The following is a 57,255-nucleotide window of genomic DNA, read 5'->3' on the forward strand; positions in this document are numbered from 1 at the left end:
GGTTTCGTCACCTTCATCAAAACCGGTAAACCCCCTCTTTTCAAGGAGATGTGTCAGATTTGGTCTGAACTAATACATTTAAATCATGGCTGCTGAGTACTTTTTTGTTTAATCTATTGCTCTTATCAGCTGTAAACGGAATTGTTAAGAGGTGGGGTCAGTTCTTAGGTGAACTGCAAATATTCTCAAGCATGTTCAAAGTTGAACTAACTCCCTGAACAAGATAAGCCTGCATGCCTGTTTTCCTGGCGGCAGCGACATTGCCGGGATTGTCATCAAAAAATACAATTTTTTTTGGGTGGATTTTTAATGTTTCGATAGCGAATAGAAAAAACGCTATCTCCGGTTTTGCCATTCCAATTTTATGTGAAGCAAAGATATGTTCAAAATAGTCATGGGCACGAAATTCCAGTGTGATTCTTGGCCAGTGGATGGCATTCGTATTGGAAAGTGCGGATACGCCAAATTCTCTGCTGACGTTCATCAATAGCTCCGTTGCGCCGGGATAGAATCCTTTTGGCCATCGCTCGAAGTGGGAGAGGATCTCATTAACCGTGTGATCAAGTTTCAGATCCTGTTTCATCGTATTGGCAAACGCATCTGGAGAAATAAGGCCTTTCTCAAATTTTCTTGCAGTTTCTGATGAAAGCCAATCAGAAAAAGGCATTTTATGCGCAGGGAACGGCGAGCCGGAAAGCTCTATCAGGACGCCACCAAGGTCGAAAAGTATCCATTCTATTTTCTGGCGCATAGCTCACCTTTTCCTGTAGGGTATTTTTTACAGCGGTCCCTCTCTTTCCTACTTTTCTGAACAGTTCTTTACCAGCAAAAGCGTGTCAATTTGAAGCAATAGTTAAAATAGTGATGACGCTTCTTTAGTTTGCACTATTGTGCCACCTGCCCAAAAACGCCTGTCAATCGCTATATATTCAAACTGAAAGGTTTCCGGCCCTCCCGCGCGGTGGTCTATCGGTGAGCGGTGGTCTAGCCATTCTCCCACAGGAAAACCCCAACACCAAGTGTGTATCTGAGTATTTCAAGTCTGACCGCCAGTGGGTTTTGGCTGGATTTAGGGTCTTTATACTGTATTATTTTGTAGCATTTATTTATCTGATTTTTAATCATGATTGCTTCAATCAATCATCGCTACCCTGTCTGCCTCTGTTGCCATCAGTACTCTCTGGTGGTGTTGGCTCCCTCTATGTATTCGTTACAGATACACGACTGAAACTGTTTGTGCGCTTCGGTCTGCCTAGCCAAGGCCGGATTTGCCGGGCCGGCTGTCTTGCGCTGCCTTTGCCGGTTCTCTGCAGGGAGTTGCTTGCTGGGGAGGGGGAATAGTGTCCCTTATCGTTAATTGGCGAATAAAGTGGTACGGTAGGCACCCCTAATAATTGAATAACACTTTATGTAGCTAGGAGTTGTACATATGGCACAGATCAAAGCTTTGGATAAAAAGGCACATGCCAACCTGAAATTCACCCAGGACATCACGTTTGACCATGTCAGCGGCAATCATATCCTGCCGCTGGTGGTGCAAGAGATGGTACAGGCGAGCCAGAGCTACCCGATCCTGTTCGTAAAAGACCAGGACACCGATCAATTCAAAGTGGTTGCCCTGACAGGCCTGCGCCCCGGTGAAAACCTCTTCTCCGGTAGCGAAGGCTGGGATGGCAGCTATGTACCGCTGCAGGTACGCACCTATCCCTTTGTGCTGGTGAAGAACCCCGAAGATACCGATCAGGCGGTGCTCTGCATCGATGAAGATTCCAAGATGCTGAGTGAATCCGAGGGTGAGCCACTGTTTGAGGAGGATGGCGAGCAAACCGACTACCTGAAAAACTGTGCCCAGGCCGTTGTAGAGGCCGCCCAGCGCGTGAGTGTTACCGAGCAGTTTGTCGAATTTCTGGTATCCAAGGATTTGCTCACCCAGAAGAAATTGACCCTGCGTGTTACCGAGAACGACAAGCCCTACGATCTGACCGGTTTCTTTGTGGTGGATGAAGAGAAGCTGAATAAGTTGTCCGATGAGGATTTCTTGGAGTTGCGCAAACGTGGCGCGCTGCCGGCTATCTATGCTTCCGTGATGTCTTCCATGCAGGTTCAAAGCCTGATTCGCAAAAAACGGGCCGGCTGATCCCTATTGCCCGGCAGCGATGGTTGGCGGGTGTTGCGTATCTACAATGCGGGTTCTGGGTTATGCCTCCAGCACCCGCTGTACTGTGTGCGATGATTCTCCCCTCAATGATTCGCGCTCAAATCATAAGGTGAAAGAAGGGGGGGGGCGCGGTTTTCCATCCGCTACTGATTTTCCTGGCTGGTGCTTTCCTACGGAGTTGTGGTATGCCTGCCAGTCTTGGTCGCGGTGCAGTCGAGCCGTAGGTTCCTGCGTTGCTGGTAAGGGCTTTTTTGTACTTGGTTTGAGCGGGGGCTGAATTGGTCGGAAGAGATGGCTGGGGCGGTAGGATTCGAACCTACGCATGACGGGATCAAAACCCGCTGCCTTACCGCTTGGCTACGCCCCAGTTTCAGAGTTGTAAAGGTGGGCCTTTGGCTTGAAATGGTAGCAAGGGGGAGACTTGAACTCCCGACCTCAGCATTATGAGTGCTGCGCTCTAACCGGCTGAGCTACCTTGCCATTTTCCCTGTTCTTGCCCGGGCCTGACCGAGGGCGCGCATTATCATGCTCCAGATCGGGCGTGTCAACTCTTTTTTGTATTCTTTTCAGTTAGTTAGGAGGTTTTCTTTTGTGTCCGGCGCAGGGCCCGAACGACGCCTGGGGCCGGTGATAGCGGCGAGGGCGGAGCCCGCCACTACGGCGCCGGCGCCGGACCAGCTGATCCAGTTGAGCGGCTCCACGGCGATATAGTCCGGCCAGGTGGCGCTGATCAATGTACTCAACAGCAGGGTAATGACCGGCACCAGCGACAGGGTGGCGCTGACGCTGGATGCCTCCCAATGGACCAGGGCCTTGCTGAAAGCGCCGTAGGCGATCAGGGTATTGGCAGTGAGGAAAGCCAGCAGTGCCCATTCGAGCCCGCTGAGATGTGTGACCGCCAGTGGATCAGCCATGGGCAGGAAGCAGAGGGTACCGGCGATGTAAATCAATACCAGAAGATCCTGTGGTGTGGCCCGGCAGAGAATTTTTTTCTGGAAGAAGCCGTATACGGCCCAGGCCACAGCCGCCACCAGGATATATCCCAGACCCAGAAGATAGTTTTCGCCGCCGTCGGTCAAATTGCCCAGGCGCTGGTTGAAAAAGAGCAGTAAGCCGGTCACCACCATGGCCACGCCGCACCACTGGCGCGGCGAGAAGCGCTCCCCGAGCCAGAGTACGCTGGAGATCAACAACAGCAATGGCGCCAGTTGAATCACAATTTGTGCAGCGCCAGGGGTGATGTAATCGAGGCCACTGGCATAGGTGAGGTAATTAACCAACAGTCCCAAAACAGCCAGCAGGGTAAAAGGCAGCAGGGCGCGGCCAAATAGCGCCCCGAGCTTCAGCTGTCGCGACTGGCCGTAGTAGGCGCCCGCCAGCAGAGCGGCGCCGGCAAAGCGGTACCAAGTGGCCGTTTCGGGGCTGACATGCTCCAGCAGACCTTTGAGGGCGATGGGCAGGGCGGCCCACATGAAAACGGTTACCAGGGCCAGGGGAAGGCCGATTTTCCAGTTTGATTGCGCCATGAGTTCCCGGTCGGTGGAAAGCCGCCCCGGTGACAGGGCGGCGAGGAAAGAAAAAGATCAGACGTTGAAGCGGAAGTGGATGACATCTCCATCTGCAACGATGTAATCCTTGCCCTCCAGGCGCCACTTTCCGGCTTCCCTGGCGCCGGCCTCGCCGTCACAGGCAACAAAGTCACTGTAGCCAACCACTTCCGCGCGGATAAAGCCCTTCTCGAAATCTGTGTGGATTTTGCCGGCAGCATTGGGTGCTGTGGCGCCGAGGGGGATGGTCCAGGCGCGCACCTCTTTGACGCCCGCGGTGAAGTAGGTGTGCAGGCCCAGCAACTGATAGCCAGCGCGAATCACCCGGTTGAGGCCGGGTTCCTCCATGCCCAGTTCGTGTAGAAACTCCTGCTTTTCGTCGTCGTCCAGTTCGGCGACCTCCGCTTCCAGCTTGTTGCAAATGGGTACCAGTACGGCATTCTCTTCCGCGGCAATAGCGGCGACCGCATCCAGATGCGGATTCTGCTCAAGGCCCTCTTCGTGTACGTTGGCGATATACATGGTGGGCTTCACGGTGAGCAGGCTCAGTTCGCGCAGATCGGCCAGCGCTTCTTCGGACAGGCCAAAAGAGCGCAGTGGCTTGGCTTCGTTCAGGTGTGGCTGGATTCTTTCCAGCAGGGCCTTCATTTTGATCGCGTGTTTGTCCTGTCCCTTGGCGGCGCGGGTGTAGCGTTGCAGGGCCTTTTCCACAGTATCCAGGTCGGCCAGGGCCAGCTCGGTATTGATCACCTCGATATCGGACAGGGGGTGCACCTGGTTGGCTACGTGGATCACGTTGTCGTCCTCGAAGCAGCGCACAACGTGGGCGATGGCGTCGGTTTCGCGGATGTTGGCGAGGAATTTGTTACCCAGGCCCTCGCCTTTGGAGGCACCCGCGACCAAACCGGCGATGTCGGTGAATTCCATGGTGGTTGGAATCACTTTTTGCGGTTTGACGATCTGCGCCAGCTTGTCGAGGCGGCTGTCCGGTACCGGCACAACGCCGGCGTTGGGCTCGATGGTGCAGAAGGGGAAGTTCTCAGCGTCGATACACGCCTTGGTCAGTGCGTTGAACAGGGTGGATTTGCCCACATTGGGCAGGCCGACGATACCGCAAGTAAAACCCATAGTGCTATTTTTCCGTTTGCCTGAGGCGCGTCTGCACGCGCTGCTGATCTGTGGTGGAGAGTCCGGTCGTGACGGCGCTGGCGGGAGCCTGGGTGGGGTGTATGGCCACCAAAAAAACCGGGCCAGCCGGCGCAATACCGGCGATTTGGCGCAGCACACTAGCAAGTTTCCGGGACAAAAAGCAAGCCGGCCAACAGGGTCTATTGGCCTGCCGGGGTCGCCGTATGCAGTGTCTTCATAGCCCCGCCCCAGTCGCCGCTGGCGGCAGAGGGTAGTACACTGATCGCGCGCTCAATGGTTTCGGCCAGTGTTTCCTGTTCCGCTCTGGGGGCCCGCTGCAGTACGAACCGGACCACGTCACCGCCGCGGCCGGGATGACCGATGCCGAGCCGCAGGCGCATAAAATTCCGATTGTTGCCCAGCGCGGCAATGATATCTCTCAGGCCGTTGTGACCACCGTGGCCGCCGCCGGATTTCAGGCGCGCGGTACCGGGGGGCAGATCCAGTTCATCGTGCGCGACCAGAATGGCCTCCGGGGGAATTTTGAAAAAATGCACCAGCGGGGCTACTGCCCGGCCACTGCGATTCATATAAGTGGTGGGGATCAACAGGCGAATATCCCGGCTGCCGATGCGCAGGCGGCCTGTCAGGCCGTGGGCTTTGCTGTCCTGATTGAGCTGGACGCCGTGGTGGCGTGCCAGCTCGGTAACAAAATCGGCACCGGCGTTATGCCGTGTCCGGTCGTATTCCGGGCCGGGGTTTCCCAGGCCGACAATTAACTGGATCGGGGTGTCCGGTGCCGCTGCCAAAACGCTTACTCTTCGCTTTCACCGGATTCGGTTTCGGCTTCAGTCTCAGCATCAACAGCGCCGCGTGGCTTGTGGATAGAGGCGACAACCAGATTGTGGTCTTCGCCGTGGCTCAGGTCCACAGACTCAACCGCTGCCGGCAGTTGCAGGTCGGAAATGTGCAGTATGTCGCCCATTTCCAGGCCCGCCAGGTCCACTTCGATAAACTCGGGTAACTTGGCGGCGGGGGCGCGCACTTCCAGCTCGGTCAGTGTGTGGGAGACGATGCCGCCGGCCTTTACCCCTTTGCAGGCGTCTTCGTTGAGGAAGTGCAGGGGCACTTTCACATGTACCTTGGTGTTGGCGGAAACCCGTTGAAAGTCAACGTGGAGCAGCAACGGCCTGGCGGGGTGGCGCTGCAGATCGCGCAGGATCACTTTCTCGGCTTTACCGTCGATGTCCAGGGTTAGCATGGAAGAGAAGAAAGCTTCATTTTCCAGGGCCTTGAACAGGTCTTTTTGCATTAAGGATACGGATTGTGGCTCGGCTTTGCCGCCGTATATGATGCCGGGTACACGGCCTTCCAGGCGACGCAGGCGGCGGCTCGCACCTTTCCCCTCATCGCTGCGGGCAATGGCGTTCAATTTGATATCAGACATGGGTTAAACCTCGGATTGTCTGTCCAGGGCGACCTGCGACCGGACCGCGCTGGCGTTGTTGAAATTGGGTTTTTGGACCCAACAGGAATCGCCCGGTAGACCGGGCGGGCGCGTATTTTACGGGAATCGACGCCGAAGGCAAAGTGCTCCGGCGGGTAAAAGATAACCGGGTAGCCGCCGGGGCCGGGCTGTTAGCGAAACATTGCGGAGAGGGATTCCTCGTTGCTGATGCGGCGCATGGACTCGGCCAGCATCGCGGACAGGGTCAGCTGGCGAATCTTTGGCGCTCTTTCCATCTTGTCGCCTAGGGGAATGGAATCGGTGACGACAAGCTCGTCGAGTACCGAATTGTTCAGATTGTCGATGGCATTGCCCGATAGCACCGGGTGGGTACAGTAGGCGACGACTTTCTGGGCACCGTGTTCCTTGAGGGCGCTGGCGGCATTGCACAGGGTGCCGGCGGTGTCCACCATATCGTCCACCAGCAGGCAGGTGCGACCGCTGACTTCGCCGATGATATTCATCACCTCCGCCACATTGGCGGCGGGGCGGCGCTTGTCGATGATGGCCAGGTCACAGTCGAGGCTCTTGGCCACGGCGCGGGCGCGCACTACGCCGCCGATGTCCGGGGAAACGACCACCAGATTCTCGTATTTCCGGCGCTCGATATCGTCCAGCAGCACAGAGGAGCCGTAGACATTGTCCACGGGTACGTCGAAGAAGCCCTGGATCTGCTCGGCGTGCAGGTCTACGGTCAATACGCGGTCAATACCCACGCTGACCATCATGTCGGCGACCACTTTGGCGGAGATGGGTACGCGCTGGGACCTGACGCGGCGATCCTGGCGGGCGTAGCCGAAGTAGGGCACCACGGCGGTGACGCGGCCGGCGGACGCGCGGCGCAGGGCGTCTACCAGCAGAATCAGCTCCATCAGGTTGCGGTTGGTGGGCTGGCAGGTGGATTGCACCACAAAAACGTCGCGGCCGCGCACGTTATCGGTAATTTCAACGGCAATTTCGCCATCGGAGAAGCGTTTGACCAATGCCTCTCCGAGGGGGATCGCCATATGGTCAACCACTTTTTGTGCCAGCTCCGGATTTGCATTGCCGGTAAAGACCATTAAGTCAGCCACTGCGAGTTCCTTTAGTTTGTCTTGAAGTGTAGGTGTGTGCACAATTTTGCCAGCAGTTGGCGTAGGGCATTTCCCGTTCTTGCCTATTGCGGGAGAGACGGGGCGGGATAGGGGTATTCTGTTGGCCGCTCCCCGTTATCCGGATAGTTGCGCCGACTTTCACGGAGTGCCCCGGTCGTCGACAGGGGTTTGCGCGCAAGTTCGCCTTCGCCATTGTGGAATGGGGGGCGGGCTGTGTTCAGCCCTGCACGGGTAACCTGGGCCGGTTGGATCGATGTCGACTGAAACATGGGGAACCGGTTTTCAATAGCGCCACTGCCAATAAACAGAAAGTGGCTGGGGCGGTAGGATTCGAACCTACGCATGACGGGATCAAAACCCGCTGCCTTACCGCTTGGCTACGCCCCAGTATCTGTCCTCATTCGCTTGAGGTTAATTTCGCGAGCACCTGGTGAACGGGAGAAACTGGTACGCCAGATGCTATAAATCCCCGCCATTTGTCCGGAAGCCGTGCAAACACCGTATTGGCAGCGCATGCGGTATGGAAAGCTGCGAATACACAGCCGCCGGTACCGGTGAGTTGTGCCGGTGCGAATTGCTCCAGCCACACTCTGGCATCGCGGACTTCAGGGTAGAGATGCTCTACCAGTGTCTGGCAGTCGTTACCGGGAAAAACTTGCCGCTTTTCTCCGCTCAGCGCTTTCTCTGAACGCAGCTTCTCGCGAAGGGCCGCTAATGTAATTGGGGGGGAATCTCTTGTCAAACGCGGGTCGCAAAAAATGTTTGCGGTGCGTACTTCGCAACCGGGAGACACCACCAGGTAGTGGCGTTTTACCGTGGTGATCGGGGTTAATTTTTCTCCAACGCCCTCGGCCCAGGCGGTGTGCCCGCGCACAAATACCGGAATATCTGCACCCAACTGGCGGCCCAGTTCGGCCAGCGCGTCGATAGACAGGCCGCACTGCCACAGGTAGTTGAGGGCCAACAGTGTGGTGGCGGCATCGCTGCTGCCGCCACCGATACCGCCGCCGTGGGGCAGGTTTTTGATCAGTCGAATATGTGCGCCCGGCACCTGGTGATGGTTGTGCAGGGATTTTTCTCGCAGCAGCCGGGCTGCGCGGTATACGAGGTTGTCCTCCAGCGGGATTTTGAGCGCACCGGCATCCACGTGGATTTTACCTGTTTCACACACTGAGAATGTCAGCGTGTCCCCATAATCGAGCAATTGAAACAGCGTCTGCAGCTCGTGGTAGCCGTCCGCGCGGCGACCGCCTATGCGCAGGAACAGGTTGAGTTTTGCGGGCGCGGGTAACTGCAGCATGGGAGAGGGTCGGGCCGGTTGAATCTGGTCGGCCAATCATACCTTCTCAAGGGTGTTTCAGCATTCAAAACTCCCACGCCTTGATCACCAGGGTGACCTGCACAGGGCCGGTGCTGGCGTTGGTCTGAGCCTTGATGCGGGTGGGCAGACGGTAGGGGCCATTTTGGCGGTAGTCGCTGAAACGGAGCAACCAGCCGGATTGTTGCAAGCTCTGCAGTTGTCCCTGGGCATTGTGCCTCTCAGCGCCTTTGGCCCCGGGGGCCGGCAGTCCGCGCACCCAGTAAAACATCTCAGCAGCGGGCAGAGGCCAGCCCAGGGTTTGCGCGGTGAGTTGCGACGCGTTGCGTGCCACAACCGGCGGTTCGTTGCCGCGCATCAGGCTGACGCCGCCGGCGGAGCCGGTAATGACCGTGGTGCCGGCGCCGAGAGGACCACTGAGGTGAATCCGGTAATTCTGTACACCGTTTTGTGTCCAGACCAGGTTGGCGCTGCCGTTATCCTTTGGAGAGCGCACACCCAGCTTTCCTTTCATGGTCCACTGTTTCAACTGCGCCACCGTTTCTGGTGCGGCTGTATCCCGCGGCACCTCCGGTGTGTGCTGTTCCCTGGTTTTCTGACTGGCACAGGCGGAGAACAGGAGGGTGAGGGCTGCGACCAGTAGAAAATAATAGGTGCGCGCGGAGGATACTTCAGTGATCGGATACATGCTGTTGTGGTGACTCTTGGATTTGCAGGCGCTTCATTGCGGCCGGAATAATTTCGCTGTGCGGATGGGTTGCAAGCCCGTCTTTCCAGACCCTGAGTGCACCCGTACGATCCCCCTGTACCCAGAGAACCTCGCCCAGGTGGGCTGCGATTTCGTGATCGGGCAGTCTCCCCAGTGCCTTGCGCAAATATTTTTCCGCCGCGGTGTAATTACCCAGACGGTACTGTACCCAGCCCATGCTGTCGAGGATGGCGGGATCTTCCGGTTTCAGCGCCAGGGCCTTGCGGATCAGTTGGAGTGCTTCCCCGCGGCGCGACGGATCGCCGATCAACTTGTAGCCCAGTGCGTTCAGCACGGTGGCGTTTTGTGGGTCGCGCTTGAGTAAGCTGCGCAGATCGCGTTCAAAGGCGGTGGCATTGCCGAGTTGATCGTTGAGTAAGGCGCGGGTATACATCAGGCGGCTACTGGCACTGTTGGCTGCGAGCCCCTGTTCGACTCTCTCCAGTGCCAGTTGCGGCTCGCCGTTTTTACGCAGCAGTTCAACCTCCATAAGGTAGAAGTGTTCTTCCTGCACAGGGTGTTCTTGGCGAAGTTCGGCAAACCACTGCCGGTTGTTCATGTGTTGGCCAGTGGCGGCGAGCAAACGGGTGCCGCGGGTGATGGCTTCCAGGTAATCGTTGCCGGGTTGGACCTGGCGAAAATGTTCGACAGCGGTGGTGAGCTCCTGCTGCTTCTCAGCTACGCCCCCCAGATAAAAATGCGCTGAGGATTCGTGTTGCCTCAATTCCAGCAACTTTGTAAACAGTGGCTTGGCCGCGTCTATCTGGTTGGTTTCATATTCAATCAGGGCAAGGGACAGGATCAGGTTGCCATCTTCGGGGCGCTGTTTGACCAGTTCGGCAAACTGCTGGCGTGCCAGAGCCAGATCCTCGCGAATCAGCAAGCGCGCATACTGCAGGCGCAAGCGGCCCTCGCCGGGGTGGATGTTGACCAGATTTTCCAATAGTTCGATGGCGTCGCGACGCTTGCCGAGATCGACCAGCAGGTGGCTCTCCAGCAATGGTGCATCGAGCTGATCCGGGTGCTGCTCCTGGACCTGGTGTACTAGGGTGAGTGCGCGACCGTACTGCTTGCCGGCGCGCAATGCCATGGCATAGGCCAGAATCACTTCATCGTTAAGGGGGTATTCCTGTGCCAGAAGGGCAAGCTTTGCCAGGGTTTGTGCATCGAGCTTTTGCTGGGCGATGGCGGTGGAGGCGAGGGACTGCAGAGGCGGCTTGCCACCCAATGCCAGGGCTTTTTCTGCATGCGCCAGGGCGGTCGGCAAAACCCCGGCCAGGGTCAGTTCCGCAGTTACCGCCAGTTGGGCCTCGGTGTTTTCCGGCTCCAGTTCGACCCACAACTGGGCTGAGCGCAGGGCTGCCTGGCGGGCATTGAGGAAGCGGGCAATGCGCGTGGCGCGAGCGGCCACGCCGGCATCCTTGGTGACCTCCGCCTGGTGGTAGTAATTGGCCAGAGCGACATCGTAGTGTTTGCGAATACCGGCAACTTCCGCCACCAGCAGGGTGTAGAAGGTATCGATGGGAAAGGCCCGCGTAACGGCCTGCCGGGATGAGCCCGCTGTTTTTGTCTTTTGCCTCTGTATGGCCTGGCCGGGGGGCTCGCCTGTATCCTCCCTCGATGGTACCCGATTACAGGCCCCCAGCATGAGTAGAAAGCAGAGACTTAAGAGCAGGGTGAAACTGGTGGCCTGGGGCTTTGCGGATAACAGGCGGGGTGGGAGCATAGATCGTGTCCATACGTTGCTGGGCGCGGGAGCGGGGGTCGAGTGACATGTTTTAACCGATTAAGGCCATATAATTCTAGTCGTGAATCGGTCTCCGCACGGCGGGCTCCGGGTATCCCGGCCAAATCAGCGCGCAATTTAACCGCCCGCCGGCCTTGCAAGCGAGGCGGCGGCCCCTGAAAATGCGCCCCCAATGTGAACTTCGCACTTCGAGATTGAACACCGACGAAACGCTATGCCATTTGTTATCCTGGGTATCAACCACGACAGCGCACCCATAGAGGTACGCGAGCGGGTGGCTTTCGCGCCCGAGGTGATGCCCGGTGCCCTGGGGGATGCGCGAAAAATGCCCGACTGTCGGGAGCTTGCCATCCTCTCCACCTGCAACCGCACCGAGCTTTATGGGACCATCGACGCGGAGTCTCTGCTCCGGTGGCTCGCAGAATACCATTGTATACCGCTGGAGCAATTGCAAGGCTGCAGTTACCGCTATAGCGGGGAGGCGGCGGTACGACATATGATGCGCGTCGCCTGCGGCCTTGACTCCCTGGTCCTGGGCGAGCCGCAGATTCTCGGGCAGATCAAGTCGGCCTATGCGGTGGCGCGGGAATCCGGCAGCGTCGGCAGTGCGCTGCACCGGGTGTTCCAGCGGGTGTTTACTGTGGCGAAAAAAGTGCGCACTGAGACAGCCATCGGTGAAAACCCGGTGTCTGTGGCCTATGCTGCGGTGTCCCTGGCCTCGCGTATTTTTACCGATCTGAAAAGACAGACGGTGCTGTTGATCGGCGCCGGTGAGACGGTTGAACTGTTGGCGCGACACCTGCTGGATCAGGGAATCAGGCAGTTGATTGTGGCCAATCGCACCTTGAGTCGCGCACAGGTGCTGGCGGAGAATTTCGGTGCGGAGGCTATTCTGCTTGCCGATATTCCCGAGCATCTGGTCCGCGCGGATATTGTCATCAGCTCCACCGCCAGCCAGTTGCCCATTCTGGGCAAGGGCGCGGTGGAATCAGCGCTGCGCAAGCGCCGCCACAGTCCGATGTTTATGGTCGACATCGCCGTACCGCGGGATATAGAACCCCAGGTGGGGGAGCTCGATGATGTCTATCTGTATACGGTGGACGATCTGCGCGGTGTAATTGATGAGGGCATGCGCTCCCGCGAGAAAGCCGCTGAAGCTGCCGGGGCGATAGTGGACGCAGCCGCGGCAGAATTTACCAAAGAGAGCCGGGCGCTCGGGGCGGTGGATACCATTCGCAGCTACCGCCAGCGCGCCCAGGAAATCAGCGGCGCGGAACTGGAGCGGGTGCTGTTGCAACTGGACAAGGGCGGGGACCCGCGCCGTTTGATGGAACAACTGGTCCGGACACTGACGAACAAACTGATCCACGCGCCCACCGTCAGCTTAAAGAAAGCTACTGCCGATGGCGATCTGGAACGCCTGCGCATTGTGCGCGAGGTTGTGGGATTGGACGACCTCGCCGATATAGCACTAGAGAAAAAGCACAAATGAAAGAGTCGCTACTGAACAAGCTGGATCACCTGCAGGAGCGCCACGAGGAGATTTCCGCGCTGCTCGGTGATGCCGGCGTGATCGCCGATCAGGAACAGTTCCGCGACCTGTCGCGAGAGTATGCCGAGTTGGAGGAAGTGGTGAAATGCTACGGCCGCTACAGGCAACTGCAGGAGGATATGGCCGCGGCGCGGGAGATGCTCAGCGAGCAGGATTCAGAAATGCGCGAGATGGCGCAGGAGGAATTGCGCGAGGCACAGGTTCAGGTGGCGCCTTTGGAGCGTGAACTGCAGACCCTGTTGCTGCCCCGCGATCCCAATGACCGCAAAAATGTCTTCCTGGAGATCCGCGCTGGAACCGGTGGCGATGAGGCGGCGATTTTTTCCGGCGATCTGTTTCGCATGTATTCCCGCTACGCGGAAAAACAGGGCTGGCGCCTGGAGATTATCAGTGAAAATCCCGGTGAGCACGGCGGTTATAAGGAAATCATTACCCGCGTGGCGGGCGAGAATGTCTATGCAAAGCTCAAGTTCGAGTCCGGTGCCCACCGTGTACAGCGGGTTCCGGAGACCGAGTCCCAGGGGCGTATCCACACCTCCGCCTGCACCGTGGCGGTCATGCCGGAGCCGGATGAACGCGATGCCATTGAGGTCAACCGGGCCGATTTGCGCGTGGATACCTATCGCGCCTCCGGCGCCGGTGGCCAGCATGTGAACAAAACCGACTCCGCCGTGCGCCTGACCCATATCCCCACGGGCATCGTGGTGGAGTGCCAGGACGAACGCTCCCAGCACAAGAACCGCGCCAAGGCCATGGCACTGTTGCAGGCCAAACTCTCCAGTGCGCAGGAAGCGGCAGCGGCACAGGAAATTTCCGATGCGCGCAAAAGCCTGGTGGGCAGCGGTGACCGTTCCGAGCGCATTCGCACCTACAATTTTCCCCAGGGGCGGGTGACCGATCACCGTATCGGTCTGACCCTGTACAAGCTGGATGAGGTGATACAGGGCGCTCTGGAGGCAGTGATCGAGCCGCTGCGCACCGAGCACCAGGCGGACCAGTTGGCAGCCATGGGCCAGTAGTGCTGATGTTTGTACGCCGCTACAGGTAGCTGTTTGCGTATGGCCAGTGTCAAGGACAATATTGCTCGCTGGGGGGAATTGACCCACAGCGAGTCGGCGCGATTGGATACTGAGATTCTGCTCGGCCATATCCTGGCTCGCGGGCGCGCCTGGCTCTACACCTGGCCGGAATACCAGCTGACACCGGCCCAGCAAAGCGCATTCGATGGGCTGCTGGCGCGTCGCAGACGTGGGGAGCCGGTGGCACACCTGACCGGCGAGCGGGAATTCTGGTCGCTCAGATTAAAAGTCGATGCCTCCACTCTGATTCCCCGCCCGGACACCGAGCTGCTGGTGGAGACGGCCCTGGCGCTCTGCCCGCAGGAAAAGGTGCGCGCACTGGATCTGGGTACTGGCAGTGGGGCCATAGCACTGGCGCTGGCTGCAGAGAGACCGGGCTGGCAGATTATTGCCGCGGAGAGATCTGGCACGGCCCTGGCGCTGGCCGAGGAAAACCGTCGCAACCTCGGCTTTCACAATGTGGAGATACACCGGAGTGACTGGTTCGCACAGTTGCCACCCCAGCGCTTCGCGCTGATCGTCAGTAACCCTCCCTATATCGACAGTGCCGATCCACACCTGCAACAGGGTGATGTGCGCTTCGAGCCGCGCTCTGCACTGGTGGCGGGACGTCGGGGCCTCGCGGATATCGAGCATATCGCGGCGTGTGCCGGTGATTACCTGGAGGTGGGGGGCTGGTTGCTGGTGGAGCACGGCTGGCAGCAGGCGGCGCGGGTGCGGAAGATTTTTACCGCGGCCGGTTTTATCGATGTGCAAAGCCGCAGGGATTATTGCCGCAGGGAAAGAATAACACTGGGGACACGGGGGCGAATACAACCGCAGTTGCCTGCCGGCACATAAGCATCCCGGCGCTGAAAGGAGGGGGAATCTGTGCACGATCACGTCCATCACCGCAGCGGCAACGGCGCCTTGCGCCCGCTGCTGATCGCTTTCCTGCTCACGCTGGGTTTCTCCTTTGTGGAAGTGGTGGGAGGCTGGCTGTCCGGTTCCCTTGCGCTGCTGAGCGATGCGGGACATATGCTCACGGACGCTTTTGCTCTGGCGCTCGGGGCCGTCGCTGCGGTGCTGGCAAAAAAACCGGCGGATTGGGATCTGTCTTTTGGCTGGGGTCGGGCGGAAGTGTTGGCGGCGGTGATCAACGGCCTGCTTATGCTGCTGATTGTCGCAGCTATCTCCTTTGCGGCGATCGACCGGCTGCGCAACCCCCAGCCGGTGCAGGGCGGTATAGTCATGCTGATCGCTTTTGTCGGGCTACTGGTCAATATTCTGGCGGCATGGGCACTTTACCGGGGTGAGCGCACACTCAATATCCGCGGGGCTCTGTTGCATGTGATGGGGGATTTGCTGGGCTCGGTGGCGGCGCTTATCTCCGGGGCGGTGATCTATCTGAGCGGCTGGTTGCCCATCGATCCACTGCTGTCGCTGTTGATCTGCCTGCTGATCCTGATTTCCTGTGTGCGCCTGTTGCGCGATGCGGTCGATGTGTTGATGGAGCGGGTACCGCGGGAGCTGAGCCTGCCGGTGGTGGGTGAGACCCTGGCGCGGGTCAGCGGGGTGCGCTCCGTGCACGATCTGCATATCTGGCGGCTGGACTCCAGTACCGTTTCACTTTCGGCACATATTGTAGTGGACGATCTGTCGGCCTGGCCGGCGGTGCTGGCGCGCCTGCGGGCAACTCTGATCAAGCGCTTTGGTATCGAACATATCACCCTGCAGCCGGAACCGATTGAGCAGGTCGAGCCGGTGATTATCGACAGGGTCAGCGCACCCTGATACCGGGGCTCAATCTTCCTCGTTCAGCGGTTCCGGGACCGTATCGGCAGAGGGTGTGCGTGGCGGTTTGAGCGCCTGGGCCTGCTCGGCTGCGGGGGTTTCTGCGACCACTTCCTGGGGTTGGCTGATCTGTTCCCCCGGGGCCTGGATACCGATATGGTAGGCGGCGAAACCGGGCTGTACTACCTGGTTTTGCGCCATACCGAGAATACGCCCGTTGTGTTCTGAGCGAATCTCGCTGCGCACGTTGGTGATGGGGTTGGTGACCGTGCCGAGCAGGTCCCCCCGGCCTATAAACGCGCCGAGTTGTACCGCACTGAAGATGATGCCGCCGGTGGTGGCGCGCTGCCAGGTGGAATTGTAATACACCGGTTCCGGGTCACCCCACAGGCGAAATTTGCTCACCATGCCCAGTTGGTGCAGGAGGGTGCGAATCCCTTTCACACTGTGACTGACAGACAACTCGTCGAGCACCATGGGTGCGCCCGCCTCCAGTGTAACGGTAGGAATGCCCGCCTCTACCGCGGCGCGGCGCAGTGTGCCTTTGGCGCCGGTGCTGTGCAGTACCACGGTGGCACCGAAGCCCTGGGTCAGTTTCACGACTTTCGGATTGCTCAGGTCGCCGCGCAGCTGCGGCAGGTTGGTTCGATAAAAAGAGCCCGTGTGCAGGTCGACCACCGCATTGCAATGGCTGATCACTTCGTGGAAAAACGAATGGGCGATGCGCGCCGCGGAGGAGCCATGGGGATCGCCAGGGAAGTACCTGTTCAGGTCGCGACGATCAGTGAGGTAGCGGGAGCCGCGGTGAAAGCCCTGCAGGTTCACGATGGGCACCCCGACAACAGCGCCGTTCAAGTGTTCGGCATCCAGGTCATACAGTACCCGCCGTACGGTTTCTATGCTGTTGAGCTCGTCGCCATGCACTGCGGCGGTAAGGCACAGTACCGGACCCGGTTTGGCGCCGTTCACCACGAGTACAGGGGTGGGACTGTACACTCCTTCAAAGTGTTGGCTGGGAGACCAGGCCAGGCGGGTAGCGGTTGCCGGCGGTACTTCAGCGCCGAGCAGGCGCAGGGGCTTGGCGTCCTCCCTGGGCCCTGGTGAGAGGGTTACCGCAGTGGGGGTTTCCAAATTGCTGGCGGTTTCCCGCACAGGTTGCGCCTTCGCCTCTCTCTTGGCTGTATGCGCGGGCTCCAGTTCTGCGATGGGCTGGTCCAGCTGCAGGTTTTCCGCCTGTGGCAGGGATGCCTGTGTACTGCTGTTCGGGATAGCGTCAGGTGAGTGCGGTGTATCGCCGTTGGGCACTGGCGGTGCCGGCAGATTGATAGCCGGATGATCCAGGTGCAGGTTTTCCGCCCGGGACACAAGGGTTTTTTGCGCCGGATCGGCCCCACTCAGGCCCTGGGCCTGAGTGGCGGTTACCAGCAGGGCAAGACCCAGCAAGCGCTGGAATCTGCGCGGGGAGCGGCGCGGGATCATGGTTTACTCCGGTCAGTTTCTTATTCTGGGCCGCGCCGACGGTACTGTTTCTGCCCGACACAGGTGCAAACTTGGAGCGCAGATCGGATCAGGGCGTTCCCTGGAATGGTGAAGTTTCTCTGGTTGTAGTGAGCTCCCGCGCGATTGTGATGGCTCTGCGGCTGGTGCGCCAAAAACGCATTGCCAACAGGATCGAGGCGGTGCCGAGGCCGATACAGACCCCGGCCCAGTAGCCATAAACCCCCCACAAGTTCTCCCCTAGCCAATAGGCACTGGAGAGCCCCACCAGCCAGTAGGAGAACAGCTGGATAAACATGGGCACGCGGGTGTCTTTGTATCCCCGCAGGGCGCCCCAGGTCATGGCCTGGGCGACATCAACCAGCTGGAATGCCGCACACAACAACAGTAGATTGGTGGCCACGGCGACAATCTCTGTATTGCTGGTGTAGACCTGTACGAAAAATCCGCGCAGGCTGATCAACAGGACTCCGGTACCAAGCGCGTAAAGCACGCCGGTGCCAATGCCCACCTTGCCCGCAAACAGGGCCCGCTTGGGCCGCCCCTGACCCAGTAGCTGGGCAGTGCGGATGCTCAGAGCCTGAGCGAGTGCCAGGGCCACCAGATAGAAGATGGAGCCCACGTTCATACCGATCTGGTGGGCGGAGACGATTGCTGCACCGTATGGCGCCAGCAAGACGGTCAGGCTCGCAAAAAAAGTGACCTCACTGGCGGCACCGACACACACCGGCAAACCCACTGCCAGCAGATGCACGAGGGTGGGCCAATGGGGCTTGGAGGGCGTCAACTTGAGTTTAAGCGCACGGTATGCGGGGTCGCTGCAGGCGTGCCAGAACAGCGCCAGGGCGATCAGGCAGCTGAGCGCGGCAGTGGCCCAGCCGCAACCCGCACCCCCCATGGCGGGTATCGGGCCGGCGCCGAATACTAAGAGTATATCCAGCGGAATGTTGAGTACTGCCGCGGCGAGGTAGATGCGCATAACCGGGCGCACCTGCCCCATGCCTTCGCAGTAACCGCGCAGTGCCGTGCCCAGGGCGAAGGGCAGGGTGCCGACGGTCAGGGCCAGGATATAGTTTTGCAAAACCTGTCGTACAGGCGCTTCCGTATCTATCCACTGACTCCAGACCGGTACGGCCAATAGGGCCAGAACCACCAGGAGACCACCGGCGAATGCGATCCAAAGTCCCTGCTGCAGTTGTCGGGCACAGCCTTTCTCATCCCTCGCACCGCGCAGGTGGGCCACGAGTGGAGATACCGCCGCGAGCAAACCGATCAGGGTTACAGCGCATACCGCCCAGATACTGGAGCCGAGAGCCAGGCCCGCCAGATCCACTTCGCCGGCGCGACCGGCTACGATGGTATCCACAACGCCCATGCTCACAACGGCCAGGTTGCTGACCGCCAGGGGCCCACCCAGCGTGGTCAGGCGGGACAATTCGGTGGAAATGGCGTGTCGATAAAGCTTAAACAAAGAAAAAACCAGGTTTCAGCGCTGTGTACCAGCCGATGATTGTGGGAAACCAGCCAGTATCAGCCAAAGCGTGTGGTATTGGTTAACCGGCTGGCTCTGCAAAAGGGGTTTGATCGCACGAATAGCCCGTCACCCATAGAAGAGCCGGTATTTTACGGTGAAACCCGGATTTGGCCCAGCGACTATTTGTTGGGGCGACTTGCAACGGTTCGGGTATGGCCTGCGGCACCTGGATACTGCAAACTCGGCTTTCGGCCAAAGGCGCCACCCAAAGTCTGTGTGGGTGCCCACTGCCGATGTCCGCGGGCGGGCAATCGGGCTCCGTCAGAGGAGAAAAGCGTGGGGTGGTCCCTGTCCGGGGTATTCGGGCACGATGGCCAGATCTTGATATCAAGGCATCCATCTCCATGGTTGTAATGAAGGGGGCTTTTGCCTGACCCGCGTGTAGGCAGTGGAATCCCTGTGTAACAGATACTGTGCCCGCTCGACTAAAGTGAACAAATGGACCGAATGGGAGAGTGAATAAAATGAGTGGTGCGATGAATAGTCTGGGTCGCTGGTATGCTTGCTTCCTGCATTTTGTACGCAAGATTGACTGGCTGGGCCCACTGGCACTGCGTATCTATTTGGCGCCGATTTTTATTATGGCCGGCCTCAACAAGATGAGCAATATTGAAGATGTAGCGGCGTGGTTTGGCAATCCCGATTGGGGCCTGGGCCTGCCGGCCCCAATGCTGATGGCCTGGTTGGCGGCGCTGGTGGAGTTCTTTGGCGGTATTGCCATTCTGGTTGGCTTTGGCACCCGTCTGGTGGCGATTCCGCTGATGTTTGTAATGGCGATTGCTGCGGTGACGGCACACTGGGAAAACGGCTGGTCGGCCCTGCCGGACAAGACACTGACAGCGCCCTGGGAGTGGCGTGAGGATCTGATCGATGAGGCGGTCCTGCGCAAGGAGCGGGTGGTCGCGCTGCTAAAGGAGCACGGTAATTACGAGTGGCTGGCCGGGGTTGGCAATATCACCATCCTGAAAAACGGCATTGAGTTCGCTGCGACCTACTTCATTATGTTGCTGGTGCTGCTCTGCAGCGGAGCGGGCCGCTTTTTCAGTATTGATTACTGGCTGTGCCGGCGGTATTGCGGGCGGGACCCCAGCTAGAGATGGTATACTCGCCAGCTATTTGAAAATTTGAGTGAGTGTTGATCTTGATAGGCAAGTTGTTTCGCCGTTCCACCTCTGCAGAGGATAAAAATCCGCCCGGGGGCGAAAAGCGCTCCCGGCGCCCTACCGAGGGTCCGGAATCGCCTGGAAAGACCGCTACAGGCCAGGTGCCCAGGCATGAATCCGGCCAGAGCGGGGGGCAATTTCGCCAAAGCGGCAGCAAGATATCTCACAGCAGGGGGCGTCAGCGTAAACGCAAGCCCAAAGCCGAACAGGTTGTCTCCCCCTGGTCGCTGGATGCGTTTCAGGTTCCGGAACAGGTGGGCAAGGTTCGCTTCCACGACCTGAACCTGCCCCTGGAGCTGATGCGTGCTATTTCCGACCTGGGCTTCCGGTATTGTTCGCCTATTCAGGGGCGTTCTCTGCCACACACTCTGAATGGCCATGATCTGGTGGGCAAGGCACAGACCGGTACCGGCAAGACCGCAGCCTTCCTGATTACCATCATCGAAGACCTGCTGCGTCATCCCTTTGAGGGAGAGCGCTATGCCGGCGAAGCCCGCTCTCTGATCATTGCTCCAACCCGTGAACTGGTGATGCAGATTGCCGATGATGCCAAGGCGCTGTGCAAATATACCGGCTTGGAAATTCACACGCTGGTGGGCGGGATGGAATACGATAAACAGCAGCGCAACTTGAATGGTCGTCTGGTGGATATCCTGGTCGCTACGCCCGGACGTCTGCTGGATTTTGTCGGCAACCGCGATTGTTTTCTGGATCAGGTGGAAGTCCTGGTGATCGATGAAGCCGACCGTATGCTGGATATGGGCTTTATTCCCCAGGTGCGCCGTATCGTGCGCCAGACGCCGCGCAAAACCCACCGCCAGACGATGTTCTTTTCTGCCACCTTTACCCCGGAAGTCGATGCCCTGGTTGAGCAGTGGACCGATGATCCTGTCCTGGTGGAAATCGAACCGGAGCGGGTGGCCACCGATTCCGTAGAGCAGCATGTGTACTTAGCCGCAAGCAAAGAAAAATACGCCCTACTGTATAACATACTGCAGAGCGGCGATGTGGATAGCCTGATCGTATTCGCCAACCGCCGAGACCAGTGCCGTCGCCTGCACGAAAGACTGCTTGCCCACGGTTTTTCTGCGGGCCTGCTTTCCGGAGAAGTGGCGCAGAACAAGCGCGTGCGCACCCTGGAAGACTTCAAATCCGGCAAGACCAAGGTGCTGGTGGCCACTGATGTTGCCGGCCGCGGTATCCATATCGACGGCATCAGCCACGTGGTGAACTTTACACTGCCAGAGGAACCGGAGGATTATGTGCACCGCATTGGCCGTACCGGCCGTGCCGGTAAAACGGGTACCTCTATCAGCTTCGCCTGTGAAGATGATGCTATGCGCCTTGAGCCGATAGAACAGTTACTGGGACAAAAATTAAAATGCGAGGTCCCACCGGAAGCGCTGGTACAAAAGCCCCCCGCGGTCGAAGTCCGCCATAGCGGAAGTGACAGGGGCTCTAGAAGCAGCCATGGTAGACACCGCAGCGGCGGTCGGGGCCGTCCACGTTAATCCGCCCATTGTCTGCAAACAGGGTGATTAGACCCATCGACATCCCTGAATAACCAAAGACTCAGGCTTAGGTGGTGTTGAAACTGTGGCGAAAGTATCAGTTTTCACTGTATCAGTCCGTTTTTCCTCCACGCCTTTTATTTCTGTCCTAGAATCTTACTGGCAGCCTCTGCTGTTGGGGTAATCACACTATCGACATCCTTTAGGCTTAAACGGCTCTCTTCGCACCAGAGCCTGCCTTGCATTCGGATATTTTCTCTTTCATGTGAAATGACTGGATTTCGGATGCGTACGCTCTATCTGCATATTGGTTTTCACAAGACAGGCTCCAGCTCGCTGCAACTGGCTTTGAAGTGCTATGCACAGCAATTAAAGGCAATAGGGTTTGAGTTTCTGAGCCTTGGTAAAAAAGGTAATTCCTCCGGTGCCGTTGAAGTTTTTAAGCACGGTGAGCGCGTGTATTTCCAGCTGAATCAGCGCCTTGACATGCTGCTGGCGAGCAGCACTGGTGAGAGAGCAATCGTCTCTGCCGAGCACCTGTGTTTCCTGCATTTGCGCCGGGATATAGAGCAGGTCCATACAGTCTGCTCAAACTATTTTGATGATATTCGGGTCGTTATTTATCTGCGCAGGCAGGATTTACAGGCCGTTTCCTTTAAAAAGCAGTCCGCGCGCGGATGTGCTTTGAACATGAGTTCCTCGAGCAAGCTGCTCGGACACAGTGAAGGTGCTTTTCCTCGAATAGATGAAAATATAAAAATTTATTATGATTATTTTGCCAAACTGCAGCTGTGGGAGAGGGTTTTTGGCAAAGCGTCCCTTATGATCAGGGAGTTCTCCAGTGAGGCGCTTAGGGGCGGGGATATTGTCAGTGACTTCTCGACCTTTTTAAGGGGAGATCTGGCCATTCCCCCCTGCCGGGTGAACGAGGGGGTAGGCCGCAAACAGTTCCTTTTAACCCACAAGCTGCTTGAGCTGGGGGTGGCGGAATCTGAGATTAAAAAACTCAAGCCAGCAATGGCCGGTGACAAGACGGTATTGAAACCTTCGCGCAGTGCTGCGGTGGATTTTTTTATGCAATTTAAACAATCCAACCAACAGCTCAATGACCACTACCTGCAACATGGTTCCGGCCTGGCATTTAGCGGCGATTTCAGCAGTTACCCTGTGCGGGGTAATGATCGCCTGTGCTCACAGGATCTGGCTGCTTGGGTTCCCGAGCTATTTGCCGCTGGAGTGCAAGCGCCAGAAGGGCTGCGGGACACGCTGCTGATTGGCCGGATTAAGGCGTTGTTGGTGGAGAAATTAAAAGACGCTGCACTGGAAGAGGAGCTAAAGGGTTTGGCCCAGTGCCTGGCCTCGACAGCATATATTGCCCAGGTGCGAGAGCCATGGTATCGGCTGATAAAGGGAAGAAAACGTTCCGGGAGGTAGCTTCTTAACGAATTTGGCTCACGATCATTGCCAAGAAGGCGAAAGAAAAGCCTATATCGAGCATTCGCAGTGCATTATTGGTGGGCCTGGAACGGAGAGGCTGGGGAAACTGATAATAATCGTGCGCCTATTTTTTGCAGATAGATCTTTCCCGGCATTGTCTATGGCTTAATCGTTATGTGGTCACTGTCCTCGTGTAAATGTTGAGTACTTGCCGGGCAATAATCTCCCAGGTGAATTGTTCTCTTACGATCTGGAATCCGCAGTTTCCCATTTCCTTGCTAAGTTCACGGTTGTTCAAAAGTCTCAGAATCCCTTTTTTTAGGTCCGATGATGATTCGGGTTTGGTTAATATTCCGGTGATACCATGCTGAACAATATAAGGTGTACCGCCAACATCAGATGCGATAAGCGGCAATCCTGAGGCCATGGCTTCGAGTCCGGCGATACTCATGCCCTCCATAAGGGATGGGAGTGAAGAGGCGTTTGCACCCCGGTAAATGTCGGACATTTCCCGGTGGTTAACATTGCCTAAGAAGTGTGCATGCCCGGACTTTATTTTACTGTTCAAGGTGCCTTTGATTCCAGCGGATTCACTGCCTTCGCCTGCGATGACTAAGTGCAACCGGGGGTCATCGATGGCGGCAACAGCCTGGGCAAGGAAGCGCACCCCCTTCACTGGCTCGAGCCGGCAACCGATAGCGATAACGTAGGCACCTTCGGGAATGGAAAGTTTTTCCCTTAAAGAGGATTTGCCAGGATGGAAGACAGAGGTGTCAACGCCATTGCAGGTGAACAGGACAGGCTTCTGGTAGCCGGTCTCTTTGGTTTTCTCAACCAGGGTTTCACTGACGGCCAGTATCGTTGTGGTGACTTCCAGCTGTCTAAGCATTTTCCTACGGTTTTTCTTCCCTTTTTGTACCCTTTTGACAAATGAAGAGGTGTGGTTAGTAAATATTACCGGGATTGATGCCCCTTTACAGGCATTTAATGGTCGCATTCCGTGAACATGGATGATATCTATCTGAAGTGCATGGATTGTTTGCCGAATACGCCTTCGGAGTAACCAATCATACAATAAATGGCTGTCGGGTAGTTGGAGACGTTCTACGGATACTCCGTCAATCCAGTCACGATGGGGCGTTTTGCTGTCTGGTTTTCGGGTCAGTACCCGGACATTATGGCCGATCTTGACTAGCGCTTTGGAAAGTTCAAGTACGTGTGTCTGAACTCCGCCGATAGACGGGGGAAAAGTATTGCTGATCATTAAAATATTCATGGCAGTTTACAACATTTTGGCTGGCCGAGGAGGTATTGGCTACAGCGGGAAAGATAGAAGATGGCAGAATAGGGGTTCTGCCACGGGCTTGTGTGGAGCGTAATATATCACCGGCAGAATTTTTTTGATTAACCAATACCTAATTGGGTTGTATGGCAGAGTGTGTTTCTGTCCCTGGGTCTCCCTCCTTGCGCAAGCGCTCAATCCACAGCGCGGTACCCCCCGCCACTGCCGCAGGCATCACGAAAATATTTAAAATTGGCACCATCTTTGCGAGCATGACGGTTCCACCAAAGGCGAGGCTGGTGAGTTTGCGGCGGCGCAGTATCCTTTTCAGTTCATAGAAGGGGCGCTGGTGATTGTCCAGAGGGTAATCCACATATTGGATCGCCATGCACCAGGCGCCCCAAAGCGCGGTTAATACTGCGGGAAAAATGACGGTCCAGCTGGTGACGGTGGCGATCAGGAAAATAACCAGGCCCCAAACAATAAAATATCCCAGTTTGCGCAATTCTCGCCCGAGTGTGCGCCAAACCATGCTCAGCAGGGGTTCTGTCGGTGGTGCCTTGCCAGTCAGCAGCGCTTCCACTTTTTCCGCGAGCAGGCCGTTAAAAGGAGCGGCGATGATATTGGTGATGACGCCAAACAGATAGCCATATACAAGAAGAAACAAGAACAGTACCAGTAGGGCAATGGTCCAGGCGAGCCAGCGAAACACCCCGGCAGCCCAGGCGGCCCCCTTGGCCATCATTGTTTCCCACCAGGGCATATTTTCCGTGTCGACCGGTGTGTGTGAGAGCAGACTGCCGAGATAGTCGGTAAGGCCGCCGAGTTGCGAGAGCATAATGGCACTGATCACAATAAACAGCACAAGGTTGATCAGTAGTGGCACCAGAATAAAGGGGCGCAGCTCACGGCGGGTGATCAGGCGGGCACCGCGCACCAGGGCGTCGATACCGTGTACAGGGTTGGAAGTCATACTGTTACCTCTTGCCAGCGGTCAGGAGCGGGCTCCGGCGGCTTCCAGGATCTCGCTGTAGTCATCACCCAGGCGGTGTTCATTGATACGGGCCAGCAGGGTTTTGCCATCCGGGCCCGGACTGTCCAGATCCAGCCCCTGGGCCTGGAAAAGCTGCACAAAGGTGGCAAAATTCTCCACCCGCATACTGCGGTAGGCGCGCTCGAGAAGGTGGTAATCCCGGTTGATGCCTTCAGGTGCCTCGCCAGCCAGGAATCCAGCAATGCGTTTCTCATCAAAGACTTCCCCGAGGACTTTCTGCTTGTCTTTTTTAAGGTTCAAAATCTCATCCTTATTTCATGCAATACGAGTTTGCGGCGGCCTTGGCTAACCGATCAACCGGTTTTCTTTTATCGACGCTCAAAGCAGGGCATCGAGCTTTTCTTTGAGGATTTTGTTGAGCAGTTTCGGATTTGCCTGTCCACTGGAGGCTTTCATGATCCGGCCAACAAAATAGCCCATCATTCTTGGCCGCTTGGCTTCATCTGCTTTTCGGTAGTTTTCCACCTGTGAGCTGTTGGTTGCGATGACCTCATCCACCATTTTCTCGATAACGCGGCTATCGGATAGCTGTATGTAGCCATGTTTCTGGATAATGTCGTCGGCCATGTCTGCGCTCTTCGTCATAGCGTCAAAGACCCGCTTTGCAATCTTGCTGGAAAGGGTGTTGTCCTTGATCCGTACAATCAGGCTGGCCAATTGTTCCGGGGAAACCGGCGATTGGGAAATGGTGATTTCTCGCCGTTTCAGCAACGCGCTGATCTCACCGGTAACCCAGTTAACGGCCAGTTTGGGCGCGTTGCAAACCCTGCAGACGGTTTCGAAATAATCGGCAGTGGCACGCTCCTGGGTGAGCAGGTTGGCATCGTAGGCGGAGAGTGAGTACTCCGACCGGAAGCGTGCGGTCTTGGCGTCAGGCAACTCGGGGAGCTGATGGCGCAATTGTTCGATATAGTCGTTACTGAGTACCACCGGAAGCAAATCCGGGCAGGGGAAATAGCGGTAGTCATTGGCCGCTTCCTTGCTGCGCAGTGAACGGGTTTCATCTTTATCGACGTCGTAGAGGCGGGTTTCCTGCACGATGTTGCCGCCGTCCTCTAGAGCATCAATCTGGCGTCCGGCCTCCGCCTTGATGGCGCGCTCAACGAAACGGAAAGAGTTGATGTTTTTCAATTCTGTGCGCGTGCCCAGCTTAGCCTCGCCCTTGGGCCGCACTGAGACGTTGGCGTCGCAACGCATTGAGCCCTGGGACATATCCCCGTCGGAAATGTCCAGATAGGTCACAATAGAGTGAATTTTTTTCAGGAAGGCGACTGCTTCGGCTGCACTGCGCATATCGGGTTCCGACACGATTTCAAGCAGTGGCGTGCCGGCGCGATTGAGATCGATACCAGACATGCCGTGGAAGTCTTCGTGCAGGGATTTGCCGGCATCCTCTTCCAGATGTGCGTGGTGGAGGCGCACTGTCTTGTTGCTGCCGTCTGCAAGATAGATTTCCACTTCGCCGGCACCGACGATGGGCTGATCCAACTGGGTGGTTTGGTAGCCTTTGGGCAGGTCCGGATAAAAATAGTTTTTGCGCTCAAAAACGGAGCGCTTGCCGATGTGCGCATTCATGGCCAGGGCGAACAGGACCGCACAGCGGAAAGCCTCTTCGTTGGGTACCGGTAAGGTGCCCGGCATGGCCAGGTCGACGGCACAGGCCTGGGTATTGGGCTCTGCACCGAAGCGGGTGCTGGCCCCGGAGAAGAGTTTCGACTTGGTGGAGAGCTGGACGTGTACTTCCAGCCCGATCACAACTTCCCATTCCACGGTGAAGGCTCCTTTCCTTATACAGCCACAGCGCTGGCTGTGTGCCAGTTGGTGACCTGCTGATAGCGGTGAGCGATATTGAGTATGCGCGCCTCATCCAGGTAGTTACCGGTGATTTGCAGGCCCACAGGCAGATTGTCAACCAGTCCGCAGGGGATGGACATACCCGGCAGACCCGCCAGGTTGGTGGCAATGGTGTAGATATCTTCCAGATACATGGCCACCGGATCGGCGCTCTTGGTGCCCAGTTTAAAAGCCGGAGAGGGTGTAGTGGGTCCCATAATCACATCCACTTGCTCGAAAGCGCTGGCAAAGTCCTGTTTGATCAGGCGGCGCACCTGTTGAGCCTTGTTGTAATAGGCATCGTAATAGCCCGCAGACAGCGCATAGGTGCCGACCAGAATGCGTCGTTGTACCTCCTCGCCAAAGCCTTCGCCGCGGGAACGTCTGTACAAGTCGCGCAGATCTTCAGGTGCCTGGCAACGATATCCGTAGCGTATCCCGTCGAAACGGGACAGGTTGGCGGAGGCTTCTGCCGGTGCGATCACATAGTAGGCGGGAATCGCCAGTTTACTGTGGGGCAGGCTGATGTCCTGCAATTGTGCCCCGAGCTGCTCGTACTCACGCAGGGCTTCCTGTATGCGATCAGCGATACCAGGGTTTAGTCCTTCACCAAAGTACTCGGTGGGGATACCGATCTTGAGGCCGGTAAGGGCCTTATTCAGACCTTTGCCAAAGTCGGTTTGTGGTCGGTTCAGGCTGGTGGCATCCTTGGGGTCGTAACCGGCCATGGCGGACAGGAGGTAGGCGGCATCTTCGGCAGTGCGCGCGATGGGCCCGGCCTGGTCCAGGCTGGAGGCATAGGCCACGATGCCCCAGCGTGAAACCCGTCCGTAGGTGGGCTTCAGGCCGGTGGTATTGGTCAGGGCGGCCGGCTGGCGGATAGAGCCGCCGGTGTCGGTTGCGGTAGAAGCTGGTGCCAGCAGCGCCGCCACAGCCGCGGCAGAACCCCCGGAGGAGCCGCCGGGAACACAACTGGTGTTCCAGGGGTTTTTTACCGGACCGTAGTAGCTGCTTTCACTGGAGGAGCCCATGGCGAACTCATCCATATTGGTTTTCCCAAGGGTGACAGCGCCTGCCGCATTCAAATTTTCAACAATGGTGGCATTGTAGGGGGGTACAAAGTTATCCAGCATTTTCGAAGCGCAACTGGTGCGCACACCGCTGGTGCAGATAATATCCTTGTGGGCGATCGGTACGCCACACAGTGCCGGTGCTTCTCCGCTGGCCAGGCGTTGGTCGGCGGCTTTGGCCTGGGCCAGAGCCAGCTCTTCGGTCACCGTGATAAAACTGTTGAAACCACTATCCAGTTGTTGAATGCGGTCGAGTAAATGGCGGGTGAGTTCAGTGCTGGAAAACGCCTTTCTCCGCAGTCCGAGGATGATCTCGGCGATAGTGAGCTGATGCATAGTATTCCTTTAAGACTCTAGACGAACCGGGGGGCTGAGGCGTGTCGGGCAGAGTTTGTTGATGAAAACCCATTCACTCGATCACTTTGGGCACCAAATAGAGGCCCTCCTCCGCCTGCGGCGCCAGGGCAAGGAAGTCTTTGCGCCTGTCGGACTCTGTCACGGCATCGGTGCGCAGCGTTTGTTCTTCGTCCAGCGGGTGCGCCATGGGTGTGATCCCGTCGGTATTGACTGCCTGTAGCTGATCCACCAGTTGCAGGATCTCGCCGAGACGGTCGCTGACCTCTTCCAGGGTTTCCTTGGATATGGCAATGCGGGCCAGTTCCGCCAGCTTCTCTACGGTTTGTGTATCCACAGCCATGGCGATGGAATTCCTCCTGTTGCGTTGCGAATCGGAGACCGCTCTGGGCGGGCTTCGGGCAGGGCCGGTCAATTTAACACAATGGGCCGTCATTCTCATCGACTCCGGTGCCTATGGCCGGTTGTCATCAATTGGCCCGGCTTCAGCCTTGCTCTGAGTCGGTGCGGTTGTTAGAGTTTGTCGAATCCTACCGGGCGGGGGGGATTCGGGTCAGTTGTGTAAACCCCGGCCCGAAATGCGGCTCGGAACTCAGATTTATTCACGTGGACTAATTAAAATTTCCATCCATAAAATTAGCCGCGTTTGCCGTGCCCGGCCCGAGGGCTGACAAAGACTACAAGGTAATCGAATTCCATGTTTAAACGTTTGCGGGGCATGTTTTCCAGTGATCTTTCTATTGACCTGGGGACGGCCAATACGCTGATTTACGTTCGCGATCGCGGCGTTGTCCTCGACGAGCCCTCCGTTGTCGCTATCCGCCACTACAATGGCCAGAAAATCGTTGAGGCTGTGGGTGTCGAAGCCAAGCGGATGCTCGGCCGCACGCCTGGTAATATCTCCGCGATCCGCCCCTTGAAGGATGGCGTTATCGCCGATTTCCAGGTTACGGAAAAAATGTTGCAGCACTTTATCAAGACCGTGCACGAAAACAGCTGGATGCGTCCGAGTCCGCGGGTGCTGGTGTGCGTGCCTTGCCAGTCTACTGAAGTGGAGCGTCGTGCGATCCGCGAATCCGCCCTGGGTGCCGGTGCCCGGGAAGTGTCCCTGATCGAGGAGCCCATGGCGGCGGCGATCGGTGCCGGTTTGAATGTGGAAGAAGCCAGTGGTTCAATGGTAGTGGATATCGGCGGCGGCACCACAGAGATCGCGATTATCTCCCTCAATGGCGTTGTCTATTCCGATTCAGTCCGTATCGGCGGCGACCGTTTCGATGAGGCCATCGTGAATTATGTGCGCCGCAACTACGGCAGCGTAATCGGTGATGCTACTGCGGAGCGGATCAAAGAGGAGATTGGCTGTGCGTATGCGGGCAGTGAAGTGCGCGAAATCGATGTGCGCGGTCGCAACCTGGCGGAAGGGGTGCCACGCAGCTTTACCCTGAATTCCGATGAGATTCTCGAAGCGCTGCAGGAGCCTCTCACCGGTATCGTGCAGGCAGTGAAAAGTGCCCTGGAGCAGTCTCCACCGGAGCTGGCCTCCGATATCGCCGAGCGGGGTATGGTACTGACCGGGGGCGGTGCCCTATTGCGGGATCTGGATCGCCTGTTGATGGAAGAGTCCGGTCTGCCGGTGATTGTTGCCGACGACCCGCTCACCTGTGTGGCCCGCGGCGGTGGCAAGGCGTTGGATATGCTGGATCGGAGCCGCCTGTATCTGATGTCGAACTGATGGATTTGATGTTACTTTAAACGCTCTGCGAACCCGCTGTCGGCGGCCGGTTTCACAGTTCCAGCGACATCCGATCTAAGGTGGCATCAATATTCATTGACCTGTACAAAGGGAGCTGCTTTTGAAACCGCTGTTTACCCGCGGCCCCTCCCCTGAGTTTCGCCTGCTGGTACTGGGCTTGCTGGCGGTGGTGCTCATTGCGGCGGATCACTACACGAATTGGTTCCAGTCCACCCGCGAACGCCTCTCTGGCTTTGTTGCTCCACTGTACTGGCTCACCGACGCGCCGGAACGCGTGGGCGAGTGGGCTGGCGAACAGTTTCGATCCCGGGAAGAACTGCAGGAAGAAAACAGCCGTCTCAAGCGCCAGGTACTGTTACTGGAGCAGCGCAGCCAATTGCTGGCGGCAGTGAAGGCGGAGAATACCCAGCTTAAGGAATTGATGAATGCAGCGGAAATGGTCGATGACCGGGTTTTGGTGGCCCAGGTGATCGGCATTTCTCCCGACCCGCTGGAGCATGTGCTGCTGATTGACAAAGGCCGCGATGATGGCCTCGATGTGGGTACGCCAGTCATGGACGCCAGCGGCCTGCTCGGGCAGGTGATCGAGGCGGGGGATGCATTCTCCCGGGTCCTTCTGATCACCGATGCCAGTCACGCCATTCCCGTGCAGCTGCTGCGTAACAGCATGCGCTCCGTGGCGGAGGGCACGGGGCATCTCTACCATCTCAAGTTGCGTCACCTGGCCAGTACCAGCGACATCCGCGAGGGGGATCTCCTGCTCAGCTCCGGCCTTGGCGGCCGTTTTCCTGCGGGATACCCGGTGGGTGAGGTGGTTTCGGTCACGCGAGACCCCGGCCGGCCTTTTGCCGAGGCGGAAGTGCTTCCTCGCGGGCGTATGAATCGCAGCCGCTTTGTACTGGCTGTCGTGGGTGACAGAGGACAGGGCCTTGCAGGCGAATAACCGCTGGCTTGTCGCCGCCACCATTTTTTTGTCGCTATTGCTTGCAGTGATGCCCCTGCCGCAGCAGTGGCTCTGGTTCCGGCCCGCTTTTCCCGCCCTGCTGGTCATCTTCTGGATCAGCCAGCTACCCCAGGCCCTGGGGGTGGGCTTCGCCTGGTTGGTGGGTATCCTTGAAGACCTGGCTACAGGGGCCAGTCTTGGTACCCACGCCCTGGCCCTGGCAGTGCTGGCCTATTTCAGCCTGTTAACCTACCAGCGCACCCGGGCCTTTAATCCGCTGCAACAATTGCTGTGGGTCTTTGTACTGGTTGGAATCAATCAGGTTGTGGGCAATTGGGTGCATGGTCTGGAAGGGAAAACGGTGCCGGGATTGACCTTTCTCTGGCCAGCGCTTACCACAGCATTGCTCTGGCCCTGGGTAGCGCCAATGTTGCGGGGCATGTCCAGACGCCTGGATATTCGCTGACCAAGGGGTCTGCTGTAAAGCAGAGTAAAATTTTGATCAAATTTTAGACACTTCCGCTATAATCAGCCGCTGGCCCACAGGGAATATGCAGTAGAGTGACGAATACCACCACCACAAACCATCTACTTCTCGCCTCGGGATCACCGCGCCGGGCACAATTGCTCACGCAGATTGGGGTTCCATTTTCTCAATTAACGCCCTCAGTAGTGGAGCAACGGCAGCGGACAGAGAGCCCCCAGGAATATATCCAGCGCCTCGCCCACGACAAGGCCGAGGCGGGCCTGCTGGCGGCTGCAGGACCCCCAGCATTCTGGGCCCTGGGAGTCGACACGGTGGTGCTCGCAGGGGAGACGGTGTTGGAGAAGCCCAGGGATTTCAGTGACTTTGAATCCATGATGCTGGCCCTGTCGGGAGCTGAGCACTCCGCTCTGAGTGCCATTTGCCTGCGCAGCAAAGAGAGGCAGTTTAGCCGCCTGGTGGAGACACGGGTACGCTTTCGCCATTTGGCCAGGGTACAGATCGAAGCCTACTGGCGCACCGGCGAGCCCGCCGACAAGGCCGGTGGGTACGCTATCCAGGGGTTGGGTGCTGCGTTGGTGGAATCCATCAGTGGCAGTTACAGCAATGTGGTGGGACTGCCCCTGGAAGCCCTGATTCCCATGCTGGAGCACGCCGGGATTCCCTACTGGCAGGAGGCCCGGCTTTGAGCGAGGAGCTGTTGATCAATGTTGCGCCCACAGAAACCCGCGTCGCGGTGGTGGAAAACGGTGTTTTGCAAGAAGTGTATCTGGAGCGCAGTGCGCGCCGCGGTATGGTTGGCAATATCTACAAGGGCAAGGTGATCCGGGTGCTGCCGGGGATGCAAGCGGCCTTTGTAGACATGGGTCTGGAGCGCGCCGGGTTTATCCACGCCTCCGATATTGCGCCGCTGGATGACGAGGGGATGGAGGCGCGGGATTCGGAGGTGGCGGATATTCGCGCACTGGTGCGCGAGGGCCAGCCTCTGGTCATACAGGTGGTCAAGGACCCGATCAGCAGCAAGGGTGCACGACTCACCACCCATCTGTCGGTATCCGCACGCTACCTCGTGTATATGCCGCAAACCCGCCATATCGGGATTTCCAACCGGATCGAGGAGGAAGGTGAGCGCGAACGGTTGCGCCAATTGGTTGAGGCGGCCGCATCCCAGCTTGCGCAGGATGGGCTCTCAGCCGATGGCGGATTTATTGTACGCACTGTGGCCGAAGGGGTGAGTGGGGAAGAGCTGCTGCGAGATATCCCCTTTCTCTACAAACTGTGGGCTGAGTTGGAGCTTAGTATCAAGGCGCGACCGGTACCCTCGGTAATCTACGAGGACTTGCCGCTGTCTATGCGCGCGCTGCGCGACCTCGCGCGGCCCTACACAGAAAAAATCCGCATAGATTCCCGCGAGGCCCACGGCCGAGCGGCGGAGTTTGTCGGCAAGTATGCGCCGGAAATCGCGGGCCGCCTGGAACACTATCCCGGCGAGCGTCCCCTGTTCGACCTCTACGGTGTAGAGGAGGAAATAGGCCGTGCCCTGCAAAACAAAGTGACGCTGAAGTCCGGTGGTTACCTGATCATCGAGCAGACAGAGGCGATGAGTACCATCGACGTCAATACGGGCGCATTTGTTGGTCACCGCAACCTGGAAGAAACAATCTTCAAGACCAATCTGGAAGCGGCTACGGCCATCGCCCGCCAGTTGCGCCTGCGCAACCTGGGGGGAATCATTATTATCGATTTTATCGATATGAAAGATGCCGAGCACCAGCGCCAGGTATTGCGAATGCTTGAGAAGACGCTGGAGCGGGATCATGCGAAATCCAGTATCACCGGTGTTTCGGAACTGGGGCTGGTCGAAATGACCCGCAAGCGGACACGAGAGTCCCTGGGCCAGATACTGTGTGAGTCCTGCCCGGTTTGTGAGGGCCGCGGCACGCTAAAAAGTGCGGAAACGGTATGCTTCGAGATATTCCGGGAGATTATCAGCGAGGCGAGAGCATACGATAGCGAAAAGATCATGGTGCTGGCAGGCCAGGTAGTTATTGATTTGTTACTGGATGAGGAATCGGCCAATGTCGCCGATCTGGAGGAATTTATCAGCCGCCCGATACAGTTTCAGGTTGAACCTATCTACAACCAGGAGCAGTACGATATTGTGCTCGTCTAGTCTTCTCGCACACGCTCTTTCGGCGCTCTATACCAAGTATGCGGGCGCTTACCGCTGCCCGATGCTGGGGAGTCATTGTTAATGACTGCCCTGCGCTGGCTCGCGAGAAAGTTCTGGCTGTTAATTGTCAGCCTGGTGATCGTCCTGGCAATCATTGTGCAAACCGGACGCCTGTTGTCCCCTCAGGTGGAAAACTACCGGCTGCAAATCAGTCACTGGCTTTCCAATCGCCTGGGTGTGCCGGTGCATATGGAGCGAATCTCTCTGCGCTGGGAGGCCCTGGAAGTCGCTTTGCGGTTGGATGGATTGCGCCTTGGCAACAATGGAGAGCTGCGTATGGGGCGCGGCCTCTTCCAACTGGATTTGCTCGCCACTTTGTGGAACCGAGAGCTGGTGTGGAAAGACCTGCAGATACACACCTTCGCGGCTGGTCTCAGTCGCGATAAACAGGGGGATTGGCGCCTCAACGGCTTTCCGGGGATTTCCCTAAAACCCGGTGGCAATCTCACAACAGACCCGAGTGCCACAGACCCTGCGCGTATTTTTCAACTCAGCCCCAAAATCCAGATACGGGATGCGGCGATCACCGTACAACTCCCGGATAGCCAATTGGCGGAGATCAATCTGCCCCAGATCCAACTGGAGCATCAGGGTGACTTCCGCCGCCTTATCGCCCGCGCTTTTATCTCCCGCGAGGGCGAGGACAAGCGGATTGATTCGGAGACATTACGGTTGGTTCTTGAGGGGCGCGGTAATCCCCGTGAAAAAAAGCATTTCTCTCTGCGCGGTTACTTGCAGTTGAATGAGCTGCTGATTGATGACGATATCGTCACGCTCCTGCATGGACTCACACCCTTGCCGGATCGTTTCCACTGGCGCGGCCGCAAGTGGGCGGACGGGCGCCTGTGGCTGCAGAAAGACGCTGACAATGGATATCGTCTGTTGGGGCGTGTGGATCTTGCCCAGGTGGAAAATCTGGAAAAAGCGCTGGGAGCGAAACAGGGGGCTGTAGCCAATGCCGACCGGATTATGGCTCCACTGCGGACCTTTTCCGGGGATATATCCGGGCGCTGGCTGCCCGGTAAACACTGGCAGTTAACCCTGCAGGATATACAGATCGAATGGCAGAACCTGCAGATGCCGCCACTCAACCTGCAGGTGCGCAGTGACCGACACGGGTTGGCCCTGGCGGCAGATGTGATTGAACTGGGTGGCTGGCGCGAAATTGTCAAGCGGCTGGATCTTCTGGATGGCGCGGCCGATGACTGGCTGCGTGCTCTGGAGCCCAGTGGCCAGCTGCGCCGGGTGCAACTTCTGCAGGGCACAAAGGGTTCCGTTCGCCTGAGCGCCAACCTGCAGGATATCAGTACCCGGGCATTCCGGGGCGCCCCTGCGGTGTCTGATCTGAGTGGCTATCTGGAACTTGATGGTGCTGACGGCCGGGTGGAACTGGATGGCACTACACTGGGGGTCGATTTTCCCACTTTGTACGCCAGCGCTTTCTCTTTCGAGCGGGCCAGCGGCACTGTGGCTTGGGCTGTGGAAAAGGAAGCGAACGAGGTCAGCGTGCTTTCGGGGCCTCTGCAGCTGGACAGTGTTCTGGGTGAGATCAAGGGGCAGTTTTTGCTGACACTGCCCTTCCACCCGCAAAGCCGCGCAACGGATTTTGTTCTGGCCCTGTCGCTGCGCGATGCGCCCGTCACCGCACAGGAACAGTTGGTGCCCAAGACGGCCAGTGAAGATTTGCGCAGCTGGTTAAATAAGGGCTTGGGTACGAACAATCCTGGACGCGTAGAGAGCGCCGCATTTATCTACCGTGGCAGCAGCTATCCAAAAGAAGGTAAAAGAAATGCCCTGAGGGCACTGGGGACGAATAACAAGCGCCAGACTGTGCAACTGATGGCAGACTTTGCCGATGGCAACCTGAAATATGCACACGACTGGCCCTCTGCGAGGGGCGCAGAGGGTCGCCTGCTGGTCAATGACAGCGTCGTACTGGTCAATGCCAACCGGGCCAAACTTTGGGATATCGATGCCAGTGACATTCTTGTAGGGGTCACACCACTTCCTGGTGAAGGTTCCCAGTTGGACGTTAAGGCCCAGTTATCAGGCCCTGCTGCTGATGGCTTGCGCCTGTTGCGGGAATCGCCACTGCGCCAACAATTGGGCAGTGCCTTTGATGACTGGAAAATGACGGGTGATATCAAAGGGGGGATCAGCCTGTCCCAGCCCCTTGGAGACGGTGCCCTGCCTCCCAGCCAGCGGGTTGAATTGCGATTGCACAATGGGGAGCTGCAGTTGCAAGACCTGCGACTGCACACCAAAGCGTTGAACGGGGATATCGTATATGACAGCAGTAACGGGCTCGTCGGCACACGGCTGGATGGCAAACTCTGGGGACGGCCGATCGCGGCACATATCCGCCATTTTGGCGAGGGGGGGGTGCGCGATACCCAGATTGTAGTGGATGGTAGCGCTACCGCTGAGTCTATCACCGCCTGGGGCAGGCGACCGGAGCTGCATTGGCTGGATGGTGTCCTGGATTTCCAGGCATTGGTCACTATTCCCGCTAAAGAAAAGGGCGCGCCATACGCTGCGGTTTTCGAGCTGACATCCAACCTGGCCGATGTGGCGGTCAACTTGCCGGAACCGCTGGGAAAAGCGGCCCAGGACGAGACAAATTTCGTACTGCGCGCACCGATTGGTGCGCAGGGCAGCCTGTTCCACCTGGATTATGGTGAGCACCTGCAGGGGCAGTTCTGGGTGGTAGAGGGCGTTCTGGACCGCGCTGCTATCGCTCTGAACGCCGAGGCAAAACTACCCGCACAGCGGGGGCTGGTAGTCACTGGAGACATATCCAATATCGATTTGCCACGCTGGCAAAAGCGGTTGGATGTCTATTTCAAGGATGGGGTCACCTCATCTGATCTGACTGGGGCAGTGAGTGCAAACTGTATATCTGGCCAGAGTCCGAAATGTGCCGTCCATGACGGCGGCGCTGTTGTAAAAAATACGCCCACATCGCTACCGGTTAGCCTGGATCTCAGCACTGACCGCCTGCAGCTGGGCGCGGTTGATATTGAACATATCCATATCATTGGGCAAAGTGTTGGCACCAAATGGCAGCTGGATTTCGACAGTGAAATGGCGGCGGGCAATGTTTCCGGGGTGCTGGATGACGAGGTGCCGCTGCGCTTACAGTTGGCCCATGTACGGTTACCAGCCCCGAAGAAAAAAGAAGAGGAATTTACCAATAGTAGTCCGCCTGACCTGAACCCCTTCTCTGCAAAGAGAGAGGATCCCTGGGGGGATTTTGATTTCGACAGTTTGCCGGCCATCGACTTCAGTACAGAGAACCTGCAACTGGGTGATGAGGCGCTGGGGCGCTGGTCCTTTCAGGTGCGGCCCTCATCGGACCGTCTCGTATTGAGTGATATTCGCGGTGCGGTACGCGGCTTCCGCCTGGAGGGGCGCGGCACCGGGGAGGCACGCCTTGGCGCTCAGCTGATGTGGATGCGCGATGTTGAGGGCAACAGCTCCTCCCAGTTTATCGGTCGCCTGGTTGCCGATGATCTCGCCGATATCCAGCGCTCCATGGGACACCAGCCCCTGATCGAAAGTAAATCCGCCAGCTTCGATACCGCCTTGCGCTGGGATGGCTCGCCGGCCCAGGTGAAGGGCAGTCTGCTCTCAGGGGCATTAAAAATCGACATCAGAGACGGCCGCTTCCTGCGTTCCACAGGCACAGCGGGCTCCACGGTGTTGCGTCTGTTGTCTCTGTTTAACTTTGACACCTGGGCGCGCCGTTTGCGACTGGACTTCTCCGACCTCTACAAAAGTGGTATGGCCTTTGACCGGGTGCGCGGTGAAGTGGTTTTCGAGGGGGATGGCCAGTTGTTGATCGCGGTGCCGATTCAGGTGGAGGGGCCCACCAGTGAGCTGCAGATGGCGGGCAGGGTCAATTTACTGAGAGAGGATCTGGATCTCACCCTGGTGGCAACTCTGCCAGTGGGCAACAATCTCGCTCTGGTGGCCGCTTTGGCCGGTGGTCTTCCCGCCGCTGCGGGGGTCTACCTGATCAGTAAGGCATTTAAGAAGCAGGTGAATAAAATGGCCAGTGTCAGTTATCGCATCAGCGGTGACTGGGCCGGGCCGCAAATTCGTTTTGACAGGCTCTTTGGTGGCGATGGCGCCAAGCGTGAGGGCGTGACCACCGGGCAGCAACAGAATCTTCCACCAGAAGAGTAAGCTGGCAGCGGCGGCTGGTAATTGCTCCGTGACACCTTGTTCACCCGGTAACCCGTTGCATTTTCCTCAGCTGGGCGCATAGCCGCTCTTGCACGACTGGCCGGGGTTTTATTATTTCAATGGGTTGCCCCAATCTGCAGCCAACAGAGGCACTGTCCGATGCCGTATGCCTCCCCTTGGGAAACAGCCAGGGAAACCCCCGCCGATTTTGGCTGCCAGTATTTCCACTGAACTGGCACCATCTGCCACACTCTAACCCTAGGGTAATGGTTAAACATTGAAGAGAGGAGTTTCTGCGATGGAGAAGTCCCGAGTACTTGTTCCGCTGCTGGTTGCCGTTCTGGCGGTTTCAGCCTGTTCTGAGGCCGATGAGCGGCAAACCCAGGCCATGACAGTGGATGAGGCCAAGGTGCGCATCAGCGAAGGCAAAGACTTGGAGCAGATACCAAAATCTGTTTGGAAGCAACTATTGCCAAAAGACCGGTACAAAGTGCTTTGGGAGAATGATACCGAGCGGGCGTTTAGTGGCAAATTACTCTATAACAACGAAGAGGGGGTTTATGTGACTGCCGGTTGTCGCCTGCCGGTGTTCAGTTCGGCACAAAAGTATAAATCCGGTACAGGCTGGCCCAGTTTTTGGGATGTGGCCTACCCGGAAAATATTGTTCTGAAAGATGACTTCAGCTGGGGCTTGAGGCGCACAGAAGTATTGTCCAAATGTGGTGAACACCTGGGGCATCTCTTTAAGGATGGCCCCGCACCGACCAATCTGCGCTATTGCCTGAACTCCCTGGCACTGGATTTCGAGCCGGCCGCTGAAAGAAAGCTGTAGTGCCGATTGTCTGCGGGGCTGGTTGGCAAGCGTTGCCTGGCCCGGTAAAGCGCTATCTTTTATCCGCAAAGGTCTGTGTCGACTCAGGCTCGATCATCCCGATATCCATACCCGGACTAATCCTGGGCTTTTTGCGAAAAGAAATCCCGCAGATAGCGAAACAACTTGCGTTGGTTGGTGGGGGGCTTGCCGTTTTTAATTTCACGGCTGGCGTCCCGCAGCAGTTGGCGCAATTGCTGGTGGTCCACGTCTGGATACTGATTAAAAAAATCCCCCTGGGTACCGGTGCCCTCTCCAAGGAGGCGATTGCGCCAGTCCTCGGCCATTTTTTCGAAGGGCAGGTGCCGTTGGTCTCGCTCCTTGAACCTGTTCAGAACAGCGCTTATGGCTTGGTGGTCAGCACTGCGCATTAATTTTCCGATGTACTGCATCTGGCGGCGGCGGGCTTCATTGGATTTGATGCGGGTGAAGGTCATGATTGCTTCCCGCAGAGTTTCACCCATTGGCACTTTGGCCAAGCGGGCCTTGGAGAGCTCAGTCAACTGTTCTCCCAGGCGTTGCAACTCGTGCATTTCCTTCTTGATCTGGGTTTTGCTCTTCGACAGGTCGTCGTACTCGGTCATTGTGGATTCCGTGTGTGTATTTCGGAGGCTATCCCGGCTCTGCTTAGCCTGTGGCGGTGTATGTTCATTTAGCCAAAGTACCAGGTGGCGAGCCCGAGAAAGGACATAAAACCCACAACGTCTGTCACAGTTGTCAGGGCCACGCCGCCAGCCAGGGCGGGATCAATGTGTATGACGCGCAATACTACCGGAAGTATGGCTCCAGCCAGGGCCGCTGTGATCAGATTGATGACCATTGCTGCGACAAGGATCAGGGCGATGTGTATGTCGCCAAACCACAGGGCCGCAATCAGTCCAATGACCAGAGACCAGAGCAGGGCATTCAGGGCGGCCGAACCCAATTCCCGGGAGAGCAGCCAGTTCAGATTGCTTTTACCGATTTGCCCAAGTGCCATGCCCCGGATAACCACGGTGAGTGTCTGGCTGCCGGCCACGCCGCCCATGCTGGCGACAATGGGCATCAGTACAGCCAGGGCCACCACCTTCTCCAGGGTATTCTGAAACAGGCTGATCACCCAGGAGGCGAGAAGGGCGGTCAGCAGATTGATACCCAGCCACAGGGCGCGCCTGCGCGCGGTGCGTCGTACGGGGGCAAAGGTGTCCTCCTCCTCATCCAGGCCGGCGAGACTCATCAGCGAGTGATCGGCGTCCTCGCGAATCACATCCACCACGTCGTCAATGGTGATGCGCCCCAGCAGGCGGTTCTCTTCATCTACCACCGGGGCCGTGATCCAGTCGTATTTCTCAAACAGCCGGGCCACTTCGGTATCGGGCATGTCCGCGGGGATGGGTTCCACATCGGTATTGACCACCTCGCGCACCGTGACTGAAGGGTCTGTAGTAAGCAGTTTTGACAGGGGCAGCAGACCGATATATTCCCCTTTGCGGTTTACCACGAACAGGCTGTCCGTGGATTCCGGCAGTTGTTCGTGGCGGCGCAGGTAGCGCAGGACGACATCCAGACTCAGGTTGGGGCGCACGGAAATGGTATTGGTGTCCATCAGGCCACCGGCGGTATTCTCATCGTAGGCGAGCACACTCTCCACCCGCAGGCGGTCTGTCTCGCTCATGGATGAGAGTACTTCTGCGACGATGCGCTCGGGAAGTTGCTGGAGGATGTCGGCGATATCGTCCGCGTCCAGCCCCTCCATGATCTCCACCATCTCCTCGGTATCCATGGTGTTAAGGATTTGGCTGCGCACCTCGTCGCTGAGCTCCTGCAGCACCTCACCTTCGATATCCCGGTCGATAAGGCCCCACAGAACCTGGCGGATGCGGGGGGGAGAACTCTCCAGCAGTTGTGCGATGCTCTGGGGTGTCAGAGTTTTGAGCATGCGCTGTACTTCCTGCCCTGTGCCGCTATCGAGCGCGGTAAACAGCGTGCTTAGCTGGTTTTGGGCACGAAACTTGATTTCGGCTTGGGGTGGGCTGGGCACAACGAATCCTTACTGCGGTGGGTTGGGAAGGCGGCAGCCGCCGCGATAAAGTTGTGGCGATTTTATGTGCTTCGAGGGACTCAAGCCAGCCACCTGCCTTTGCAGTCTACTCGGCTTCGCCAAAGCGGTCCGATATCAGAGTGCAGATGGCGCTGAGCGCTTCATCTTCATCGGGGCCGTTAATTTCCAGTTCCAACTCGGTACCCTTGCCCGCTGCCAGCAGCATCAGCGCCATCACACTTTTGGCATTGACGGATTTGCCCTGGCAGTGCATCTTGATATCGGAGGAAAAGCGCGCTGAAGCCTGTGCGAGTTTACTGGCTGCGCGAGCGTGCAAGCCAAGCTTGTTGATAATGGTGAGGTGCTGTTTTTGCATAGGGGGCTTTCGCGCACTGAGGTGGCTATCTCCGCTGCTCGCGATGGCGGATCTGCAAGCTGTCGAACTGCGGTGAAAAGGTTTTGGCCAATTGTTCCACCATATACACAGAGCGGTGGCGTCCGCCGGTACAGCCAATGGAGATACAGGTGTAGCTACGATTGCTTTTCTGGTAGGAAGGCAGCCATTGCTTCAAGAATCGGGTGATATCGGCCTCCATCTTATCGGTTTCTGGGTGGGCGCGCAGAAACTGTATCACCTCAGGGTCCCGGCCGGTTTTCTCTCTCAGGGCAGGCTCCCAATAGGGGTTGGGCAGACAGCGCAGGTCGAATACCAGATCCGCGTCCACCGGTACCCCGTATTTGAAGCCAAATGACTGGAAGAGGATGGCCATGCCCTCAGACTGTTTACCCACCACGCGGTTTTTTATCAATTCACGCAGGTCGTGCAGGCTGAGGCTGCTTGTGTCGATCACTATATCTGCCATGGCTGCGATGGGGGAGAGCAGTTCCCTCTCCTGATTGAGCGCTTCGAGCAGATGGGTGCAGTTATTACTAAGGGGATGTTTGCGACGGGTTTCACTGAAACGTTGCACCAGTATCGGCTCGCGCGCATCCAAATAGATCACATCGCACTGCACTTCATTTGCACGCAGGGATTCAATCACCTGAGGCGCCTGTTTGATATCCTGCCACAGGTTGCGGGCATCAATACCCAGGCCCAAACGGGTATTTTCCTGTGGCGGCTGGCCCCCTGCCCATTTGACCAGCTCGGGAAGCAGGCTGGCTGGCAGGTTATCGATACAGTTAAATCCCACATCCTCCAGCAACTGAAGAGCGGAGCTTTTACCGGAGCCGGAGCGGCCACTGATAATCACCAGGCGCATAGGGTATCCCTTTATGAGGTCGACACACTGAGGTTGTAAACCGGAATCATTGCTTCGCCGATGAATGGGTTACTTGCGCTGAAGTTTAGCGTTCAGTTCAGGCGGCGGCGGCGCTATCTATGGCCAGCGCATAGAGTTCATCGTTGGTTTTCGCCTGCCTTAACTTATCCCTCACCAGATTGTCGGAAAACAGAGCGGCGATTTCCGCGAGAGTCTCAAGGTGTTGTTGCTCTGCATCCTCGGGGACCAGCAGGGCAAACAGTAAATCCACGGATTGGCGATCTGTAGCGTCAAAATCTACTGCAGGCTTGACGGTGCAGAGTACCCCAATGGAATGTCTGCAACCAGGCAGGCGACAGTGTGGTATGGCGACACCATCCCCGATACCGGTGGAGCCCAGGCGCTCGCGGGCAATCAGCTGATTGAAGATGGTATCGGCGTCATGTTGTGGATATTGTTCGGCGATCGCCTGGGCAATATTGAGCAGTAACTTCTTTTTGCTGCTCCCGGCCAGATGGCAAAGGCTGAGGCGGGGTGAAAGTAATGCTTCGAGTGTCATAATTCAGCGGTGGTTTTGCAACTTCTCTTTGTGCTTTTTGAGTTGGCGGTCCAGTTTGTCCGTGAGTGCATCAATGGCCGCGTACATGTCGCTATCCTCTGAGCTGGCGCAGAGATCATGACCATTGATATGTACCCGGGCTTCAGCTTTCTGAATCAGTTTTTCAACGGATAGGATAACTTGGGCGTTAGTTACCTTGCCGTAGTGCCGGGACAGCTTTTCCAGTTTGTTTTCACAGTAGCTGCGCATGGGCGGGGTGATATCTACGTGGTGACCACTAATGTTGATCTGCATGGATTTCTCCTTACCGGGCGCATCGCCTACCGGCATGCGGCTATCTTTCGGGCCGCAACCCTACTAGGAAGTGGGCCAGAATGGAAGGATACACTCAAAGTTTGGATTTCGGTTGGGGATTGAACAGACAGGACGCCAATCAGTTTATGACTGCATAGGAAGCTTAAGTCAAATAAACAGTCGGGGCGGGTTTGGCATTGTGGTTGGTCCGGCAATGGGCAGCATTGCCGTTAAGAGTGGGTGGTGGCAGGTCAGGTCAGGCGTTTGCGCTCACTGGAAGAGGGGATTCCCATGGACTCCCGGTATTTTGCTACCGTTCGGCGTGCTACTTTGATTCCCTGCTTATCGAGTTCCTGGGCGATTTTATTGTCGGAAAGGGGCTTGCGTGGGGTTTCCGTGTCGATCAGTTTGCGAATCAATGCACGAATGGCTGTTGACGAGGCGTCCTCGCCGGAATCGGTGCTGACATGGCTGGAGAAAAAGTATTTGAGCTCGAATACACCTCGGGGAGTCAGCATGTACTTCTGCGTGGTGACTCTGGAGATGGTGGATTCATGCATGCCGATGGCTTTGGCAATATCTGCCAGTACCATCGGCCTCATGGCCTCGGGGCCTTCTTTGAGAAATGCCTGCTGTTTCTCAACAATACAGGTCGCCACCTTAAGCAGGGTCTCATGTCGGCTCTGCAGGCTCTTCAAAAACCAGCGCGCCTCCTGGAGATGGTCGCGCAGGAAGCTGTTTTCTGTGGAATTGTCTGCACGTCTGACCAGGGCGGCATAGTGATTGTTAATACGGATTTTCGGGGTGATCTCCCCATTCAAGTCGACCTGCCAGCGCGGCCCTTTGCGGGTAACAAGGATGTCGGGAATGACATAGGCGGTCTCCTCTCTGCCATAGCGCTCCCCGGGGGTGGGGTTTAGGGTTTGGATCAGGCGAATCACCGCGCCCAACTGGGCTTCACTGAGGTTTGTGCGCCGGCTCAGTTGGCGGAAGTCCCGTTTGCCGAGCAGCTCGAGATGGCGTTCGATAATGTCCTTGGCCTTTTGAAGCCAGGGCGTAGCGGCTGGAAAATGCTGCAACTGCAGCAGCAGGCATTCCTGCAGGTTGCGCGCGCCGCAGCCAGTGGGCTCAAACTGTTGGATCGCTTTGAGCACGGCGAGGACCTCGTCCTCATCAGCATGGAGTGAGGCTGTGATCTGTGCAATGGAAGTGCCCAGCAGTCCGCAGGGCTTGATCGCATCAATCAGGTTTTCGCCAATTAGCTTGTCGTGCCGGGATAGTGTGGTGAGGTTGAGCTGCCAGTGCAGATGATCCTGTAAACTGCTTCCTGCGGCATTGTGCTCAATATCTACTTTGTCACCGTCGACGCCACTGCTGTAGTTGCCGTAGATGTCATCCCAGCGGGAGTCCAGTGGTAACTCGTCGGGAATATTCTGGCTCCAGTTGTCTTCACCGATTTCGTGCTCACCACTGGAGGGGGCGATTGCGCTCTCTGAGTCAGCTGTTCGCTCCTGTTGGGTGTTACTTTCTGCGACGTTGGCTGTTGAAAGGACTTCGTCAGTCTCGACCTCCAGCATCGGATTGCCGTCCAGAGCGGCCTGGATTTCCTGTTGCAGGTCCAGGGTCGACAGTTGCAATAGGCGTATTGCCTGCTGCAACTGCGGGGTCATGGTTAACTGGGTGCCGAGTTTAAGCTGAAGAGACTGCTTCATATTTGGGGGCGCTACAAACCGAGGTGGCCGGTATTCAGCAAAAGTTACCCGAAATGGCGCAGACTACCCCGCTTCCCAGGATAACACAAGCAATAAGCGTGCCTATAAATCCTGCCATACGCGGGATTTGATCGTAAAAGTGGCAGCTTTTCTCTAGATGGTGAATTCGTGTCCCAAATAGACCTCACGTACCTGCTGGTTGACGAGTACCTCGTCCGGGGTGCCGGCGGCGATAATATGGCCTTCACTGACGATATAGGCGGTTTCACAGATATCGAGGGTTTCGCGCACATTGTGGTCGGTGATCAGTACACCGATGCCCCTATCGCGCAGGTGGCGAACAATGTCTTTGATATCGTTGACCGAGATCGGGTCCACCCCGGCGAAGGGTTCGTCCAGCAAGACGAACCTGGGGTTTGTGGCGAGTGCCCGGGCGATCTCCACCCGGCGGCGTTCCCCCCCGGATAGGGCCATACCCAGGCTGTGCTCGATATGGGCAATATTGAACTCTTTGAGCAGTGCCTGGGCCTGCCGCTGGCGTTCAGAGCGGGGCAGGTCCTTGCGGGTCTCAAAGATGGCGAGAATATTGTCGCGCACTGACAGGCGGCGGAATACCGAGGCCTCCTGGGGCAGATAGCCGATCCCTTTGCGTGCACGACCGTGCATGGGGAGGCCGGTGATGTCTTCATCATCGATTAATACCCGCCCGGTATCAGCCCGGACCAGGCCGGCGATCATGTAAAAGCAGGTGGTTTTCCCGGCACCATTGGGGCCCAGAAGGCCGACTATCTGGCCATTGGTGACGCTGATGGAGACATCCTGAACGACTTTTCTTTTCTTGTACTGCTTGGCGAGGTGTAACGCTTTGAGCGTTGGCATAGTGTGTTCCGAAATCTTTCCTTGCCGTAGGCACAAAGTGCCCTCCGATAAAGGTTTGGCAGTTATTTGGTGCTGTATCCAGGCCCGGGTCGGGATCTATTGGCCTCTCCTCCCGTTGTCGGGGCTCTCTTTCTTTTCCGGCTTCCAGATCATCTCCACGCGGCCCTTGCCGGTCTGCCCCCGGGCGCTCATTTGCTCGGTGGTGAGGTCATAGTTGATCTTTTCGGCTGCCAGAGTATTGCCATCCCGGTCTACAAGGGCCTCGCCGGTAAGATAAAGCTCTTCCGAGCTGACAGAATATTCAATGCGCCGGGCACGCGCCTTGACGGGGTTTTCCCCTTCGAGGATCTTTTGTTCGAAGTGAGCGGGCTTTCCCTCAGCGATGACGCGTCGGACCTCTTTGTCGGGGGTGAAGTAGACCTCGACACGATCTGCACGTATTTGTAGGGAGCCTTGGGTAATGATGACGTTATCGCTGTAAACGACCAGGTTGCTACTCAAAGCGGCATTCATCGCGTCGGATTTAATATTGACGCGCTGCTCACGGTCCTCGGGTAATGCATAGACCACTGCGGTGAGGAATATCAGGGTCGCAGCGGTGGAAATCTTGTACAGGTGACGAAATAGATTAGTTGGTGTCATAGCTGCTCTTAACATCGGATAGGATTTCCACCCGGTCTTCATTCAGATAAGCGCGCATGCCCTTGCCGGTAGTGCGGTTGGGGCCGGAGGTGATACTAACAACTTTGTCGGTTTCGGCGAACTCCCTGTCTGGCAGGATGGTCATACTGGGTGTTTCCAGTTTGATACCACCTGGGGCGGGTAGTTCATCAATGACCACTTCTCCGTCTAGGACTACCCGTTCACCGCGATTGTAAGCTGTACCCCGCCGAGATTCGGTGCGCCACTTTGGCTGGTCATCCTGGTAAAAGAGCAGGCGCGGCTCGGTCAGGTCGGCCCGGTCACGGCGTTTGAACTGGTAGTAGGTAATCTGCTGAGCATTCACCCGGTAGGCCAGGTTTCCCTCTTGATCAAAGTGCCGGGTCTTGGCATCGCGAATAATGAGCTCGGCGGCACGGTCCTGCTGCTGGGGCGTGGGACGAATGCCCAGCAACTGCTCTGGCGGGCTTTCAGAGAACCAGAGCCCCGCACTGATCAGCAGTATCACCAGAAGCAATGGCAGCCAGGTGCGGCGCATCACTTTTCTCCAAGGTAGGGGGCAAGCGCCGCAGCAAATGTACCCTGAGCCTGCATGATGCGATCACAGGCTTCGCGCACCGCTCCCTCACCGCCGCGGGCATCCGTGATCCAGAGGGCGTGCTCGCGCACCAGTTGAGCAGCATTGGGGGGGGCAATAGGGCAGCCAACGCGCGTCATGACCAGAAGATCGGGATAGTCGTCGCCGATATAGGCGATATCCTCAAGCCGGCAGGGCGCATCGGCCAAAAGCTCCTGTAGGGCATCAAATTTGTCCTCGCGACCCTGGATCAATTTGCTGACGCCAAGGTCGTGGGCGCGGCGCTCCACCACACTGCTGCGTCGGCCGGTAACAATGGCCACATGCACACCGGATTTTTGCAGCATTTTTATACCGTGTCCATCCAGGGAGTTGAAGGTTTTGAGTTCATTACCGCTGTTGTCGAAGTAGAGTTTGCCGTCGGTAAGGACGCCGTCCACATCCATTACCAGCCAGCGAATGCTTTTCAGTGCGTTATTTAATCGTTCTTCTGGGGTCACCGGAATATTCCTTGTAGGTTATTTTTCCGCTCCGTGCACATGTGTGTATCTCAGATGACGCCGGCGCGCAGTATATCGTGCATATGTAATACGCCGGTCGGAAAATGTGCTGCATCTTCCACAACGAGAGCGGTGATTTTGTAATCCTCCATAATGCGCAGCGCTTCCGCGGCCAGGGTTTCGGCGGAAACTGTCTTCGGTCGTCGGCTCATCACTTGCGCCATGGTCGCCTTGTCAAGTGCCACTTTCTGATCGATTACGCGGCGCAGGTCGCCATCGGTAAATACACCCAGTAATTCCCCACAGTGGTCGACAACCGTAGTCATGCCAAAACCCTTACTGGTCATTTCCAGGAGAGCCCTGGACAACAAGGTTTCCGGATGCACTCGGGGCAGTTCTTCCCCGGCGTGCATCACATCCTCAACCTTGAGTAGCAGGCGTCGCCCCAAGGCTCCGCCAGGGTGGGAAAAAGCAAAGTCCTCGGCGGTAAACCCCCTGGCCTCAAGCAGGGCCACTGCCAATGCATCACCCATCACGAGGGTGACGGTTGTAGAGGACGTTGGGGCCAGGTTGAGTGGGCAGGCCTCTGTTTGTACTGAGATATCCAGATTGACCTCGGCAGCATGTGCCAGGGGCGAGTCGGTCTTGCCAGTCATGCTGATCATCGGGATGCCAAGCCGCTTCAGCAGCGGCAGCAGGGTGAGCACTTCTGTCGAGGAGCCCGAGTTGGAAATTGCGACTACCAGGTCGTCGCGGGTAATCATTCCCAGGTCCCCGTGGCTGGCCTCGCCCGGGTGTACGAAAAAACTCGGCGTACCCGTGCTGGCCAGGGTTGCGGCCATCTTGCGGCCAATATGCCCGGATTTCCCCATGCCAGTCACGATGGTGCGGCCCGGGCACTGCAAGATCATCTCGCAGGCGCGTTGGAAGTCGCCATTGATTCTTTTTTCCAGTCCGGCTACAGCCTCTGTTTCCATGCGAACGGTGCGGCGTCCTGCCTGCAATATTAGATCCTGGGTCATCGAATGCCTCTGGTTACTTAACGTCTACCTACTTACGCAAGGCCTGTACAAATAGTAATCCCTCAGCCAGGCAGGCTGCGGAAACGATGCAGTACAGGAAAGTGTCGCCACTGCTCCGGGGCCTGTGAAAACTCCGGAAATACTTGCATCACCCCTAGCTGCGACAGCTTTCAAAAAGTGGCGATCCAATCGATCGTGGAAGACCTGTTGGACTGTCAGATTGTATAGTGACCATCTTGTGATCGCCCTATCAGTCTTTGCTACCGGCATCGTGCGGTTTTTGGATACCGCTTCCCAGCTGGCCGGCTTTCTCTCTCCTGCTCTTCTGTTGTCGTGCTAATCTATATTATTAGCGGGTTTCTGGCACGGAAACCGGCCAGACAACCGGGAGGGGTGGTCAAATGACATTCCAGTACACCCCCCACACCTTCAGGCGCGGCCATGGTATAGTCTGCCGCCGCTGCTGTCAGCATTGTCATTCAATGGACGAACGTCAAAGCGCTTCTTCTGAGGCACCGGACGGCAATATCGATATGGCACTTATTTACGCTGTTTACGTCCAAGGAAAAATTGGATAACGGGAGACTCTTTGTGAACACATCATTTTGGATTGAGCGACGTGGTTTGTCACAGTGGCTGAAGTATGTGCTCTGCGCACTCTTGGTAGCTGCGCTGAGCCCCGCAGCGAATGCCGCTCAAAACCCCTACGTGGTGATCGAAGGGGTATCCCAAAAATTGTTGAATGTGATTCGCTCGAATGCGCCATATGCCAATAGTGACCCACAGCGGTATTACAACGCGGTAGAGAATGTACTGATACCAATTGTGGATTTTGATTTTATTGCGATCGGTGTTATGGGGCGCTATGCCAAACAGGCTACGGCGAGCCAACGCTCACGTTTTACCAGTACGTTCCGTCGGGATCTGGTGGCAACATTTGCCCGTGGAGTGGCGAATTTTGGCGATCTGGATGTGAAAGTGGTGAATCCGGGAACAGTTCCCACCAGAAACCGGGTCAATGTCCTGCAGGAGGTGCGCAGTAAAGAGGGGATTACCAAGGTGTCTTATACCCTGGTGCGCAATCGCGCCGGGCAGTGGAAGCTGATCAATGTCATTCTCAACGGGGTCAATCTGGGCAAAACCTTCCGCAGTCAGTTTGCCCAGTCAATGCGGACCCATGGCGATATCGACAAGGTGATTTCCAGTTGGTCCGCAGCGCAGGAGGTTGCCGATCAAGTGAGCTAATTGGCGGACATCGGCGCGCTCTGCTGCGTGTCCTGCGTGAATCAAGTACACTTGCGTACCGTTTTTACTTCAACTCAAATCCGCCTATGCAACCTGATGAAATCAAAGCCCTGATTGAGGGGCATATCCCTGAGAGTGCTGTGAATGTCGCCTTTGAAGGTAGTCACCTTGTGGTGACCGTGGTGAGCAGTGCCTTCGAAGGCCTCACCCGTTTAAAAAAGCAGCAGCTGGTATATGCAGCGCTCAGCGAAAAGATTGCCGATGGCACCCTGCACGCTGTCCAGATGCAGACCCTGACTCCGGAAGAAGCCAGTCGTTAATCTGCCGCTTTAAAAAAGGCGGCGCCCTAAATATGAGACCGAATGGACAAGTTATTAATAGAGGGCGGCAGTCCCCTGTCCGGAACATTGCGAATCTCCGGTGCGAAAAATTCTGCACTGCCTATTTTGGCTGCGGCCCTGTTGGCGGACGGGCCGGTACATATTCGCAATCTGCCGCACCTGAATGATATCACCACCATGATCACTCTGCTGCGCTGTATGGGTTGCGATGTCACAGTCGATGAACAGCTGGGGGTCGAGATTGACCCCCGTCCGGTCAATGATCTGACAGCGCCCTACGAGTTGGTGAAAACCATGCGCGCGTCGATTCTTGTGCTGGGTCCCCTGCTGGCACGTCACGGTGTGGCCAATGTTTCCTTCCCGGGGGGCTGTGCCATCGGCAGCCGTCCTGTGGATATCCACCTCAAGGGCCTGGAGGCCATGGGTGCGGAAATCACCATTGACGGCGGCTTTATACGTGCGCGTTCCCATGGCCGTTTGAAAGGCGCCAATATCGTGATGGAGAAAGTCACTGTCGGCGGTACAGAAAACCTGTTGATGGCCGCCGTGCTGGCTGAGGGCACAACCGTGTTGCACAACGCTGCACGGGAACCCGAAATTGTCGATCTGGCGGAATTCCTGATTGCCATGGGTGCGCAGATTGAGGGGGTGGGCACCGATACCTTGCGTATCCACGGTGTTCTCAAGTTGCATCCCTGCACCTTTACGGTGATGCCGGATCGCATTGAAACCGGAACCTTTCTTGCTGCCGCTGCCGCAGCGCGGGGAAAAGTGCGCCTGCTGCATACCCGTGCGGATATTCTCGATGCCGTACTGCTCAAGTTCGAGGAGGCCGGTGCGCACCTGAGCTGTGGGGAGGATTGGATCGAGCTGGATATGAAAGGCAATCGTCCGAAAGCGGTCAGCTTTCGCACAGCCCCCTATCCGGCATTTCCCACAGATATGCAATCGCAGTTTACCGCCATGAATGCCGTAGCTGAGGGTAAGGGTGCGGTGGTAGAGACGATCTTTGAAAATCGCCTGATCCAGGTACACGAGCTGAACCGCATGGGGGCGGATATTACCCTGGAGGGCAATACTGCGATTGTCACCGGGGTAGAAAAGCTCAAAGGCGCTCCGGTGATGGCCTCTGACCTGCGCGCCTCGGCGAGTCTGGTCATAGCGGGTATGGTTGCCGAGGGGACGACCATTGTCGATCGCATCTACCATATCGATCGGGGATATGAGTGCATCGAGGAAAAATTACAGCAATTGGGGGCGAATATCCGCCGCCTGGCCGGTTAGGCACTTATAAAGCAGAGCCAGCCTGTGTACTGCGGAGGCGGCGATCAATCGAGAAATCGGTGCAGAAATACCAATGACCATGCCAATCACCATCGCCTTAACCAAGGGCAGAATCCTGCGGGAGACCCTGCCGCTACTCACCTCGGCTGGGCTGGCGCCCTTGGAGGATCTCACACAGAGCCGCAAGCTGACTTTCCCCACCCAGTGTGAGGGCGTGCGCCTGCTTCTCCTGCGGGGTGTGGATGTACCCACCTATGTCCAGCATGGTGCAGCGGATATGGGGGTGGCGGGCAAGGATACTTTACTGGAGCACAGCTCCGATGGCTTCTATGAGCCTCTGGATCTCGGGGTCGCCCGCTGCCGCTTGATGACGGCCGGCCTCAAGGGGACGGAGTTACCCAATGGCCGAATCCGGGTGGCAACCAAGTTTGTAGAGAGTGCCAAACGCCATTACGCCGCCAATGGGCGCCAGGTCGATATCATCAAATTGTACGGTGCCATGGAGCTGGCCCCGCTGATGGGTCTGGCCGATGAAATCGTCGATATCGTGGACAGTGGCAACACTCTTAAGGCCAACGGCCTCGAAGCGCGAGAGACCATTGCGCATATCAGCAGCCGCCTTATCGTTAACAAGGCCGCCATGAAAATGAAATACCACCCGATCAGCGACCTGATTGAAAAGCTGGCAATGGCAATCACCCGCACCCAGAGATAGAAATTTTTCAGATACCATGACAAGTAAATGCATTCGCAGGTTGAGCACAGCGGAAAAAAACTTTGATGCGCAACTGGACCAATTGCTTGTCTGGGAAGCGGTTGCCAGCGATGCGGTGGCGTCCTCGGTTGCGGAGATACTGCAACAGGTACACAGCCGCGGCGATGCCGCCGTCATCGAATACACCAACCGCTTTGATCGCCGTGAGCTGGTTCGGGCAGGTGACTTTGTTGTGACATCGGCCGAACTGGATGCGGCCCTGCAGCGCATCAGCCCGGAGGAGCGTGAAGCGCTCGAAGTCGCTGCCCGGCGGGTGCGGAATTATCACGAACACCAGGTGCAAAAATCCTGGCGCTACACTGAGGCCGATGGCACGGTGCTGGGGCAGCAGATTACCCCGATGGCGCGGGTGGGGATTTATGTCCCCGGTGGCAAGGCTTCCTATCCCTCATCAGTATTGATGAATGCCATTCCGGCAAAGGTTGCCGGCGTTGATTGTGTGAATATGGTGGTGCCGGCACCGGAGGGGAAATTGAACGATCTGGTTCTGGCGGCTGCGGCGATTGCCGGTGTCAATCAGGTGTATACCATCGGTGGTGCCCAGGCGGTGGCGGCACTGGCGTATGGAACCGAGACCATTGCTGCGGTGGACAAAATTGTCGGTCCCGGCAATATTTTTGTGGCTGTCGCCAAGCGCGCAGTGTTTGGCCGTGTGGCCATCGATATGATCGCAGGGCCATCGGAGATACTGGTGATCTGTGACGGCGCCACTGATCCAGACTGGATTGCCATGGACCTGCTGTCCCAGGCCGAGCACGATGAACTGTCGCAGTCGATTTTGCTGTGCCCGGATGCACAATTCCTCGATAAGGTGGCGGCTTCGCTGCAACGCCTGCTGACCGATCTGCCGCGGGCGCAGATCGCACAGAAATCCCTGGTCGAACGGGGGGCCCTGATACAGGTTGGCTCGCTGGAGGAGGCCATACAGCTTTCAAATCGTATAGCCCCGGAGCACCTCGAGGTTTCTGTCGCCGACCCCGAGCGCTTTCTGCCCCAGATACGCAATGCCGGGGCTATCTTCCTTGGCCGCTATAGTGCGGAAGCACTGGGGGACTACTGCGCGGGCCCCAACCATGTGCTGCCGACCAGCGGTACTGCCCGCTTCTCATCCCCGTTGGGGGTGTATGATTTTCAGAAACGCAGCTCCATTATTTATTGTTCCGCGGAGGGCGCTGACAAACTGGGACGTGTGGCCGGCACGCTCGCCCGCGGCGAGGGTTTGGAGGCCCATGCGCGCTCCGCTGCGTTTCGGGTAAAGCGCGATGTACCCGGCAATTGAGTCAATCCTTCACCGCCTGCCGGGTATTGGCTGGCGCCTTTGAATGGCTGGTGCAACAGTGAGGCATCGATCTTACTGCCGGAGCGCTTGCGCACCTGAGCCGCATTGCCCAAACCTATTGAGGTCTCCGGGCCAACAGTGCTTTTGATCCCTCTGTGGGGTTTTCACATCGATCCCGGATGGACTCAGTCTTTGCGCGGAATTTTGGTGGCTTGCCAGGCAAGTGCGCGCCACTCTCCCTTTCGTTTGACGAAGGTTCCGGTGTTGAAATAGTGGCTGACTTCCTCGCTGGCGCTGTCATTGGCCAGCAATCTGAATGCCACAATGGCGGTGTCTCCCAACAAACGGATATCAATATCCTCGGCGGTGTAGCGCACGGATACCGGATCACTGGTTGGGTTTTCCAATCCCTGCATAAGCCGGCGCTTACCGAATCGTTTGCCCGCTGAGCTGGTGTAGACCAGCTCTTTGGCCCAAAAGCGGCGGTGGACTTTCGCATCGCTGGCAGCGTGACTGAGAAAGTGGGTTAGAAGCTGCTCAAGTTTCTGTTGGTCGTCAGCTTTGGCCGGGGCGGTGGCCAGTATCAGAAGCAGGGCCAGGGATAGTGCGCGCATAATAAAATCTCAGTGGTTAATCCGTGGCAGTGGATGGCTTGGGTTTGACTGAGACCGTTGCTTCCACGGTATGTGCGGAACCGTCGCGAACAAAAGTGATGGAGACCGTGTCGCCTGGCCGCAAGGTTGCCATTGTAGCCTCGCCCCGCTTGCCATCGCCGATTGGGAGGCCGTCAATATGTGTAATGACATCCCCCGGCCTGAGTCCTGCAGTGTGGGCGGGGCCTTCATTGTAGATGGCTGTGACCATGACCCCAGCCGCTGGGTTCAGGTTGAGTTCCCTGGCCCTCTGCGGGTTGATAGCACTGGCCTCTATGCCGAGCCAGCCGGGCACCACCCGGCCGTAGGTAATAATGTCCTGCATCACCTTAAAGGCGATATTGGCGGGGATGGCGAAACTGATCCCCCCGGAATAGCCGGACTGGTTGAGGATTGAGGTATTGATCCCCAGCAGACGTCCCTGTGAGTCAACCAGGGCACCACCGGAGTTGCCAGGGTTTACGGCGGCGTCTGTTTGCAGGAAGTTCTGGAAATATCCCCCCCTGCCAGAGCTTTCCAGGTGGCGTCCCTTGGCGCTGATGATTCCTTGAGTAACTGTCTGGCCAACCCCAAAGGGATTGCCTATGGCCAGAACGACATCCCCCACCTGAGCGGTTTCCGGCTTCCCGACGGCGATTGAGGTGAGGTCAGTAAGTTCGATCTTCAACACCGCCAGGTCAAAATCTGCATCGCTACCCACCAGCCGTGCCTGCGCTTCTCTGCCGTCTGCCAGCAGGATGACGATGGCGTCAGCCTGATCGACCACATGGTGATTGGTGAGGATATAGCCCGTATCGCTGACGATGACTCCGGAGCCCAGGTTGGATTGCATGCGTTCCCGCTGGGGCACATTCATATTATCGAACAGCCGGCGGAACAGGGGATCGTTAAAAAGGGGATGCCGCCGCTGTGGCACGGCAGTACGGGTATAGATATTGACGACCGCGGGGCCGGCGAGATTCACCGCGCGGGCATAGGATATTGGTCCTTGCCAATCTTCCGTTGCAGGGGAGGGTGTACGGCCGCGCAATTGCGGAAATACAACCAGTAACAGGGCTGCTACGACAACGCCTACCAGCGTGGGTAGGACCCAGTCCTGTAAAAAGCGATTTTGCGACACTCTCGACTCCTCCTTGCGCCGATTATACACACGTCTCGACAAGGATTCGCTGGGAATAGGGTGTTGCTGTCGAGGGGAGGCTGTTTTGTGGCAGCCGGGACACGGCTGCTTGGTTGCCATTCGCAAGTTGCGGTGCCACTGACATTCTGCTTGGGGGCTCGTCCACAGCACAGTATTGTCATCCCATAGTATACGGGCACATTTTGTATGGGCGTGGCATTGGTGGGCCTGAATGGATGCGTATAATGGCCGGTCGAAAATTTAAGATTAACCGGCAACTTTTGTTTTTGGAGATCAAAATGTCCCTTGTTCGCCCCCACGGCAGTGTTGAGCTGCAGCCGCGCTTTGTCTATGAGAGTGAGAGGCATCACCGGTTAATGCACGAGGCGGAGTCGTTGCCCTCTATCGTGGTCAGTTCTGCCGCTGCCGCCAATGCCGTGATGCTGGGTGCGGGCTACTTTAATCCCTTGCACGGCTTTATGAATCTGGCGGATGCCCTGAGTGTGGCGGAGACACTGCGCACGGTGGATGGTTTGTTCTGGCCGGTGCCCATTTTAAATCTCGTGGAGGATACCAGTGCGATTGCAGGGGCCTCCCGTATTGCATTGCGCGACCCGAATGTTGAAGGAAACCCGGTGCTGGCGGTGATGGATGTGGAGGCCATTGAAACCCTATCCAGCGAGCAAGTGGGCGTGATGGCCAAACAGGTATTTGGGACCCTGGACAAGCAGCATCCCGGTGTGGCGACTTTTCAGTCAACGGGTCGCAAGCTGGTTTCCGGCCCCATTGAGGTGCTTAATTTCAGCTATTTCCAGAATGATTTTCCGGATACTTTTCGCACAGCGGTTGAAATCCGCAATGAATTTACTGAGCGTGGCTGGAGCCGGGTTGTCGCCTTCCAGACTCGCAATCCTATGCATCGCGCCCATGAAGAACTGTGCAAAATGGCCCTGGAGGGCGTGGGGGCGGAGGGTGTGTTGATCCACATGCTGCTGGGACAGTTAAAGCCGGGGGATATTCCCGCCCCGGTGCGCGATGCCTCTATCCGCAAGATGGTAGAGCTATATTTCCCTGCAAATACGGTGATGGTGACCGGTTACGGCTTCGATATGCTCTATGCCGGCCCGCGCGAGGCGGTACTGCACGCTGTATTTCGTCAGAACTGTGGCTGCAGCCATTTGATTGTCGGTCGTGATCACGCTGGTGTGGGTGACTACTACGGGGCCTTTGATGCACAGGCTATCTTCGACGAACAAGTCCCTGAAGGCGCCCTGGAGATCGAGATTTTCCGCGCCGACCACACAGCCTACTCAAAGAAGCTGAATAAAGTCGTGATGATGCGCGATGTACCGGATCACTCCAGGGAGGATTTTATTCTCCTGTCCGGCACAAAGGTGCGCGAAATGCTCGGGGGCGGTATCGCACCTCCGCCGGAATTCTCCCGCCCGGAAGTGGCTAAAATCCTGATGGAATACTACCAAAGCCTGTAAGGGCGCAAACAAAAAAGGCGGGTTGGTCCCCGCCTTTTTTGTTTGTAGTCCGGGTCGCTCCGTCCCTGTTCCAGGCATGGGGGCAGCCGCTCAGCTTCCGGCGTGGGCCTCTTTGTCCAGGCCGTAATCCTCGGCCAGGGTCCCTTTGGTGCCGGGCTCTTTTGGCGCCCAATCCCGGGGTGGTTTTATATCCTCCAGTTGACTATCGTCATTCTGCAGCTTGCCGCTGCCGGCCTCGAGCATTTGCCGTCCGATATCCTGATTGGAGAGGCGCAGGGCGCTATTGGCCAGGTATTCGTGCACGTCCCTGTAGCTTTCAGTGAGGTTGTGGACCAGTTGGGCGGTCTGGTCAAAGTGCTCGTTGACCTGGAGCTGAAAGTCTCGGAGCTTGTCATTGGCTTCTTGCAGACGCTGCTCCAGCTCATGGGAACGCTCAACACTGGTACGCCCGCGGACTATCAGGAATGCCAGAAAGGCACCCAGCGTCAGGCCGAGGATGCCAACTAGAATTAATACCGATGTAGAGTGCACTTACTACCTCCTCAACTTGTCCTTATTGGCACCGTCGCTCCGGGTTGGGCATTGAAACGGTCGCCATCGGGCTGGTGCTTCGCTCCATGACTTGGGGGATGTTCCCAGGGGCAACCCCCAACTCCATGTTAACGGGTCCAGTATACGTGATTATTCACCTGACAATTAAACTGGTTGGCCAATGTCGGCACAAA

Annotated in this window: 54 protein-coding genes and 3 tRNA genes; 21 read left to right on the forward strand and 36 right to left on the reverse strand. The window is 57.1% G+C overall.

Annotated elements, in window-relative coordinates; genetic code table 11:
- Window positions 1–157 precede the first annotated feature (157 nt).
- Complete coding sequence (locus Q1A48_RS03855; protein WP_299941460.1) at window positions 158–751, reverse strand: HAD family phosphatase; 594 nt, start codon at window positions 749–751, stop codon at window positions 158–160.
- A 678-nt stretch (window positions 752–1,429) separates the two neighbouring features.
- Here Q1A48_RS03855 and Q1A48_RS03860 point away from each other — a divergent pair.
- On the forward strand, window positions 1,430–2,137 hold the full coding sequence (locus Q1A48_RS03860) for a SapC family protein (RefSeq protein WP_299941461.1): 708 nt from the start codon (window positions 1,430–1,432) through the stop codon (window positions 2,135–2,137).
- Between the two features lie 313 nt (window positions 2,138–2,450).
- Here Q1A48_RS03860 and Q1A48_RS03865 read toward each other — a convergent pair.
- From Q1A48_RS03865 to Q1A48_RS03920, 12 genes are all read right to left on the reverse strand, one after another.
- Window positions 2,451–2,525: transfer RNA gene (locus Q1A48_RS03865), tRNA-Gln, on the reverse strand.
- A 36-nt stretch (window positions 2,526–2,561) separates the two neighbouring features.
- A tRNA-Met gene (locus tag Q1A48_RS03870) sits at window positions 2,562–2,638 on the reverse strand.
- Window positions 2,639–2,724: 86 nt separating this feature from the next.
- Entirely contained in the window at window positions 2,725–3,684 is a 960-nt protein-coding gene (locus Q1A48_RS03875; protein ID WP_299941462.1) for a DMT family transporter, read from the reverse strand.
- Window positions 3,685–3,741: 57 nt separating this feature from the next.
- The gene (gene ychF, locus Q1A48_RS03880) at window positions 3,742–4,833 is read right to left on the reverse strand and encodes a redox-regulated ATPase YchF (protein ID WP_299941463.1); all 1,092 of its coding nucleotides are present in this window, start codon (window positions 4,831–4,833) and stop codon (window positions 3,742–3,744) included.
- A 200-nt stretch (window positions 4,834–5,033) separates the two neighbouring features.
- Window positions 5,034–5,642 carry an aminoacyl-tRNA hydrolase gene (pth, locus tag Q1A48_RS03885; RefSeq protein WP_299941464.1) on the reverse strand — a complete coding sequence of 203 codons (609 nt, stop codon included), beginning with the start codon at window positions 5,640–5,642 and terminating at the stop codon, window positions 5,034–5,036.
- 5 nt (window positions 5,643–5,647) lie between these two features.
- Entirely contained in the window at window positions 5,648–6,280 is a 633-nt protein-coding gene (locus tag Q1A48_RS03890; protein WP_299941465.1) for a 50S ribosomal protein L25/general stress protein Ctc, read from the reverse strand.
- A gap of 191 nt (window positions 6,281–6,471) precedes the next feature.
- A complete protein-coding gene (locus Q1A48_RS03895; RefSeq protein WP_299941736.1) occupies window positions 6,472–7,401 on the reverse strand; it encodes a ribose-phosphate pyrophosphokinase in 930 nt (309 codons plus the stop codon).
- Between the two features lie 95 nt (window positions 7,402–7,496).
- Window positions 7,497–7,778: a hypothetical protein gene (locus Q1A48_RS03900; protein ID WP_299941467.1), complete on the reverse strand. Its 282-nt coding sequence runs from the start codon at window positions 7,776–7,778 to the stop codon at window positions 7,497–7,499.
- A tRNA-Gln gene (locus Q1A48_RS03905) sits at window positions 7,747–7,821 on the reverse strand. Before Q1A48_RS03905 ends, Q1A48_RS03900 begins: the two co-directional genes overlap by 32 nt.
- 10 nt (window positions 7,822–7,831) lie before the next feature.
- Window positions 7,832–8,770, reverse strand: coding sequence for a 4-(cytidine 5'-diphospho)-2-C-methyl-D-erythritol kinase (gene ispE / locus Q1A48_RS03910; protein WP_366523374.1), 939 nt, complete (start codon window positions 8,768–8,770; stop codon window positions 7,832–7,834).
- Between the two features lie 28 nt (window positions 8,771–8,798).
- On the reverse strand, window positions 8,799–9,440 hold the full coding sequence (gene lolB, locus Q1A48_RS03915; RefSeq protein ID WP_299941469.1) for a lipoprotein insertase outer membrane protein LolB: 642 nt from the start codon (window positions 9,438–9,440) through the stop codon (window positions 8,799–8,801).
- Window positions 9,424–11,226 (reverse strand): tetratricopeptide repeat protein, encoded by a 1,803-nt coding sequence (locus tag Q1A48_RS03920; protein WP_299941472.1) that lies wholly within the window; start codon window positions 11,224–11,226, stop codon window positions 9,424–9,426. The genes lolB and Q1A48_RS03920 overlap by 17 nt, the downstream gene beginning before the upstream one ends.
- A 235-nt stretch (window positions 11,227–11,461) precedes the next feature.
- On the opposite strand from Q1A48_RS03920, the gene hemA reads away from it, so the two are divergent.
- Genes hemA through Q1A48_RS03940 form a run of 4 tightly spaced genes read left to right on the forward strand, consistent with a single transcriptional unit; the run spans window position 11,462 to window position 15,651 of the window.
- Window positions 11,462–12,739 (forward strand): glutamyl-tRNA reductase, encoded by a 1,278-nt coding sequence (hemA, locus tag Q1A48_RS03925; protein ID WP_299941475.1) that lies wholly within the window; start codon window positions 11,462–11,464, stop codon window positions 12,737–12,739.
- Window positions 12,736–13,818 carry a peptide chain release factor 1 gene (gene prfA, locus Q1A48_RS03930; RefSeq protein ID WP_299941478.1) on the forward strand — a complete coding sequence of 361 codons (1,083 nt, stop codon included), beginning with the start codon at window positions 12,736–12,738 and terminating at the stop codon, window positions 13,816–13,818. Before hemA ends, prfA begins: the two co-directional genes overlap by 4 nt.
- Before the next feature lie 39 nt (window positions 13,819–13,857).
- Window positions 13,858–14,718 carry a peptide chain release factor N(5)-glutamine methyltransferase gene (gene prmC / locus Q1A48_RS03935; protein WP_299941481.1) on the forward strand — a complete coding sequence of 287 codons (861 nt, stop codon included), beginning with the start codon at window positions 13,858–13,860 and terminating at the stop codon, window positions 14,716–14,718.
- A gap of 30 nt (window positions 14,719–14,748) precedes the next feature.
- Window positions 14,749–15,651 carry a cation diffusion facilitator family transporter gene (locus Q1A48_RS03940; RefSeq protein WP_299941484.1) on the forward strand — a complete coding sequence of 301 codons (903 nt, stop codon included), beginning with the start codon at window positions 14,749–14,751 and terminating at the stop codon, window positions 15,649–15,651.
- A 9-nt stretch (window positions 15,652–15,660) separates the two neighbouring features.
- On the opposite strand, the gene Q1A48_RS03945 is transcribed toward Q1A48_RS03940, so the two are convergent.
- Together Q1A48_RS03945 and Q1A48_RS03950 are read right to left on the reverse strand one after the other, a co-directional pair.
- Entirely contained in the window at window positions 15,661–17,130 is a 1,470-nt protein-coding gene (locus Q1A48_RS03945; protein ID WP_299941486.1) for a succinylglutamate desuccinylase/aspartoacylase family protein, read from the reverse strand.
- A gap of 88 nt (window positions 17,131–17,218) precedes the next feature.
- A complete protein-coding gene (locus tag Q1A48_RS03950) occupies window positions 17,219–18,619 on the reverse strand; it encodes an MATE family efflux transporter (RefSeq protein ID WP_299941489.1) in 1,401 nt (466 codons plus the stop codon).
- A 527-nt stretch (window positions 18,620–19,146) separates the two neighbouring features.
- Here Q1A48_RS03950 and Q1A48_RS03955 point away from each other — a divergent pair.
- The 3 genes from Q1A48_RS03955 to Q1A48_RS03965 all read left to right on the forward strand — a co-directional run bounded on the left by Q1A48_RS03955 (window position 19,147) and on the right by Q1A48_RS03965 (window position 22,790).
- Entirely contained in the window at window positions 19,147–19,776 is a 630-nt protein-coding gene (locus tag Q1A48_RS03955; RefSeq protein ID WP_299941492.1) for a DoxX family protein, read from the forward strand.
- A gap of 47 nt (window positions 19,777–19,823) precedes the next feature.
- Window positions 19,824–21,356, forward strand: a complete 1,533-nt coding sequence (gene rhlB, locus Q1A48_RS03960; protein ID WP_299941742.1) for an ATP-dependent RNA helicase RhlB — start codon at window positions 19,824–19,826, stop codon at window positions 21,354–21,356.
- A 285-nt stretch (window positions 21,357–21,641) separates the two neighbouring features.
- Window positions 21,642–22,790 carry a hypothetical protein gene (locus Q1A48_RS03965; protein WP_299941495.1) on the forward strand — a complete coding sequence of 383 codons (1,149 nt, stop codon included), beginning with the start codon at window positions 21,642–21,644 and terminating at the stop codon, window positions 22,788–22,790.
- A 175-nt stretch (window positions 22,791–22,965) separates the two neighbouring features.
- Here the strand turns inward: Q1A48_RS03965 and Q1A48_RS03970 are convergent, their stop codons facing one another.
- The 6 genes from Q1A48_RS03970 to gatC form a co-directional block, all read right to left on the reverse strand.
- Window positions 22,966–24,069: a glycosyltransferase family 4 protein gene (locus Q1A48_RS03970; protein ID WP_299941497.1), complete on the reverse strand. Its 1,104-nt coding sequence runs from the start codon at window positions 24,067–24,069 to the stop codon at window positions 22,966–22,968.
- A gap of 139 nt (window positions 24,070–24,208) precedes the next feature.
- Window positions 24,209–25,048, reverse strand: coding sequence for a sulfate transporter CysZ (gene cysZ, locus Q1A48_RS03975; protein ID WP_299941499.1), 840 nt, complete (start codon window positions 25,046–25,048; stop codon window positions 24,209–24,211).
- Between the two features lie 21 nt (window positions 25,049–25,069).
- A complete protein-coding gene (locus tag Q1A48_RS03980; protein WP_299941502.1) occupies window positions 25,070–25,369 on the reverse strand; it encodes a PA4642 family protein in 300 nt (99 codons plus the stop codon).
- A gap of 78 nt (window positions 25,370–25,447) precedes the next feature.
- A complete protein-coding gene (gene gatB, locus Q1A48_RS03985) occupies window positions 25,448–26,899 on the reverse strand; it encodes an Asp-tRNA(Asn)/Glu-tRNA(Gln) amidotransferase subunit GatB (RefSeq protein WP_299941505.1) in 1,452 nt (483 codons plus the stop codon).
- Window positions 26,900–26,916: 17 nt separating this feature from the next.
- On the reverse strand, window positions 26,917–28,368 hold the full coding sequence (gene gatA, locus Q1A48_RS03990; protein WP_299941507.1) for an Asp-tRNA(Asn)/Glu-tRNA(Gln) amidotransferase subunit GatA: 1,452 nt from the start codon (window positions 28,366–28,368) through the stop codon (window positions 26,917–26,919).
- 73 nt (window positions 28,369–28,441) lie between these two features.
- A complete protein-coding gene (gene gatC / locus Q1A48_RS03995; protein ID WP_299941510.1) occupies window positions 28,442–28,729 on the reverse strand; it encodes an Asp-tRNA(Asn)/Glu-tRNA(Gln) amidotransferase subunit GatC in 288 nt (95 codons plus the stop codon).
- Window positions 28,730–29,083: 354 nt separating this feature from the next.
- On the opposite strand from gatC, the gene Q1A48_RS04000 reads away from it, so the two are divergent.
- From Q1A48_RS04000 to msrB, 7 genes are all read left to right on the forward strand, one after another.
- Window positions 29,084–30,118, forward strand: coding sequence for a rod shape-determining protein (locus Q1A48_RS04000; RefSeq protein WP_299941513.1), 1,035 nt, complete (start codon window positions 29,084–29,086; stop codon window positions 30,116–30,118).
- A gap of 121 nt (window positions 30,119–30,239) precedes the next feature.
- Window positions 30,240–31,082: a rod shape-determining protein MreC gene (gene mreC, locus Q1A48_RS04005; protein ID WP_299941516.1), complete on the forward strand. Its 843-nt coding sequence runs from the start codon at window positions 30,240–30,242 to the stop codon at window positions 31,080–31,082.
- Window positions 31,069–31,548: a rod shape-determining protein MreD gene (gene mreD, locus Q1A48_RS04010; RefSeq protein ID WP_299941519.1), complete on the forward strand. Its 480-nt coding sequence runs from the start codon at window positions 31,069–31,071 to the stop codon at window positions 31,546–31,548. The genes mreC and mreD overlap by 14 nt, the downstream gene beginning before the upstream one ends.
- Before the next feature lie 95 nt (window positions 31,549–31,643).
- The gene (locus tag Q1A48_RS04015) at window positions 31,644–32,255 is read left to right on the forward strand and encodes a nucleoside triphosphate pyrophosphatase (protein WP_299941522.1); all 612 of its coding nucleotides are present in this window, start codon (window positions 31,644–31,646) and stop codon (window positions 32,253–32,255) included.
- Window positions 32,252–33,739, forward strand: a complete 1,488-nt coding sequence (rng, locus tag Q1A48_RS04020; protein WP_299941524.1) for a ribonuclease G — start codon at window positions 32,252–32,254, stop codon at window positions 33,737–33,739. Before Q1A48_RS04015 ends, rng begins: the two co-directional genes overlap by 4 nt.
- Window positions 33,740–33,820: 81 nt before the next feature.
- Window positions 33,821–37,987 carry a YhdP family protein gene (locus Q1A48_RS04025; protein ID WP_299941527.1) on the forward strand — a complete coding sequence of 1,389 codons (4,167 nt, stop codon included), beginning with the start codon at window positions 33,821–33,823 and terminating at the stop codon, window positions 37,985–37,987.
- Window positions 37,988–38,285: 298 nt separating this feature from the next.
- Window positions 38,286–38,819 (forward strand): peptide-methionine (R)-S-oxide reductase MsrB, encoded by a 534-nt coding sequence (gene msrB, locus Q1A48_RS04030; RefSeq protein ID WP_299941530.1) that lies wholly within the window; start codon window positions 38,286–38,288, stop codon window positions 38,817–38,819.
- A gap of 116 nt (window positions 38,820–38,935) precedes the next feature.
- Here msrB and yjgA read toward each other — a convergent pair whose 3' ends face one another.
- From yjgA to Q1A48_RS04090, 12 genes are all read right to left on the reverse strand, one after another.
- Window positions 38,936–39,442 carry a ribosome biogenesis factor YjgA gene (gene yjgA / locus Q1A48_RS04035; protein ID WP_299941532.1) on the reverse strand — a complete coding sequence of 169 codons (507 nt, stop codon included), beginning with the start codon at window positions 39,440–39,442 and terminating at the stop codon, window positions 38,936–38,938.
- A 68-nt stretch (window positions 39,443–39,510) separates the two neighbouring features.
- Entirely contained in the window at window positions 39,511–40,854 is a 1,344-nt protein-coding gene (gene mgtE / locus Q1A48_RS04040; protein ID WP_299941745.1) for a magnesium transporter, read from the reverse strand.
- Window positions 40,855–40,984: 130 nt separating this feature from the next.
- On the reverse strand, window positions 40,985–41,254 hold the full coding sequence (locus Q1A48_RS04045; protein ID WP_299941535.1) for an HPr family phosphocarrier protein: 270 nt from the start codon (window positions 41,252–41,254) through the stop codon (window positions 40,985–40,987).
- A gap of 25 nt (window positions 41,255–41,279) precedes the next feature.
- Window positions 41,280–42,140, reverse strand: coding sequence for an RNase adapter RapZ (rapZ, locus tag Q1A48_RS04050; protein WP_299941538.1), 861 nt, complete (start codon window positions 42,138–42,140; stop codon window positions 41,280–41,282).
- Between the two features lie 97 nt (window positions 42,141–42,237).
- Window positions 42,238–42,699 carry a PTS IIA-like nitrogen regulatory protein PtsN gene (gene ptsN, locus Q1A48_RS04055; RefSeq protein WP_299941541.1) on the reverse strand — a complete coding sequence of 154 codons (462 nt, stop codon included), beginning with the start codon at window positions 42,697–42,699 and terminating at the stop codon, window positions 42,238–42,240.
- 3 nt (window positions 42,700–42,702) lie between these two features.
- Entirely contained in the window at window positions 42,703–42,993 is a 291-nt protein-coding gene (raiA, locus tag Q1A48_RS04060; RefSeq protein WP_299941544.1) for a ribosome-associated translation inhibitor RaiA, read from the reverse strand.
- 251 nt (window positions 42,994–43,244) lie between these two features.
- On the reverse strand, window positions 43,245–44,705 hold the full coding sequence (locus tag Q1A48_RS04065; RefSeq protein WP_299941547.1) for an RNA polymerase factor sigma-54: 1,461 nt from the start codon (window positions 44,703–44,705) through the stop codon (window positions 43,245–43,247).
- Between the two features lie 153 nt (window positions 44,706–44,858).
- Window positions 44,859–45,584 (reverse strand): LPS export ABC transporter ATP-binding protein, encoded by a 726-nt coding sequence (gene lptB / locus Q1A48_RS04070; RefSeq protein WP_299941549.1) that lies wholly within the window; start codon window positions 45,582–45,584, stop codon window positions 44,859–44,861.
- Between the two features lie 96 nt (window positions 45,585–45,680).
- Window positions 45,681–46,226, reverse strand: a complete 546-nt coding sequence (gene lptA, locus Q1A48_RS04075; RefSeq protein WP_299941551.1) for a lipopolysaccharide transport periplasmic protein LptA — start codon at window positions 46,224–46,226, stop codon at window positions 45,681–45,683.
- Window positions 46,213–46,782 (reverse strand): LPS export ABC transporter periplasmic protein LptC, encoded by a 570-nt coding sequence (gene lptC / locus Q1A48_RS04080; RefSeq protein ID WP_299941553.1) that lies wholly within the window; start codon window positions 46,780–46,782, stop codon window positions 46,213–46,215. The genes lptA and lptC overlap by 14 nt, the downstream gene beginning before the upstream one ends.
- On the reverse strand, window positions 46,782–47,321 hold the full coding sequence (locus Q1A48_RS04085) for an HAD-IIIA family hydrolase (protein ID WP_299941555.1): 540 nt from the start codon (window positions 47,319–47,321) through the stop codon (window positions 46,782–46,784). The genes lptC and Q1A48_RS04085 overlap by 1 nt, the downstream gene beginning before the upstream one ends.
- Window positions 47,322–47,371: 50 nt before the next feature.
- A complete protein-coding gene (locus Q1A48_RS04090; RefSeq protein WP_299941557.1) occupies window positions 47,372–48,343 on the reverse strand; it encodes a KpsF/GutQ family sugar-phosphate isomerase in 972 nt (323 codons plus the stop codon).
- A gap of 591 nt (window positions 48,344–48,934) precedes the next feature.
- On the opposite strand from Q1A48_RS04090, the gene Q1A48_RS04095 reads away from it, so the two are divergent.
- The 5 genes from Q1A48_RS04095 to hisD all read left to right on the forward strand — a co-directional run bounded on the left by Q1A48_RS04095 (window position 48,935) and on the right by hisD (window position 53,267).
- Window positions 48,935–49,588: a phospholipid-binding protein MlaC gene (locus Q1A48_RS04095; RefSeq protein ID WP_299941559.1), complete on the forward strand. Its 654-nt coding sequence runs from the start codon at window positions 48,935–48,937 to the stop codon at window positions 49,586–49,588.
- Between the two features lie 86 nt (window positions 49,589–49,674).
- On the forward strand, window positions 49,675–49,908 hold the full coding sequence (locus Q1A48_RS04100) for a BolA/IbaG family iron-sulfur metabolism protein (RefSeq protein WP_299941562.1): 234 nt from the start codon (window positions 49,675–49,677) through the stop codon (window positions 49,906–49,908).
- A 42-nt stretch (window positions 49,909–49,950) separates the two neighbouring features.
- Complete coding sequence (gene murA, locus Q1A48_RS04105; protein ID WP_299941565.1) at window positions 49,951–51,213, forward strand: UDP-N-acetylglucosamine 1-carboxyvinyltransferase; 1,263 nt, start codon at window positions 49,951–49,953, stop codon at window positions 51,211–51,213.
- 73 nt (window positions 51,214–51,286) lie between these two features.
- On the forward strand, window positions 51,287–51,928 hold the full coding sequence (gene hisG / locus Q1A48_RS04110) for an ATP phosphoribosyltransferase (RefSeq protein WP_299941567.1): 642 nt from the start codon (window positions 51,287–51,289) through the stop codon (window positions 51,926–51,928).
- 16 nt (window positions 51,929–51,944) lie between these two features.
- Window positions 51,945–53,267, forward strand: coding sequence for a histidinol dehydrogenase (hisD, locus tag Q1A48_RS04115; RefSeq protein ID WP_299941569.1), 1,323 nt, complete (start codon window positions 51,945–51,947; stop codon window positions 53,265–53,267).
- Window positions 53,268–53,452: 185 nt separating this feature from the next.
- On the opposite strand, the gene Q1A48_RS04120 is transcribed toward hisD, so the two are convergent.
- Window positions 53,453–53,881, reverse strand: coding sequence for a nuclear transport factor 2 family protein (locus tag Q1A48_RS04120; RefSeq protein WP_299941572.1), 429 nt, complete (start codon window positions 53,879–53,881; stop codon window positions 53,453–53,455).
- Window positions 53,882–53,897: 16 nt separating this feature from the next.
- On the reverse strand, window positions 53,898–55,040 hold the full coding sequence (locus tag Q1A48_RS04125) for a trypsin-like peptidase domain-containing protein (protein ID WP_299941574.1): 1,143 nt from the start codon (window positions 55,038–55,040) through the stop codon (window positions 53,898–53,900).
- 299 nt (window positions 55,041–55,339) lie between these two features.
- Here Q1A48_RS04125 and sat point away from each other — a divergent pair, with 299 nt between their 5' ends.
- Window positions 55,340–56,530: a sulfate adenylyltransferase gene (gene sat, locus Q1A48_RS04130; RefSeq protein WP_299941576.1), complete on the forward strand. Its 1,191-nt coding sequence runs from the start codon at window positions 55,340–55,342 to the stop codon at window positions 56,528–56,530.
- A gap of 90 nt (window positions 56,531–56,620) precedes the next feature.
- Here sat and Q1A48_RS04135 read toward each other — a convergent pair whose 3' ends face one another.
- Window positions 56,621–57,061, reverse strand: coding sequence for a DUF1043 family protein (locus tag Q1A48_RS04135; protein WP_299941579.1), 441 nt, complete (start codon window positions 57,059–57,061; stop codon window positions 56,621–56,623).
- Window positions 57,062–57,255 lie beyond the last annotated feature (194 nt).

The organism is uncultured Microbulbifer sp., from assembly GCF_947489355.1.
Classification (GTDB): domain Bacteria; phylum Pseudomonadota; class Gammaproteobacteria; order Pseudomonadales; family Cellvibrionaceae; genus Microbulbifer.

Excerpts from the sequence above, each read along its gene's own strand:
- Q1A48_RS03860 (WP_299941461.1), top strand. The coding sequence starts at position 1,430 with ATGGCACAGATCAAAGCTTTGGATAAAAAGGCACATGCCAACCTGAAA.
- prmC (WP_299941481.1), top strand. The coding sequence starts at position 13,858 with ATGGCCAGTGTCAAGGACAATATTGCTCGCTGGGGGGAATTGACCCAC.
- Q1A48_RS03970 (WP_299941497.1), bottom strand. The coding sequence starts at position 24,069 with ATGAATATTTTAATGATCAGCAATACTTTTCCCCCGTCTATCGGCGGA.
- ychF (WP_299941463.1), bottom strand. The coding sequence starts at position 4,833 with ATGGGTTTTACTTGCGGTATCGTCGGCCTGCCCAATGTGGGCAAATCC.
- gatC (WP_299941510.1), bottom strand. The coding sequence starts at position 28,729 with ATGGCTGTGGATACACAAACCGTAGAGAAGCTGGCGGAACTGGCCCGC.
- Q1A48_RS04025 (WP_299941527.1), top strand. The coding sequence starts at position 33,821 with ATGACTGCCCTGCGCTGGCTCGCGAGAAAGTTCTGGCTGTTAATTGTC.
- Q1A48_RS03855 (WP_299941460.1), bottom strand. The coding sequence starts at position 751 with ATGCGCCAGAAAATAGAATGGATACTTTTCGACCTTGGTGGCGTCCTG.
- cysZ (WP_299941499.1), bottom strand. The coding sequence starts at position 25,048 with ATGACTTCCAACCCTGTACACGGTATCGACGCCCTGGTGCGCGGTGCC.
- sat (WP_299941576.1), top strand. The coding sequence starts at position 55,340 with ATGTCCCTTGTTCGCCCCCACGGCAGTGTTGAGCTGCAGCCGCGCTTT.
- Q1A48_RS03945 (WP_299941486.1), bottom strand. The coding sequence starts at position 17,130 with ATGATCCCGCGCCGCTCCCCGCGCAGATTCCAGCGCTTGCTGGGTCTT.
- prfA (WP_299941478.1), top strand. The coding sequence starts at position 12,736 with ATGAAAGAGTCGCTACTGAACAAGCTGGATCACCTGCAGGAGCGCCAC.
- raiA (WP_299941544.1), bottom strand. The coding sequence starts at position 42,993 with ATGCAGATCAACATTAGTGGTCACCACGTAGATATCACCCCGCCCATG.
- lptB (WP_299941549.1), bottom strand. The coding sequence starts at position 45,584 with ATGCCAACGCTCAAAGCGTTACACCTCGCCAAGCAGTACAAGAAAAGA.
- Q1A48_RS03920 (WP_299941472.1), bottom strand. The coding sequence starts at position 11,226 with ATGCTCCCACCCCGCCTGTTATCCGCAAAGCCCCAGGCCACCAGTTTC.
- Q1A48_RS04090 (WP_299941557.1), bottom strand. The coding sequence starts at position 48,343 with ATGACCCAGGATCTAATATTGCAGGCAGGACGCCGCACCGTTCGCATG.
- Q1A48_RS03895 (WP_299941736.1), bottom strand. The coding sequence starts at position 7,401 with ATGGTCTTTACCGGCAATGCAAATCCGGAGCTGGCACAAAAAGTGGTT.
- ptsN (WP_299941541.1), bottom strand. The coding sequence starts at position 42,699 with ATGACACTCGAAGCATTACTTTCACCCCGCCTCAGCCTTTGCCATCTG.
- hisD (WP_299941569.1), top strand. The coding sequence starts at position 51,945 with ATGACAAGTAAATGCATTCGCAGGTTGAGCACAGCGGAAAAAAACTTT.
- Q1A48_RS04120 (WP_299941572.1), bottom strand. The coding sequence starts at position 53,881 with ATGCGCGCACTATCCCTGGCCCTGCTTCTGATACTGGCCACCGCCCCG.
- Q1A48_RS03900 (WP_299941467.1), bottom strand. The coding sequence starts at position 7,778 with ATGCGTAGGTTCGAATCCTACCGCCCCAGCCACTTTCTGTTTATTGGC.
- Q1A48_RS03955 (WP_299941492.1), top strand. The coding sequence starts at position 19,147 with ATGAGTGGTGCGATGAATAGTCTGGGTCGCTGGTATGCTTGCTTCCTG.
- Q1A48_RS03965 (WP_299941495.1), top strand. The coding sequence starts at position 21,642 with ATGCGTACGCTCTATCTGCATATTGGTTTTCACAAGACAGGCTCCAGC.
- Q1A48_RS04100 (WP_299941562.1), top strand. The coding sequence starts at position 49,675 with ATGCAACCTGATGAAATCAAAGCCCTGATTGAGGGGCATATCCCTGAG.
- Q1A48_RS04000 (WP_299941513.1), top strand. The coding sequence starts at position 29,084 with ATGTTTAAACGTTTGCGGGGCATGTTTTCCAGTGATCTTTCTATTGAC.
- hemA (WP_299941475.1), top strand. The coding sequence starts at position 11,462 with ATGCCATTTGTTATCCTGGGTATCAACCACGACAGCGCACCCATAGAG.
- gatA (WP_299941507.1), bottom strand. The coding sequence starts at position 28,368 with ATGCATCAGCTCACTATCGCCGAGATCATCCTCGGACTGCGGAGAAAG.
- murA (WP_299941565.1), top strand. The coding sequence starts at position 49,951 with ATGGACAAGTTATTAATAGAGGGCGGCAGTCCCCTGTCCGGAACATTG.
- yjgA (WP_299941532.1), bottom strand. The coding sequence starts at position 39,442 with ATGACCGAGTACGACGACCTGTCGAAGAGCAAAACCCAGATCAAGAAG.
- lptC (WP_299941553.1), bottom strand. The coding sequence starts at position 46,782 with ATGCGCCGCACCTGGCTGCCATTGCTTCTGGTGATACTGCTGATCAGT.
- lolB (WP_299941469.1), bottom strand. The coding sequence starts at position 9,440 with ATGTATCCGATCACTGAAGTATCCTCCGCGCGCACCTATTATTTTCTA.
- Q1A48_RS04065 (WP_299941547.1), bottom strand. The coding sequence starts at position 44,705 with ATGAAGCAGTCTCTTCAGCTTAAACTCGGCACCCAGTTAACCATGACC.
- Q1A48_RS03875 (WP_299941462.1), bottom strand. The coding sequence starts at position 3,684 with ATGGCGCAATCAAACTGGAAAATCGGCCTTCCCCTGGCCCTGGTAACC.
- Q1A48_RS03890 (WP_299941465.1), bottom strand. The coding sequence starts at position 6,280 with ATGTCTGATATCAAATTGAACGCCATTGCCCGCAGCGATGAGGGGAAA.
- hisG (WP_299941567.1), top strand. The coding sequence starts at position 51,287 with ATGACCATGCCAATCACCATCGCCTTAACCAAGGGCAGAATCCTGCGG.
- msrB (WP_299941530.1), top strand. The coding sequence starts at position 38,286 with ATGGAGAAGTCCCGAGTACTTGTTCCGCTGCTGGTTGCCGTTCTGGCG.
- rapZ (WP_299941538.1), bottom strand. The coding sequence starts at position 42,140 with ATGCGCCTGGTGATTATCAGTGGCCGCTCCGGCTCCGGTAAAAGCTCC.
- lptA (WP_299941551.1), bottom strand. The coding sequence starts at position 46,226 with ATGACACCAACTAATCTATTTCGTCACCTGTACAAGATTTCCACCGCT.
- Q1A48_RS04045 (WP_299941535.1), bottom strand. The coding sequence starts at position 41,254 with ATGCAAAAACAGCACCTCACCATTATCAACAAGCTTGGCTTGCACGCT.